Here is a 56,522-nt window from a genome sequence, read left to right as displayed (position 1 = left end):
GGAGCCGCTACCTTGGTTTTGCTCTGTGTGTTTCAAGGTCTCAAGCATCAGCGCAATGATTTGAAAATAGCGTGGTTAGAAGGTAGCTGGTTATCGGCCTTTGCGTTGTTTATTTATGCCTTGGGTTTTTCCTATGCCTACGTGACGTTATCGACCGGAATGGGCGCCTTAATACTCTTTGGTGCCGTACAACTGACCTTGATCTTATTTGCCGTATGGGCAGGACAGAAGCTGGTTTGGTTGGAATGGTTAGGGCTGGCGATAGCCTTTGCTGGCTTTGTCTATTTAGTGCTTCCTACTTTGTCGTCTCCCTCTTTGCTTGGCTTTGTCTTAATGACGCTAGCAGGCGTGGCATGGGGGTTGTACACCTGGCGAGGCAAAATCTCGGCTAAGCCTTTGTTTGCCACCACATCTAACTTCGTTCGAACTATTCCCATATTACTGATTGCCTTGGTCATTCTTCATCTCAATGCTGAGCAGTCACAGAGCGCACAACTTGAAGGCGTTATTTTAGCGGTCACTTCTGGCGCTATTATGTCTGGTCTTGGTTACGCCATCTGGTACGCCGTCTTGCCTTATCTTAGTGCTTCCATGGCTGCCGTGTTACAGCTACTCGTTCCTATCATTGCCACAATAGGAGGCGTAGTTTTTGCCAATGAATCCATAACTTTACACCTCGTCATAGCCACGTTAAGCGTCCTAGGTGGCGTATTACTCGTTATTATTGCAAGAAAACGAACACCTAAAAACGCCTAGTTTTGGTGCATTTTTATCTCAATGCGCCATAATCGACTGGTTTATTGATTGAAAATTGATCGTTGTTTTAGTCCGACAATGTAATTATTCCCTCCCCTTATGTCTTCCAAGGGGAGGGCTAGGGAGGGGTTATTACTTCGGCTCTTCGGGGCTTTGACCCTGACTTCCACCTTGGCGCTTGGAGTAAACCAAACACCACCGCTCGACACTGTCGTTTGACCTCGCTCTTGGCGTTTGCTTTGCTCCTCGCTGCTGAACATAAACACCCTCACTCGTAGGGCACGATGAGCGAAGCGTGATCTGCCGCGAAAGCGCAGCTTTCTTTTGGATGCAGATCATTATTTATATTGAATACGATAAGAACAAAAGTAAAAAAGTGGGTAGATAAGCAATTAGACATGTACGAGCGACGAACCAAGGAAGACAGTGAAAAAACAGCGGAATCAAGTTGCTCATGCCCTGCTTGTGGAAAGCGTGCCGTTGTTTATCTTGGCGATGTATCTGAGAGTAAGGTGACAGAACGGCTTCGAATCATGCTGCCATGGGACAATGGCAGTTAGCGTTAGCACACGTAGAGATCAGAGTATAAAAACAGATCAGGTCATAAGGCCTGAGGGAATCGCTTGCCTCACGGGTCAAATCGCGCTACAAAAGATCAAATAAAGAACCAACCAACATAGCGGTGATCAAAGACCACCTGAAGCTACATAGTCCAAACAGACTTTGGTATTGAGCGAGTTATATAACAGGGAAGTCCTACCATGAAAAAAGCAAATCCCCTATATAGACAACGCAGCCGTTCAACAGTGGGTTATAGCCGCAGCTACGCTGTCGTATAACCCTTAATTGTTATGAGTAAAAGGATTTAACCTTGAGCATGCATTCCCAAAATTTTTTAAAGAAAAGATACATCTTGGAAGACATAGAATTAAATGATTATGTTATAGAGGCAATTTATTTTCTAGAGAGTACGGATGAATTCGTAAGAGCTTCAGAGAAAGAAAATCTAGCAAATATTTCTAAAAAAACATATTGGCCAATAATGCATGATATGTATGAGAGAAGTTATGAATACGTATGTGGTTCGTTAAGTCTTTTTATTATTGAGCAACTACAATCTTGTGAAGCCTCTTGCAGAACAGCTATTGAAGGGGCTGTAAATCTCCACTATGTTAGCTTGGAAGATAGTTTAGGGAAGATTATTTCATATTTTAAAAATCATTTTGAGGTGGAGTTGAAGCAAAATATAAGTTGGAAATCCACCGTTGATATTTCAAATGTTGATGAAAGCATAAAAAATCACTACTGAGATTTAATTGAGAATAAAAATAATGCGTTGAGCGATTATGAGGCTGTTTTAAAACGTGCAATGTTAGCCCAAGGAGTTAATATCGATAATTACGATGCAAAATGGCCAAGTGCATTCGATAGATTTCGACTAATTAATGATGAAATAGGTTATAGAACAATATACACAGCTTTGTGTTCACAATCCCACAATGACCCTGAAGATCTCCTCAATCAATTGCTATGCCGTTCTTTAAATCATGATGGTTTTACATCTGCTAAAAAAGCAGAACAATACTTTTTTTCGTTATATATGATCCTGCAAGCTATCAAATATCATGTTATGGCAAGTGCAATGTATCTCGGAAAATTAGAGATTTCATGCGAAGTGCTTGCTTTAAAATGCAATGAAATTTTAGATTTAATAGAGAGCTCTCAACAACATAAAGACAGTTTATTAACTGAATTATCGGAGTGATTTTACTCATAATAAACGCATTAAGGGGGGCGCAAAAAGCTTGGCTGCGCTGATTCTTCACTTAGTATAGCTAAGCTTTATTGCGCCACTTAGGCGCACGTTATACGGAGCATTTACCAAGCCACCCATCTCTAGAAGTCAGTCGTATCAAGGAAATAACGCAGTTGGCAATGCCGTAAGTGTGGTGTTAAATTTCTAAAGATTATTTGATGTCTGTTGAGGGTACAGTGGTACAAGAACGAGAAGAGAGCCAAAAAATAAAGCTTGTCACAGCTGAGCCGAGCGGTCTCACCGAGTTTAAATTGGCGTTGCAGGATTCTTTCCGTGTGGCGGCAGAGGCTGATTTTGGGCATCCGCTTGAAGAGCCGATTCCCTCTGATGATGATATTGAAAAGTCATTCAACACCACGGGAGCCGTGATTTACTGGATCATGGAAGACGAGCAACATGTTGGTGGCGCTGTTTTGGTGATAGACCCAATCAGCGGTCGGAACAACTTATCACTTTTCTTCATTGCGACCAGTCAACAAAGCCGAGGTTTGGGTTTGAAGGCTTGGAAAGCGATTGAGCAAGAATTCCCGTTTACTAAAGTCTGGGAAACAGTTACACCCTATTTCGAGAAAAGAAATATTCATTTTTACGTAAACAGGTGCGGTTTCAAGATTGTCGATTTTTATAACCGAAACCATCCAGACCCTCACCAGGATTCACGCCAAATTCATGATGAGGAAGATGACGATGAGATGTTTAGATTTGAGAAGATAATGGATAACACAGACGAAATTAACAAGAATTAGTAAGCTACCTCTGAAAACGAGTCATATGATCGTGGTGACTTGACATCTTATCTCTCAGGTGAAGTGTGTAGAGGCTTAGCTAATGGATAAGTGATGATAGATAGTTCTATTGTGTGTGATAAGACATTAGCACTAAAAGGTTTAGAATGATAAAGGTTAAGAACAAGCTCACTCCGGCCCAAAAGAAAAGAAAGAAAGTCTCAAAGGCAGAGTGTCGAAAGAAGTATCAGGGCATCTTTATAAATGGCAAGCAAGTCAGGATAAAGCGACCACTAACAGTTGACGGCTTACCTGTAGAGCAATTTATAGAAAATAATGCCGACCCGATTTGGCTTCACCAGAACGAATTGTGGGAGCTGATACCTACTTCTGAACTCGGCTCGATGATTGAATTAAAAACAGAAGAAGAGGAAAACGGGATACCGTTTTAATTTTAGATTCGAAGGCTTTTGCCAGAAGCATTGCAAGGCTTATATAATTATGGTCGTTCAACAGGAGGTTATAGTTGAGGTTACGTCACTGTATAACCCTTAATCTTGATGTCATTTGAATTAGAGAGTAGCAAAGTGCCAGATAGTATAGAAATTGAGATCACTGGCAGAGAAGCCAGTCTGATCTTAAAGTACGGATACCCTTTTCCTGAACACGCGATTGTCTTTAAGAAGGCTGCTGGTAAGGACGGGTTTCATCGAGTGACAATTGGAAAATTCTGGCTAGAGATGATAGTTGGTGACCTATGTAGGTCAATAAAAGAAGTGCGAAGTTTGTCATTACGAGAGGAATTGGACGCTCTGTGTGAATGCCTAGAAAATGCAATGAGGAACTCCAATTCCAACGGTTTTTACCTAATATAAAAATGTCAAGCATGTGATGTTGAACTCTATATAACCTATGATTCAGTTTTAGCACTCTATTTAATAAGGAGAACACTGTGGATATAGATGAAGACAAAATCGATGACGCAGCCCTCGCTCTTTTTTATCTTACTTTGCATGATGATTTTGGCCATGCTTGGAAGCAAATTGATTGGAGTATAACCAATAGACTGCATGAAAAGGGTTATATTCATAATCCAGTTGGTAAATCTAAATCGGTGACATTAACCGAGGAAGGGGTGGCGAAATCAGAGGCGTTGTTTACAGCGCTTTTCACTAAGGGCGCCAGAAAGTGAAATAGGTTGTAGGTAAAAAATGGACACTTTAGTCGTGTCCGTTTTTTATTGTATTTTTAACACTCCACATGGATCAATATCGAGTGTAGACTTTGAGGGAAGCAAAGGAGAGGATTATGAATAATTCACTTAAACAAATCGAAGAGCAGGCATTAAACCTGAGTCCAGAGGAAAGGGCTAAGTTGGCTGAGTTTATGCTGGAGTCACTGAATGCACCTCTCGCTGACATTGAATCAGCGTGGAGTCAGGAGATTGAGCTGCGCGTTGCTGCATATGATCGTGGTGACTTGTCATCCTATGCTGCAGAGGATGTGTTTGCAGAAGCGAAGCTCACTACTAAGTGATGAAAGCTAAGTTCATTGCGCCTGCAAGGCGAGAGTTTCTCAAAGAAGTGATGTATTACAACGAGCAAGAGGTTGGTCTTGGTGCGGCTTTTGCTCAAGAAGTTGAAGATGCTGTAGCTAGGGCTTTAGCTTTTCCTGATTCTGGATCATCCGCCTCAAAAAGCACTAAGCGAGTATTTGTAAATCGATTTCCCTTTTCTATTGTGTATCGCCAAGATAATCAAGGTATTGTTATTTTTGCAGTTGCGCATCACTCCCGACTTCCTGAATATTGGGCGTCGCGCCTTTAATTTTTTATCTTAGAATTAGTCGTCACTCTCGGTTAAGCAAAGTGACGACTGACAAATAGTAGCTCGATCATCTAGTCGTTGGAATTAAGTTCAAGCTTCAGGAATGTGTTCTGAAAGCGCTGCATAAGCCACGGTGAAAGCGCCTTCTTGGAATGCGCGTAAGCCTGTTGCTTTGAAGGGGATTGGCATTGGGTTGTGTTGCAAGATGTCTTTGGTTTTTGCGCCGCTGAACAAATCTACTTCAACCGTATTAATCAATTGGATAGCCGCTTCAATTTTAAAACCTACCGCGCCGCCGGCGAATTTGCCTTTTGTTGGGCGTTCACGAATAACGGCTCTTTTCACTTTGTAATCTTCAAACAATTTTTTCAGCATGAACTGAAATTTACGTACGCTTTCGCTGTCGTTTGGGTTGTTAAGTGTGTGTCGAGTTTGGCGACAATCGGCGATTTGAAACAATCCGTCTTGTTTAGACAGAAGGCAAAGAATCACTTCGCTGCCTTTAATTTCGATACCACAAGTAATCATAACGAGGTCCTGAATAGGGAATTTCGCGCATTATCGCACAATTAATTCCTATCTCGTACAGTTAACAGGTATCTCGCACATAGTTAACAGGTATTTCGCAGAGTAAAAAATACTGCTTGTTGAAATGGAAACCAGTCAGATCTAAGGCGAAAGTGAAAGCTTGTGGTTTATTACACTCTTTTCATTTTGCTGTCTCTCATTTCTTAAAGGGATATTGTACTATTTCAAAATATTATTTTGTTAAAATGCAAATCACGATATTTTCTACTGTAAAAGTGTAAATATATGCTTTTTGCCCTAGAGATGTTTTTTCAATATTGACCACTTTTTTTAATTATAACTAACATAGGCCGCATAAAATGACTGCTTCATCGCCAATGGGCATTCCTCGTCCCCAGGTGAAATCTTTAGACGAAATTCTTCCTCACGAACCTTTGTTAATGATGGGCGCGGGCCCTGTTCCTATTCCTGAGCGTGTCGCCAAGGCCAATTCTGTGGTGATTAACCACCTTGGTAGTGTGATGGCGCAGGTTATTGGGCAAGTTAAAACAATGGCGCGTTATGTGTTTCAAACAGAGTCTAAATGGGTACTTGGTGTAGCAGGACCAGCGTCAGCCGCGATGGAAATGGCGGTAGCCAATCTATTGCAACCAGGCGAACGTATTTTATGTATTAATAATGGCTTCTTTAGTCATCGTATGGCGGAAATGGCGACGCGTATTGGCGCCGATGTTCATGAGTTGCACGTTGGAGTTCATGAAGCGGCGAATCCAGAGCGTGTTCGTAAAGCCATCGAAGAAACACGTCCAAAAGTATTAACGCTGGTGCAAGGTGAAACATCGAATACTGTGTTTAACCATTCATTAGAGGAAATCACCAAGATCGCTAAATCTTATGGTTGTTTGGTGGTTGTAGATGCAGTTTGTACGTTAAGTACTATGCCGCTGAAGATGGATGCGTGGCAAGTAGACGTAGTTATCACGGGTGGGCAAAAAGGCTTGTCGTCCATTCCGGGTGTATCGCTTTTGGTGTTTTCTAATGAAGCATGGGCGGCAGTTAAGAGTCGTACCAAGCCAACGGCTCAATGGTGTTTTGATGCACAGTTAGCTGAGAATTTTTGGCACAACGATGGTTATCATTATACGGCGCCTGTTTCAGGCATCATGGCGTTACATGAAGCATTGAAATTGGTGTGTGATGAGACATTAGAAAATCGTTTTGCTCGTCATCTACGTTGTTCTAAAGCGTTGCAAGCGGGCATTGAAGGAATGGGATTAGAGTTATTTATTCCGCCAGCGTCGCGTTTAAACTCTGTGGTTGGTATTAATATTCCTGAAGGTCTAACAGCAGGGCAGATTTGCCGACATATTTCGGAAATGTACAGAGTTGAGATTGCTGGTTCATTTGGCCAGCCAATCGTTCGTATTGGTCAAATGGGCGAGCAGTGCCGTGAGCACAACTTGTTCCGTACCTTGCATGCCTTTGGCAGCACTATGCGTGACTTGGGTGTGAAAGTTGATCAGCCAAACGGTATGGCTGAAATGGAATCGTACCTGCAAAGTGTGCCACGCACGCTTTATCAAGTGGCTTAAAGACTAAAATGAAGTAAGGCGCTTTTTTGTTGAAGCGCCTTACTTTTTAAATGAAGTTTTAAACTAGATGTTTTTTATATTGAATTAAATGCCTTCTGCTTCATAAGCTGAGGGCATTTTTTTATTCGGCATTAAGCTGGCAAACAGCGCCCCAGCGGTAATTAATAGGCAAGCGATGATTTGCCCTGTGGTTAATTGAGCATCGGTAAAAAGCCCAAGCCAAGCAGTCGATAGGGCAGGTGCTGTGTAAGACAACACACCAAGCAATGATAGATTGCCTTTTTTTACGCCAAAGTCCCAACAGAAAAATGCGATGCCAACAGGCCCAAATCCAAGCCCTAAAATTGCAATCCAAGTGCTTGCGGGAAAGTCTAGCGAAAGTTTCCCATTTTCGGCTTCGATCATAATATGTGAAGTGCCCGCTAATAGTGCGGTGACTAGGCAATACCAAAGTACCGCGCTAGAAGGAACGGTTTGGAAGCGTCGATTCGCTACCGAATAGCTTGACCAAATAAACGCGCAGGCAAATGCCGCGGCGTAACCTGTCCAATTATAATTCGTATTTGTTTCTATCAAGCTTGCCGATTCCCTCGCTTGCAGCATGATACCTGTGCCGATAAAAGCAATAACAGCGCCCACCAAATGTGTCCATGACAGAGAGTTTCCCTTGGTCATGCCTGCCATTAAGACAATCAACAAAGGCCAGAGATAAGCGATAAGTCCCGCTTCCACTGGTGGTGCATGCTGAAACGCATAAAAGTAGCAGAAGTGATAGAAATAAAATCCAAGCCCACCCATGGCAATGGCGCTAGTCGGTGTTTTTGACCACGACGACTTTAGTTCGCCTTTGATTAAATAAACGATAAAAAACAATAAACTTGCTACACCAAAAGTGACTGTGAGCAATAAGAGTGGTGGCACGAGGTTGGCTTGAGTGGTAAAAAGCGCAAGGCTACTCCAGAGCAGAATAGCGATACTTCCAATGAGTGTGGCTTGTGGAGAATGTACTGTCATCTTGTCGTTTCCTAAATCCTGATCTAGTCTGATTAAACAAGATTTTATCTTGGTTAAGGCTTAATGACATTGTCAAAAATGCGTGACTTGCCTTGTCAAAAATACGTTTTTTATCGCAAATAAGTAAGAAATATTGATCTATGACAGGGTGGTGACAGGTTTGAGAGGTAAGGTTTGTTTACTCAAGTCAATTGAAATACCTATTTTAAGAGCTTGATTAGCTAACAACAAAAAAAATAACAAGCAGGAGATAACCATGCTTAATACCATTTCTTTGAAGTCTGTTCTAATTTCAAGTGCAGTAGCACTAACCATGGCTGGACAGGCTTACGCCTTCGAACCAGCTCGCAGTGGTGAATGTATTGCCCCAGCGAACCCAGGTGGTGGATGGGACTTTACTTGCCGTAGCGTTGGTAAAGTATTAGTTGATCAAGGTTACTTTAAAGGTAACGTTCAGACAGTTAACATGACGGGTGCTGGTGGCGGTGTAGCTTTTGCTCATACGATTAGTAAACGTGATACAGACGAAAACCTTATTGTTGCTGCTAGTACAGCTACAACAACACGCCTTGCTCAAGGCCAATTCCCAGGCATGAATGCTGACCAAGTTAAATGGGTTGGTACATTAGGTGCTGACTACGGCATTATCGCTGTTGGTAAAGATTCCAAATATACTTCTTTGACTCAGGTTCTTGATGCGCTTAAGAAAGACCCAAGTGCGGTTAAATTCGCTGGTGGTAGTGCATCTGGTGGTTGGGATCATTTAAAAGTATTGATGACTGCGCAAAAAGCAAACGTTGAGAACTTGCCAAAAGTTCGTTACCTAGCATACAGCGGTGGTTCTGAAGCTTTGGTTCAAGTTGTGGGCGGTCACGTAGATGCATTCACTGGTGACATCTCTGAAGTGAAAGGTTTCATGGATTCTGGTGACTTACGCGTTCTAGCGGTTCTTTCTGAAGAACGTTTACCAGCGCCATATGACTCTATTCCTACAGCAATGGAGCAGGGTATTGATTCTGTCGCTCCAAACTGGCGCGGATTTTACGTACCAGGTAATGCAAGTGCAGAATCTTACGATTGGTGGGTAAAAACCATGGATGAGTTGTACACAACTCAAGAATGGAAAGACGTCATGACTAAAAATGGTTTGATGCCATTCCACAAGTCTGGTGCTGATTTTACTCAATTCGTAAAAAACCAAACTCTAGACATCAAAATCTTATCGCAAGACATCGGTCTAATTAAATAACCTCAGACCGCTTTTTGGAGGGGGCATCTGTTCTGATACAGTGCTCCTCCTGTTTTCGACTATTTTTCACCCTTTGATTTATTAACATGGAGCAGAGACATGCGTATTAACGATCGTGTGTTTGGCATGCTAATGCTTATTCTTGCCGTAGGTTACGGCTGGGAAGCAACGCAATTCCCCATTCCTTTTGGCGGACAGGAAAGTGTCGGTCCTGAAACTTTTCCTATCATGCTAGCCATCATTTTAGGTATTAGTTCGATTTATATGATTGTTCGTCCTGACCAAGACGAGAAATGGGCGCCAGCGGCCATGTTGATTGAGCTTAGTGTTGTGGTTCTTTCTATGCTTGCTTTTGCATGGGCAATTGAACCGATTGGTTTTATGCCTGCTGCGGCATTGGTTGTGAGCTTTTTAAGTTGGCGTATGGGAGCAAGCATTGCTAAGAGTATTATCACTGGTGTGACAAGCTCTGTAGTTATCTTTTTCCTTTTCAATAATGTGCTTGAATTAGCACTGCCTCTAGGTCTATTGGAGTTTTAATATGGATACTATGAGCTTATTAATGCAAGGCTTTGCGGTTGCGTTAACGCCTGAAAGTATTATGTTTGCGGTTATTGGTGCCATTTTGGGTACCTTGATTGGCGCATTACCGGGTCTTGGCCCTGCAAATGGTGTTGCTATCTTGATTCCATTGGCGTTTAGCTTAGGTTTGTCGCCAACTTCTTCTCTTATCTTGTTAACGTCTGTTTATGCGGGTGCCATGTACGGCGGTCGTATTTCGTCTATCCTGTTGAACATTCCAGGTGACGAGCCAGCTATGATGACCTGTTTAGATGGTTATCCAATGGCGCTAAAAGGCAAAGCAGCTGAAGCCTTGGCTATCTCTGCAATTGCCTCTTTTATCGGTAGCTTTATTGCGACAATCGGTCTGGTTATTCTTGCGCCAATCTTAGCGAAATTCGCACTGAGATTTGGTCCATCTGAATACTTTGCATTGTTCGCTTTAGCCTTTGCGACCTTGGGTGGTATTACTGGTAAAAACCAGTTTAAAACCATGATGGCAGCGGCGATAGGTTTAATGATTGCTACGGTTGGTATCGATATTTCAACTGGCGTGCAGCGTTTTACCTTTAATACACTTGAATTGTTCGAAGGTGTTGATTTCATTATCGCAATCGTTGGTTTGTTTGCGATCAGCGAATTGTTGTTCTTCTTAGAGCGTCACGCTGGTGATGGCTTAAAACAAGTTGCGATTAACAAACTGAAACTATCAGCAAAAGACATTATCAAAGTGCTTCCTGCTTCTTTCCGTGGCGCGGTACTTGGTTTCATTGCTGGTGTATTACCAGGTGCGGGTGCTTCTTTGGGTAGCTTTATTAGTTACACTTTGGAAAAACGCGTTTCGGATAAAGGCGAATTTGGTAAAGGTGATCCTCGTGGTGTTGCTGCTCCTGAAGCCGGTAATAACGGCGCGGCATCCGGTGCACTTGTGCCAATGTTAACTCTTGGTGTTCCAGGTAGTGGCACAACAGCTGTGTTATTAGCGATGTTGATTTCTTTAAACATCTCTCCTGGTCCAATGTTATTCCAACAAAATGCGGATCTTGTTTGGGGTGTTATTGCGGCGATGTTTGTTGGTAACTTTGTATTGTTACTGCTAAACATTCCAATGGTAGGCATCTTCGTTAAGTTGTTGAGCATTCCACCTAAATATTTGATGCCGGTTGTTACCTTGATCGCGTCTGTAGGTATTTATTCCGTTAGCCATAGTGCATTGGACTTGTACTTTATGATTGGCTTCGGTGTATTGGGTTATATCTTCCGTAAGATTGATATTCCACTAGTACCGATTATTTTGGGTATGTTGCTTGGGCCAGAAATGGAGAAGAGTCTTCGTCATGCATTAGTACTATCTGATGGTGACTGGACGGTGCTTTTCAATAGCGGTTTGAGTATTGGTTTGTGGACTGTTGCGATACTAGGTTTGATTCTACCTATGATTGTAGGCCCGATTGTTCGCGCTAAAATGTCTAAATCAAAAGAAGCTGTTAAAGACGTTTAAGCCCTGTAATACTAGAGGCTCTGTAATAACAAAATTCGAGTAGCGTATGTTGCTCGAATTTTGTTGTTTTTATAATAAAAAACACAATGGCTAATGGTTATGCGAATTCTGGTGGTAGAAGATACTCAGGTCTTAGGGCAAGCGATCTGTGAGCGATTAACAAGCCTAGGACATGGCGTTGATTTAATCGGGGATGGTAAGCGTGCGGATGAGTTATTGAAGTATCAGTCTGTAGATTTGATATTGCTAGATCTTAATTTGCCCGGCTTATCTGGATTACAATTGCTGCAGAAACTGCGCCAGCGCGATGACGACACGCCAGTGTTAATTTTAACCGCTCGGGATCAGATAGAAGATCGTATACGATTGCTCGATGCCGGAGCCGATGATTATTTAACGAAACCATTCGATTTTGGTGAGCTAGAAGCTCGTTGTAGGGCTTTATTGCGCCGCAAACAGGGCTACGCTACCAATGTCACAGAACACGGTAATATAGTGGTAAACCGCGACAGTCGTCAGGTATTTATTGATGGCGCACTCACAGTTATCACCAATCGAGAGTTTCGCTTGCTGGAAATATTCCTTGGCCATTTAGGCCGCGTATTAAGCAAAGACGAAATTACCGACCATTTATTTAACTTCAATGAAACACCGGGTCCTAACGCGATTGAGCTGTATGTAGGGCGTTTAAGGAAGAAAATGGGTCAGGGTGATTTAGTCATTAGTACCCTAAGAGGAATTGGTTATGTGGCAGAAATCGCCAAACCATCGAGCTCTCAGTGAAGATGAGGAAAAGAAGGCCTTAGAAAACGCGCCATCGCTGCGTTTTCGCTTTATTCTCGCGGGTGTTTTGGTTATCGGGATTATCGCTGGTTTAGCGATTAATCTGATTTTTGATTATAGCCAAAAGCTCGCCGATTTATCCTATGACCGTTTATTGCGAAGTGCTTTACTGCAAATGGACGAAAACGTTGGCTTGATGCGTAATGAAGTCAGCATCGACATTCCATGGTCTGCGTTTGCCACTTTGGCGCAAGCGGAAGAAGATCGTGTTTTTTATAAAGTCGAGAGCTTGGAACAAGGTTTTATTACCGGTTATCAAGATCTAGATAGCCAGCCACCTCAACCTCCTGTTTTAGATCAAATACAATTTTATAACCAAGAGTATTCTGGTGAAATGGTGCGCTTTGCCTGGGTGCAGCGCCATATTACGGACCCAGAAACAGCGCAAACTGTTCGTATTATTTTAGGTCAGACTCGATTATCAAGAGAAGAAATGGCATCTGCGGTGACACAAAAAGCCGTCGAAGTGGTGGTGTTTATTGCCTTGGTCGCTATAACCTTAATTATCATTGGTAGTCATCTTGTCTTAAGGCCTTTGCATCGGATTGAGCGAGCGTTAGAAGAGCGCGCCATGGGTGACCTCACACCAATTGATATCAATACACCAAAGGAAACACATCATCTTAAAGTTGCCATCAACCATTTTATGGAGCGACTACAGAGCAACCTTGAACAGTTGGAAAATTATACGGCGGATGCTGCTCATCAGTTGCGTACACCATTGGCGAGTCTCAGGGCGCTGGCAGAAAATGCACGAGATAACACCTCACCAGAAAGACAGCATCAAGCCTTGGAAAACATCGTTAAACAATGCGATACCTTAAGCCAAACAGTCACCTTGTTGCTTAATCAAGCGGTCGTTTCTCATCGCTTACAGACGCACCGATTGGAGCCGATTGATTTGCTAGCACCCATTACCGCATCTTGTCGGGAGCAGGCTGTAGCAGCGCTTCATCAAGGGGTTCTGCTTTCTCTTGATTGTGACTTAAAAGAAACGATGATTTTAGGTGATGCCTTTTCTATTCAGCAAATGATGCAAAATCTCATTGAAAATGCGGTTCGTTATAGCCGAGCAGATGTGGAGCGCGGCACAGAAATTATTGTTCAGGTAAGCGAGTTTGAACGCTTCTATCGTATTAAGGTGATTGATTATGGCGTTGGTATTCCTGATATAGAAAAAGAGCGTGTGTTCGAACGTTTCTATCGTGGGCGTTATGACATTGCTGGTAGTGGTGTTGGTCTGGCGATGGTGAAAGACATTGTGGATCACCATTCGGCAAGGATTCAAATATTGGATACAGAGCCAAAAGGCACAACCTTTCAAGTGGATTTTGCCAAGCTTAGATTTAATGAGGATACGGTATGAAACAGTTTTTTTTCTGGCTTGCTGTAGTTGTTAGTTTGAATGCGACAAAGCTGTGGGCGACCGAGCCTGTCTGGTTTGGTAATGAAAATGCGCAACGTATTTTAATCATTAATTCTGCTATGGATTTAGCGTCGTTTGAACCTATTTTGAAAAAATTTGTTGAGCTACACCCTGATGTTCGTGTGGCTTATCGTGATGTGAATACACTTGAACTGTATTATCTCACCATCAAGGAGCAAAAAAAGCCAGAGGCCAGCTTGGTCATTAGCAGCGCCATGGACTTACATCTTAAATTAGTAAACGATGGTTATGCGCAAACCTATCAGTCGAGTTTCACTGATCGTTTGCCTAGTAACTTCAAGTGGCGAAATCAGCTGTTTGCGTTTTCCCTTGAACCGATTGTTATGCTGGTGAATAAAAAAGCCTTTCCCGGTGATTTACCTGAAGATCGCCAGTCATTGTTGCAAACCATTCGTCAAAATGAAAAAGCGATGACCAAACGGATTGGCACTTATGATATTCGTCAAAGTGGCGTTGGTTATTTATTGGCAAGCCAAGATGCACGCCAAGCCGATGTGACATGGGGGCGTTTGTTAGAAGCTTTTGGCAGCCATGATGTGCAAACCTATTGTTGTACTCATGACATTATTGACGATGTTGCTTCAGGTAAGTTGGTGCTAGGTTATAACTTGCTGGGTTCTTATGCATCACAAAGAGCCCAGGAAGATGATAGATTGAAAATGATCCTACCGAAAGATTATACGCTCATGTTAATGCGTGCGGCTTTAATTCCTAAAGGTGCGCCAAACGTAGAAGATGCGGGTATCTTTCTAGATTTTTTGTTGTCAGATCAGGCGCAAAAAATGATGCAAACCCAAGGTTTGTTGTTCCCAATTCAGCCTGATATGAATAATCCAAATGATCCTTACGTAGTAAATGCGCCTGGACCAACTGGCATCATCGAATTAGATCAGCAATTATTGGTAGGACGTGATTATGCCAAGCAAAAGCGTTTTATTCGTAACTGGGAAATGGCGTTAGAAATTAGCGAAGAAGACTAATAAAAAACGCCAGTAAGGAGGGGGGATTAACACCTTCATGCTAGTTCTAAATCTACTTCTAATGTTTTCCAACTTTTTTTGAGTTTTCTACGGGCGAAAGATTTTATATTACTCATTAAGAACAGCTTTATTCCGTAACGTCTTGTGCCTAAGCCATCAATTATCTTAGGTGTATAGCCATGGTCTGTTTTCTTTAAAAGGATCTGATCTTTTGTTACATCACCAAGTAAAATGGCGTTCTGGTATAGGTCTTCAAAAACTGTTTTTAAGATTTTTTTCGCCTCACTTAATGAAATGGCATTATTTTTCATTAATGTGTAAAGAGACTCACTAGAGCATCCATCACTGTCTAAAATTTTTTCGAACACTAACCCTTTCCCTAGATTCGTGTTTATTTCCCCATAGTATTCAGAAATGAAAGGTGACAAATTGTTTCGCTTTTTTAGCTTGGTGTAATAGTACTTCTCAATCTTGTTTTGACTGCGATGCTTTGTTCTTATTACTTTTACACAAGTATTTTTATTCAAAGGGTTGGTGAAGCAAGATCTTTCATTTCCTTGGCCGATAAGATCCTGTTCTTTTAGAAACACTTTAGTATCTTTTGTTGAGAGTTCACTGGTATTTGAAGACATTAAATAACCCCTTAAATAGGATGGGAAACCTTAAGGGGGATATTAGAGTTTTTTATATTTTTTTCACTTTTTTGACGTCGCAAAACAGTCACTTCACTTTTCTTTTGCCTTTTTTTACTTTTTTTTCATATTTTTTTCTAGATATCAAATTTAGTAATATAAGGTGTTCTATATGTGGCAACGAAGGCTGAAAATGGCTCTTGTATGGTATTTTTTATGTAGATCTAGTTATGTTTTTCTAGAAGTGTGATTGGTTCTATAGTTACCTGGTGTTATGAGATAGTGCTTAGAAAATAAGCGAACAAGGGCGCTGGCATCACTCACTCCCACTTTCTGCGCGATATACTCTAAGCTTTTATTGGTCGATCTTAACCACATTTTCGCCTCAGTTAAGCGGCGTTGCTGTAGGTATTGCTTCGGTGTCATTTTTAGGTGTCGTTTGAACAAGACAGTTAGCTGGCTTGGACTTAAATGTACATCGCAAGCTAGCTCAGCCAAGCTCCAATGCTCCTGAAAATTATGGTCCAGTCGATGTTTGGCTTTGGCTAGACGAGTGTCGCTTTGCAGTATTTTTGTTTGTGGGATAGGGAGTAAATGTTCTAGTAAATTTAAAGCTTGTTGAGTTTTAAGTGGATTATGAGATTCACCAATTAGGCTAGATAGAAATGGTAAATACGCCTTAGTTTGTGCGTTAAGCTCAACAAAGTTGTTTTTGCTTTCGATCTGGCTGTCCCAAACGGGAAGCGAATTGAGGATCAGGCAGTGGTTATTTTCTCTTGCCAAATGGGTATGGGTTTGATTTGAGGAAATCATGCAAGCCTGTCCAAATTGAACTGCTTGCTGGCGATTTTCTACGTCTAATATCAGATGACCAGAAAGCGGAAGTACAATTTGAGTGTGCGAATGCGAATGGGCGTTAGCGGTATCTTTATAGGAAATGACTTCTATGAGATCTCGCATTGGTTTGATTCCTTATTTCCTACTCTAATCTTTATGTGAGTTACAGAAAGTATAATGATCTGTCTTCAATTAGCTGTAATTATATTCTTTGTCAATATATTTAAAAGTAAGCGGCCTGATCAAAAGCCAATTAATTAAAAGGAAATTATATGCGTCATTTGTTTGCTCTACTGTTTTGTTTAACCCTACCAAGTGCGTGGGCTGAAATGACATTGACCGTTTTTGACCAAGATAACCTTCCTGTCTCTGATGCGGTTGTTATGGTGTCAAACAATGCAGTAAGAACACCGAATACTGTGGCTGTAATGGATCAGATTGATGAGTCTTTTGTGCCCCGTGTATTAGTGGTGCAAAAAGGTCAGTACGTTAGCTTTCCTAATAGTGATGATATTCGGCATCACGTTTACAGTTTTTCTCAGCCAAAAACGTTCGAGATTAAACTTTATAAAGGTACAGAAGTTGCCCCCATCTTGTTCGATAAGGCTGGACTTGTTGTTCTTGGCTGTAACATACATGACGATATGATTGGTTATATTATCGTTGCTGATAATACCTTTGCGCTAAAAACAGACCAAGACGGCAAAGTGCGTATCCCTGCTAAAAGCGGTGACTCAGTATCTTTGTGGAGTGAGCGACTTATTGAGGGTATGAGCGCTGTAAAGAAAATCGCTATCACAAGCAATATAGAGCAAAGTATCTCGCTGGAGCTTTTGCCTCCTATTGGGATGATGGATCACAGTAATATGGATAAAGGATTTGGTAAAAAGAAATGGTCAAAGTGATCCAAATTAAATGCGCGGCAGGAATTTAATGAATAAAAACATGATCAAAATATTAGCTGTCAGCAGCTTTGTGTTATCAGCTTCGTTTGTTATGGCAGCCGATGGCAAAATTCTGGCGACAGCGGGGCTTTCACAAGTAGAAGGCAGTGGCGGTGGTGGGCTTGTGCCATGGGCGACTTTGGCAGGCTACGACAGTCGCGACGAAACGGCTGCGTCATTTTTTATCACAGACGTGAATGTCAGTGATTATCGCTTGTCCTCCATCGGTGTGGCGACCAGCTTCTACGACAGGGTTGAGCTAAGTTACGCTCAGCAGACGTTTGATTTGCCTGTTGATCTGGTGAAAGCGTTAAGTGTAGGAGACATAAAACAAGATATCTTTGGCGTTAAAGTGCGTTTATATGGCGATGCAGTATATTCCGCCTATCCTCAAGTTAGTGTCGGTTTACAGTATAAGCAATTAGACAGTGATACGGTTGCTGCGTATCTTGGGGCAAAAGACGACAGTGGAACTGATTTTTATGTTGCTGCGACTAAAGTGCATTTAGGTGCGGTTGCGGGTTACAACCTTGTATGGAACTTAACTGCTCGCGCTACCAAAGCCAATGAAATGGGTTTGTTAGGCTACGGTGGGCCAGACAACAACGATTACCAAGTGATGATGGAAGGCAGTGTCGGCCTGCTGTTATCGCCTAACTGGGTAGTGGGTATGGAATACCGTCAGAAACCAAGCAATCTAACCAGCGTAGAAGAAGATGATTGGAAAGATGTCTTTGTGAGTTATATGCCGAATAAGAATGTTAATTTCACCGCGGCTTATGTCGACTTAGGCACAGTTGCCACTAAGAAAGATCAAACAGGCATTTATTTATCCATGACGGGGTACTTATGGTAAACCTAGTAAAAACCGCATTCATTGCATTTAGCGTATTTTTGGTTGCCTGCGCTGCGCCAAGTAAAGCGCCACAAAGCTTATATGACGAAATTGGTGGCAAGCCAACGGTCGAAGCTATTACCGATAACTTTATTGACGAAATTAGTTTTAATAAAGATATCTATCGCTATTTTGAAAAAACCAATATCACTCGCTTCCGTGAAAAGTTCATCGAGCATCTTTGTATGAATACAGGTGGCCCATGTACTTACACTGGCGACACCATGTTGAAAGTACACCAAGGTCAAAACATCAATGAAACCGACTTCAACACCACTGTCGATTTATTGGTCAACGCTATGAAAAAAGCAGGCTTAACCTATCCGCAGCAGAACCAAGTGTTAAAAGTGCTCGCGCCGATGCGTGGGGAGATGCTTTACAAATAAATAGCCTCATGAGAGTCGATTTTAAAACCACCTATTCGAAAGCGACCTCAGGGTCGCTTTTTTATTTGATCTCGGTCAGCCAATAGCGAAGCATTCATAGTCTTGTTGTTAGCATTGGAGTAGGGTGAAAGATAACCTTTGTGAATTCACTATAAGGTAACGTCAAATAAGAGAAATACGATGCTGGCTATTTTCACTGATTTAGCAGATTGGCTTACCTTCATATTATTTGGCTTGTCACCGAATTCGAAGCTTGGTGATGCGGTTCATTTCTTCATTGAAGACACGACCAAGATATTTTTCCTCTTGGTTATCATGATCTACTTTATTGCACTGTTACGTGCGTCTCTCAATATTGAACGAGTCCGTGATTATCTCGCTAGAAAAAACCGTTTTATTGGCTATTTAACCGGTTCGGTTTTCGGTGCCATCACACCTTTTTGTTCTTGTTCAAGCATTCCGGTATTTCTTGGTTTTACTTCTGCGGGTATTCCTGTCGGCATTACCATGTCGTTTTTATTGACCTCACCGTTGATTAACGAAGTTGCTGTCTTGCTACTGCTGAGTTTGGTTGGCTGGCAAATTACCTTGATGTACGTTTTGGTTGGCATGGCGGTTGGTATCTTGGGTGGCGTATTTCTTGATCTCATCCGAGCTGAAAAAATGCTACAGCCTTTTGCCCTAAAAGCGTACCAATCGGCAACACCTGTCGCTGATTCAGATGGTGATACTGCCGCTAAACCAACGCTGTCTTTTCGTGAACGACATGACTTTGCTAAGAATGAGCTGTGGGATATTTTCTCGCGAGTGTGGAAATGGGTTTTTATTGGTGTTGGTCTTGGTGCAGCGTTGCACGGTTATGTGCCTGTATCTTGGCTAGAAGGTAACCTTGGCGACGGCCAATGGTGGTCAGTGCCTTTGGCGGTATTGTTTGGAATTCCGCTTTATTCAAATGCAACGGGCGTGATTCCTATTATGGAAAGCTTAATAGCCAAAGGTCTGCCAATTGGTACCACCATGGCGTTTTGCATGAGCACCGTCGCGGCCAGCTTTCCAGAATTTATCCTACTTAAACAAGTGATGACGTGGAAATTGCTTGCCATCATTTTGGCGATGTTGCTTTTCTCCTTCACTTTAGTGGGTTGGATTTTGAATCTTGTTAACTGAAACGCTAATTAAAAAAGGAACAATCTAATGAAACAAGTCAAAGTACTGGGCAGTGGTTGCAGCAAATGTGTGAAAACGGCTGAACTCATCAAAGCCATCGCCGCGGATAACGAAGTGCCAGTGAATGTAGAGAAAGAAACCAGCGCCGAAGTCATCATGAGTTACGGTGTAATGAGCACACCAGCCGTGGTGATAGACGATGTTGTTGTGCATTACGGCTCGATTCCTGACAAGAAAAAAATACAAAGCTGGTTTTAGATACGGTAAAGCTCGAGCGAGTTTGCTTATTTAAAATCTTGCTCTAAGTCATTCTTTGCTTCCAAACTGCTTTCTAGTTTTGTCTTTAGTCTGTATATTAGTCATGTCTAATGTTAAATCTAATTAAGGTGTACCATGAAAAGCTACAAAGAAATTAACAAAGACCAAAATGCCTTTGCACGCGAATATCGTAAATCTTCTCCTGAGATATTGGATGGATTTATGGCCATGCACAAAGCTGCTATGGAAGAGGGCGCGCTGGCAGTTAAAGTAAAAGAAATGATGGCGTTAAGTATTGGTATTGCTTCACGCTGTGATGGTTGTATTGCCTCTCACGCCAAAGCCGCACTTCGTGCTGGCGCGACTCGGGAAGAGCTTATCGAAACCATTAACGTCGCACTCATGATGGGCGGTGGCCCAGCGGTTATCTACGGTACACAAGCATTGGCAGCAGTAGATGAGTTCTTAGCTGACTGATCAGAAAGAGACAACCTTCCTCATGATGGAGGAAGGTTGTGAATAGTTAGTTCGGTAGCCAAGTAACCAATGACGGGTAAAGAGCAACGATGGCAAGTGTCAGTAATTGCAGTAGTACGAAAGGGATTGCGCCCTTGTATATCTCTGCCATGCTGATGTCACTTGCTGCGCTTCTTATGTAGAACAACGCCATGCCAACGGGTGGTGTCAGAAAGGAAGTCTGTAGACATAACGCCATAAGAATCGCGACCCAAACAGGATCAAAGCCAAAACCTACTAAAATTGGCATCACCAGAGGTGCGACGATTAAGACGATTTCCATCCAGTCTAAGAAAAAGCCTAATAAAAAGATGATTAAAATCACACAGAACAACACGCCTTCTGGGCTGAGTGGCAAAGCATGAAGGGCGTTTTCAATCACTTCATCGCCGCCGTAACCGCGTAAGACCACAGAAAAACAGGATGCGCCAAAGATCAAGGCGTATAAGAAAGCGACAGATCGGCCTGTTTGATAACAGACAAAACGCAAATCGTGCCATTTTAATCGGCCTGAGCTCCAGGCTAAAAACGTTGCGCCAGCAGCACCAATTCCAGAAGCTTCCGTAGGTGAAGCGATACCCGCGATGATGGAACCTAATACAGCCAAAACCAAGACCAGCGGTGCGAACAGAGCTTTAGATATATCTCGAATAATCTCGAATTTGCTTACGCCTATTTCTTCATCGAAGGCGACTTTTGGCATGGTAGAAGGTTTAATCAGGGCATAAATAAAGATAAAAAGTACGAAGCTGGTGGCCAGTAATAATCCCGGTATGATTGCGCCCATAAAAAGATCGCCAACAGGGATTCGTAATTGATCCCCCATCACAACCAGCATGATAGAAGGTGGAACAAGAATGCCAAGGCAGCCGGTTGCTCCAACTGTGCCTGCGCTGATCCATTTCGCGTAACCCGCTTTAAACATAGTTGGAAGTGCAATGGTGGAAAGTAGTACGACTGATGCACCAATAATGCCAGTAGATGCTGCAAGCACAACACCTATTAGAACCACTGCGATTGCCAATCCACCTGGTGTTTTACCAAAAACGCGACGCATTGCTTCAATTAAACGTTCGGCAATACCAGAGCGATCAAGCATGTATCCCATAAAGATAAACATCGACATAGGGATTAGTGAGTAGCTGGAAATGGTTGAAAACGTCCTATTGGCGACAAAACCTATGGTGCGCAGTTCTGCTACGTCATAGATATCAAATGACACAAGGATACTGCCCAACGTGGCAAATAATACGCCGACGCCGCCTAAAACAAAGGCAACAGGAAAACCTGAAAATAGAATAAGCATAAAGGTAGAAAATAGTAAAAAAACAAATAACTCATTCATGATGCGATCCCTTTTCCGCAGGAGTCGATGAGGCGGAGACAGCGTTGGGTTGAATTAAAAAAGCAATATTGCGGAAAAAAATCGCAACACCTTGCAGTGCTAAAAGGCTCAAGCCGAGAGCCATAACACCCTTGATGATATAGCGAGCGGGCAATCCAGAAGGCATTGGGGAGCCTTCACGTAATGACCAAGAATAAGTGGTGATTTCCCATGCGTGCCATGAAACGAGAATGGTATAAGGGAAAAACAAAAATAAGATACCAAGAATCTCGACCCATGCACGACGTTTAGGGCTGAATCTATTGTGAAAAATATCAACACGAATGTGTTCATCCGCTTGGTAGGTATAGGCTAAGCAGGACATAACAACGATGGCATTTAGGTGCCATTGAACTTCTTCTAGTTCCACCAAGCCGATATTGAAAACGTAGCGCAATATCACGTTTATCAAGATGGTGAGGATTAAAATGGGCAGAATAAGTGAGCCAGCTTTGCCGACAGCAACGGAAAAAGCTCCGATTTTGTCAGCAATGGAGTTTATGGTGTACATCAAAATAGCTCCGATTGTGTAAGGCGGTATAGTAGACGTTAAAGAATAAAACCGAGAAAGACGTCATGTATCTCTCGGTTTTATTTGAAGTTAATTGCCTTTATATTCAGTCCACAGAGACACTTTTTCACGGTAGCTATTGAGAGAATCTAGAGTGCGTTTGAAGTCAGCATCTTTATTCGCTTCTTCATTCATTACTTCGTCTGTGCCTTTTTTAAATGCAGCGAGAACGGCAGGAGGGAAGGCTTTAATTTGAGTGCCAGCTGCTTTAAATTTATTAATGGCATCGGCATTGGCTATCGTGGTGGAAGAGATTGTCCATAGTTGAGTTTCACGACAAGTGTCTTCGATCAAGCCTTGTTGTGCTGCGCTCATAGAGTCCCATTTGCGTTTGTTGATGATTAGCTCATTGATTGCAGCAGGTTGGTGCCAGCCAGGTAGGTAGTAATATTTAGCTACTTTTTCGAAGCCCATAGCAGCGTCAATCGCAGGCATAGAGAACTCGGTTCCATCTATGACGCCACGTTCTAGGTTAGGGTAAATATCGCCACCACCAAGAAGAACCACCGATGCGCCGGCTTTTTTCATGACTTCGCCAGCAAGTCCTGCGAAGCGGATTTTTTTACCTTTCAAATCATCAGTACTATTGATTTCAAAGTTGTACCAGCCTCCAGCTTCCGCATCCATTAGACCGCATGGAACTGTTACAACGCCTTGCTTGGCATATATGTCACGCCAAATTGCTAAACCGCCGCCGTTATAAATCCAATCTAAATACTCTAGTGCTGATGGGCCAAATGGAACGCCACCAAACAGCTGTAAAGCTGGGAATCGTCCAGCGACGTACAGAGGCGATGTATAGCCTGCGTCTAGGGTTCCTTGCTGAACGGCGTCAAATATTTCTAGTGGTGGGACCAATTTTCCAGCAGAGTAGAGTTTTACTTTAATGTCTTCTGAAGTTGTTTTGATCCTGTCAGCTAAGTGCTGTGCGCTCTGTCCACTGGCGGGTAGGGTAAGTGGCCAAGCGCTTTGGATGTCTAGACGAACCGAGGAAGCGGTTGCTCCCATGGATCCAATAATGGCTATTGATGAGAAAAACGCAGTAACTAATGGCTTGTAAGGCATTGGGGGTATCCTCGTAGGTGCTCACTATCTAGAAATAGTTTGAGCTGCATTTAGCGGTTTGATCCGCGATAATTTTTATTTGAACTTTAATTTGATTCTCTTGTGAGAGTCATAATGCATTTTTATAGAAACACATTTTTAATTGAATGTTCAAGTAAATATTCATGCATTCAAGTATTGTGCCAAACCATATTTTGTTAATTATGTGGGCTTTTTTGAGTTTGAATTAGTATTTGTTGATGGTTTAAAAACATAAATATATGAATAAAATATTTATATTTCAGTTGGTTGTATTGTTTTTGGGTGTTCTATAATTAATCTAAGATCGTAATAAGGATATATTTCTTGAGAGTGGGTTTTTCGAAAAGATAACAAATTAAAAGATACAAAAATGCACCGAGTTTGAGCGATAATCTCGTTCAAACTAACTTTGGTGCGTTTAAAAGGATGTGTTTGTGGTTCTATTGAAGAGTTTCTGCTTTTAGCTGTAGTGCTCGGGTAAATTGTGAAATAGCTCTTCCAGTAGTTTGTTGAGCCTTTTTATTTTTGCTTCGGTCATGCCTTTAAAGCTTTGTTTGAATAAATCTTTGGTGATAAAGCGAATGTCTTCAACTGCGTTGATGCCTTTTTCAGTAAGCATGACTTCAGTAACACGACCATCATCACTTCTAACTCTTGTGTCTACAAGACCATCTTGTTTCATGCGTTGGATGATTTTTGTAACGGTAGGAAGTTTGGCTATGGCGTGTACTGCGATTTGCGAAACGCTACAGGTGCCTTCTTCCTTCAAAGTGAACAGAATTCGCCACCTTGGGATGTCAAGATTGACTTTTTTTAGTGCTTTTTCAACAGCGACACTATAGCGACCATGAACTTGATTTAGCCAGTAAAAGGGAAAGTCTTCTTTGTGGAAATCTTCACTTGCAGGGTTATATCGTTGACTTCGTGGAGCTCTAGGTTTGCTGGTCATTAAAAATCCTTGCTTCTTATAAGTGATAGAATGTACAAAAAATGACGTTTTTAGTCAATTGAAACATCAAGCATTTATATCAATAATGATTCTCAATTGCAATAAAAAGTAAGGGTGTGTTTTGTGAAATAGCCAACTCTTGGTTGGCTATTAAGGTCGGCTATTTTTGGGGGAGGCTACCAGCAGAGGCCTTTTTCGGCTTCCATTTTGCGAACCATGGCGTTATAGAATTTGTCTGCAAAGCCGCTATCTTTAATTAGCATTTGCGTTAAATCTGCGCATTTTTCGCGAATACTTTGTTCTAGTAATACATCTTCACCGCCAAGTGCACCAGAGGTGACTTGAATTTCTGCGGCGCGCTGCACTGTCCATAAAAGGAAAAAAGTACGTTCTATGTCAAATTCGCCAACTGCGATACCGTGATTTCGTAAGACTAGAATGTGTTTCTGTCCGAGACTTTCAAGCATGCGGCCTTTTTCATCTTCAAAGAGAGTAATGCCTTCAAATGCGTGGTAGCCAACGCGGCCATAAAGTTGTGCGCCGTAAAAGCTATCGTGGGTGAAACCCTGTTTTTTCATCGCAATTGCTGAGACTTCATTGGTGTGGGTGTGGATGACGCAGTGTATGTCTTCTCGTGCTGCATGAATGGCTCCGTGAAGAGCAAAGCCAGCAGGGTTGCCATCATATGGCGAGTCATCCAGTTTGTGGCCGTTGACATCCACCTTGATCAAATTTTCTGGAGTGATTTCTGTATAATTTAGACCAAATGGATTAACTAGATACTCGCCTTCAATGTGGGGGAGGCGAGCGGAAATGTGGTTGAAAATGGTCTCTGTCCAGCCAAAAAAGTCTATTAGGTGGTAGCAGTGAGCTAATTTAACACGAAGAGCCCATTCTTCTTCGCTAATGTGGGTTGGGCGGTTCACTGGGTTGCTCATTTGTGTTCCCTTTATGTTGTTTTATGTGTTGTTAATTTTAAAGTTGCTTTTGAGTTTGTGGTTGTGCCGCAATAAATTGAGTTAAATCCAACAGGTTTTGTGTGGCGATCATGGGAATGTCTACCTTGTTTGCCAGCTCCAATACCGAATAGCCGATAGCGTCGAGCTCTAAAGGTTGGCCAGCTTCGTAGTCTTGTAGCATGGAGGTTTTGACAGCGCCCATGCCTGCACCAAGCTCCATAAAAGTATGAGGATCAAAACGAATTCGTGCACCATAGGCGGCGGCAATGAGTAGAACTTCGTCGAGCATTCTGCGAACGAGAGGCTTTAGGCGATCATCAGCGTAAAGTTGTTCTAACGTGCCTTTGGTGACAACTGAAAGTGGGTTAGAGGTGATGTTGGCCGCCACTTTAGTCCATATCTGATCACGAATATTATCAGTAGCGCGGGCTTCGATGCCTGCGTCTTCAATTACTGTGCGAACTTGCTCAAGTCGTTCGCTCATTTGGTGATTTATTTCACCAAGTACGATTAGGTGCGGGTTGGTTGAAGTAACGACGCCCGGCGAGTTTCTAAATGCGGTAATAAATACCACGCAGCCAATTAGGTGAGTATGAGGAAGCAATTTACTGACTGAGCCTTCAGGATCAATGGCTTGAATGCTATCGCCAGAAAAACGTCCTTCAATGCCTTGGAAATACCACCATGGAATGCCGTTCACAACAGGAATGACAATTGTCTTTTCATGCAGCATGGGGGTAATGAGTTTAAGCATGGCGGGCAAGGCAGGCGCCTTAGTGCAGATGAAAATAATATCTTGCGGGCCAAGTTCTTTTGCTGAATCGGAAGCGTTAACTGTGACTTTATGCTCACCGTCTATGTCGGTGAGATGAATGCCTTTTTTCTGAATGGCTTCGAGGGTGGTTCCTCTAGCAAGAACATTCACGGTTTGGCCAGATTTTGCTAGGCGGGCGGCTAGTGTGCACCCAATAGCGCCGGCTCCTGCGATACAAATATTCATAATCAATTTTTCCGTTTGAAAATGAGAAAGGCTCTAAAAAGAGTGCTTTCTCGTGTTTAGTAATAAGCTTCTTGCCTGTTTACTTAATGTTGTTGACGATCTTAACTAGAAAGTAATTCTTGGTGCTTGCTGGCTAATCCTAGATAGGCTTCGATGACTCTAGGGTCATTGGCGAGCTCTGCTGCTGGGCCTTGCATTGCTACCTGGCCACCTTCAAGAACATAAGCGTAATCTGCAACTTTTAGTGCCGCGCGCGCGTTTTGTTCCACCAGAAGGATGGAGACACCTTGGCGGCGTAAATCTGCAAAAATACGAAAAATCTCTCGCGTAATTAATGGTGCTAGGCCAAGACTAGGTTCGTCTAGCATCAAGAGCTTTGGTTTGCTCATCATGGCCCGACCAATGGCAAGCATTTGACGTTCTCCACCTGATAATGTGCCAGCTTGCTGCTGGCGTCGTTCCCATAAACGAGGGAAGAGGCTGTAAATTTCGCTCAAGGTTTGGTCGTAGCTCTTATCACCACGGCGATAGCGTTGAAACGCACCTAGCAATAGATTGTCCTGAACTGTCATGGTGGAAAATAATTCGCGCTTTTCGGGAACTAAGCCAAGCCCATGACCAACCAAAGTTTCAACATCTGGGCTGATGAAGTCTTTACCGTTAAAGTGAATGGTGCCTTTGGAAGGTAAGATTCCCATGATGGCGGACAGTAATGTGGTTTTGCCTGCGCCATTTGGACCGATAACAGTCACCAGTTTCCCCTCTTTCAAGGTCAGATCGATACCGGTTAGTGCTTCCACTTTGCCATAAGCAACACGAAGGCCGCTGACGTCGAGTAGATTTTTTCCTGTAGCTTGAGTCATTATTCGGCACCTCCCAGGTAGGCTTCTAAAACAGCAGGGTTGGTTTGAATTTCTTCTGGTAAGCCTTCGGCAATTTTTTCACCAAACTCCATCACCACAATTCGATCAGCAAGGTTCATAACAAAGTCCATGTCGTGTTCAACCAAGAGAATAGCCAAGCCTTCTTCGCGGAGTTTCTTGAGTAGTTCTGCTAGTGCTTGTTTTTCCTGATGGCGAAGCCCTGCTGCTGGTTCATCTAGCAGTAATACACATGGATCGGCGCAAAGTGCGCGAGCGATTTCAAGTATGCGTTGCTGTCCAAGAGACAGACTACCTGCTTCGGTATAAAGGTGTTCGCCTAATCCGACGCGTTCAAGCTGGTATTGGGATTCTTTAAGAAGGCGTTGCTCTTCGTCACGTTCAAGATGTAGTGCAGAGCTGATGATGCCCTTGTTGCCGCGCATGTGTGCACCTAGTGCGACGTTTTCTAATACTGTCATGGAGGTCAGTAATTTTACATGCTGAAAGGTGCGGCTCATGCCCATTTGAGCGACTTGGCGAGAGCTTTTGCCTTTTAGGCTTTGATTCAAAAAGAGCACTTCGCCATCACTGGGTGTATCGACGGCAGACAATTGGTTGAACATGGTGCTTTTGCCTGCGCCATTTGGGCCGATGAGGGCAAGCACTTCGCCTGCGTGCAGCTGAAGATTCATCTCGTTATTGGCAATTAGGCCACCGAAGCGGCGAGTAACATTGCAAGCTTCTAAAACTAATTTGCCTTTTTGTGGTAATTCACGGCGTGATAGTTCTGTAGCAGATGGGTTTATTTTTATGTGGTCTTGATTGCGCCACGACGCTGGTGCAAATTTCACCAATAAAGGCCAAATGCCGCCGGGTGAGCGTTGCATCATGAAAATGATTAATAGGCCCAAAACAATGGATTCGTATTGGCCGTTTCCACCCATAATAAGAGGTAGCCAGTCTTGTAGCCATTGTTTGAGCATGGTCAAAATGCCTGCGCCAAGTAGTGCCCCCCAGACGCTGCCAACGCCACCAACCAATGCCATAAATAGGTAATCAATACCCATGCTAAGACCAAAAGGTGTTGGGTTAACAAAGCGTTGCGTGTGCGCGTAAAGCCAGCCAGAAATCGCAGCAAACAGAGCGGAGATCAAGAAAATAACCATCTTTGAGCGAAAGGTATTTACGCCCATGGATTCTGCCATTAATTGACCGCCTTTTAGGGCGCGAATGGCGCGACCTTCACGAGAGTTTAGTAGGTTGCTGGTAACCCAGACTGCCAACATCAGAATCGCCCAAATTAAGTAATAAATCTTTTCCCCTTTATCGAGAAGAACACCAAACAGACTTAAAGAAGGTAAACCGCTAATCCCAGTATGTCCGCCCATAGAGCTCATTGTGCCAAACAAGTAATACAGCGAAATGCCCCAAGCAATGGTGCCTAGTGGTAAATAGTGACCTGATAATTTAAGGGTGAGTGCGCCAAGGAATAAAGCAACGGCTGCCGTTAATAGCAAACCAATAAGCAGCCCGCCCCAAGGTGATCCTGCCGACCAGGCTAGCCAGCTCGGTAGTTGTTCTGTGGTGGTTAGGTAAGCAGTGGAATAGGCGCCAAGCCCAACAAAAGCTGCCTGACCAAAGCTGGTCATGCCGCCTACACCTGTGAGTAATACTAGGCCAAGTACGACTAATGCGTATAGACCAATATAGTTAAGTAGAGTGACCTGAAATGTTGGTAGCACTTGAGGTGCAATGGCAAGTACGACTAAGCCAAAAATAATTAAATTACGCGATTTCATTTATTCGTCATCCTCTACATGATGGCTGTTCATCGAGCGCCAGATTAGGAATGGAATAATCAGGGTGAAAACGATGATTTCTTTGTAATTGCTCGCCCAAAACATGGAAAAAGCTTCGATCATACCAACAGCAACCGCACCAATAGCCGCAATTGGGTAGCTGACAAGGCCGCCAATAATGGCGCCGACGAAGCCTTTTAAGCTGATGATGAAGCCGGAGTCATAATAAAGTGTGGTGATTGGGGCAATTAAAATACCCGACGCACTGCCGATAAAAGCGGCTAGAGCGAAAGTGGCCTTGCCAGCGAATACGGGTGAAATACCCTGCAAGCGAGCACCCATTCGGTTTACTGCTGTGGCGCGAAGCGCCTTGCCGTAAAGTGTGCGTTCAAAAGCGATGAATAAGGTCACAATGAGGAAGATAGAGACCAGAATAACCCATAGGGTTTGGCTCTTCAGCATCACGGTACCTAGGCGGAAACCCGTATCTGAGAAGGGTTGTGTGCGGGCGCCTTCAGGCCCAAATAATAATAGACCGACGCCTACCATGGCGACATGGAGCGCAATGGAGACAATCAATAAAACCAGTGCTGGTGCGTCTGCAAGAGGTTGGAAAAACAGACGATACATAATTGGGCCAAGTGGCACGATTAGGCAAAGCGTTAATAAAACTTGGCAAGCCATTGGGATTTCTGCCAAAGACAAATTATTTAATAAGCCTATCATTACAAAGGCATAGCCGAGTTTGAGGGCTATTTTTTTCATCTTGTTTCGATCGATGTGATGTTTGATTTGTTGATACAAATCTAAGGCGCAATCGATCAAAACAAGACCGAGTAGGAGCCATTCTAATTTTGGGGCTTTACCCATCTGCATGGCGGCCATTGTTAGTGCGCCAAACGTTACGAACTCGCCTAGTGGAATAAGCAATATTCGTGTGACTGTAAAAACCAGCAAAATAGACAGGGCCAATAAGGCATAAATAGCCCCATTGGTTAGGCCATCCTGTCCAAGCAGTGTGGCGATCTGAAAGTTCATTTAGTGTGATTCCTTTTGTTCTCATCGATTTTGTGGCTTCGTGGCCGCAAAATTTATAATTATATTCTCGCTGGGGTGGGTTGGAGCTGTGTGCCCACCCCAAGTCGAGGGGGCATTATTTTAGTAGTACCCATTTGCCATTTTTGACAGTGATCAAAACGCGACCGCGTTCGTCAAAGCCGCTGTGGTCTTCTGCTGTCATGTTGTAAACGCCTTGTGTTGCTGGCATTTCTTTGGTTTTTTCCAGTGCGTCACGAAGAGCGCTACGGAATTCAGCTGAGCCTGGTTTGCCAGATTTTAGTGCGCTTGGGATAGCGTTTTGAAGGAGTAGTCCGGCATCTAGAACGTTACCGCCAAAGGTGGCCGGTGTTTCGCCGTAGAGTTTTTTGTAGTCGGTAATGTATTTTGTGGCTATTTCTTTGGAGGGGCTGTTTGGTACTTCATCTAAAACCAGCATGGAACTTGCTGCTAGGATGGTGCCTTCAACTGCTTTGCCGCCAAGTCGAAGAAAAGCATCTAGTGCTGCGCCGTGAGTTTGGTAGATTTTGCCGCTATAGCCTTGGTCTTTAAGGGTGGTTTGCGGCATCACTGAAGAGCTTCCAGGTGCGGCAATCAAAACGGCATCTGGGCTGGCCATCAGTATTTTTAAGCTCTGGCCTGTCATGGATGTATCTTGGCGCTGAAATTGTTCGCTCGCTACAATTTGAATGCCAGCTTTTTGGGTAAGGTCTTTCATTACCTTGGCCCAGTTCTCACCGTATGGATCTGCAGTCCCGATGAGGCCAATAGTTTTTATACCGGTTGATTTCATTTGTTCGACTAATGCTTCGGCAATTAGGTCGTCATTCTGTGTGGTTTTAAAAACCCATTTCTTTTGTTCTGTCATAGGCAGTACAACGGCTGCGGTCCCAACTGGAGCCAGCATTGGTGTGCCTGATTCTGCCGCAAATTGAATAACGCTCATTGCGTTGCCTGAACCACTTGGCCCTATGATTGCATCTACGTGTTCTTCGTCAATTAGCTTTTTAAATGCTTTAACTGTTGCGGTTGGGTCGCTTCCGTCATCCAGTGAAATGTAGGAGATTTTTTCGCCTCCGGCGGAGGTGGGGAGTAGTGCAACGGTGTTTTTTTGAGGGATTCCCACTAAGGCGATAGGTCCAGTGCTGGAAGTGACTACGCCAATTTTAATGTCAGCGTTTGCTAACGGTGCGAGTAGTGAAGAACTTAGAAATAAAGCAGAGATTACTCTTTTAGGTGTCATAAGATTTTCCTGTATGTAGTTAACACTATGTAATTTTTTACAGCGCTTTCTATCGCTTGGAGATCATTTGGCATCTCTTCGGCAGGTTTTATTCTTCTATTTATTTTTATTGAATTTATACATTTCTATACCTTAATCCGGAGTTAGCCTGCCATTGTTTTTTGCAAAAAACAATATAAAAAAACAAATAAAAAAGATTTTAAAAAAATGCTTTTTGTTCATATTTATTTTTTTATGTGAATTTTATTTGGCATTTTTAATGTGTTTTATAGGTGGTTATTATGTTGTTGATTTTTATTATTAACCTATATTAAACAATGCTTTATGTGCTTATTTGTTTTTATTTAAAATATAAAAAATCCTTATTGTTTGTTTTTCGATCTATTTTTTTATTGATCCTTAACTTGAAAATTTAGTTGACAAGTAAAGTAATTAGTACGACCTTATTAGCATTCTTTATACATTTATTTAATGTTTTTGAGTGATGCAAACCAAGACGTTAGGCGATGTGTTTTTGATGTTGTTCGATGATGGGAGCGAAAATTTTTAGTCTTTTTATTAATGCAGTAAAAATACTGAAAAATCTTCATTTGAACAGTTCACTCATCCCTAGTGAGTCGGTAACTAAATCTGCATTAGAGGAGCTAATTATGAGTCTGAAGAACACGGTTACGTCTTACCAAGAAAAAGCCTCGGCATCTGTTTTTGATGCTTTAGGAAGTGAGGCGTTTGGAGCATTGATGAGTGACATTAGAGCTCGTGCTCGCAATAGCGAATTCGATGATCAGCAATTTATTAGTCAGGACATCATTGAACAATTTCGCAGTTTAGGTATTTACCGTGCGCTGGTTCCAAAGCGTCTTGGTGGCGATGAAATAACCGCGGCTCAGTTTTGTGAAGTGATTGAAGAGATCTCTAAAGCAGATGGTTCTGCTGGTTGGGTAGCTAGCTTTGGTATGGGTGTTGTGTACTTGTCGGCTTTGCCAATAGATACGCTAAAAACGGTGTATGCAAAATCACCAGATGTGGTGTTTGCTGGTGGCATTTTTCCGCCTCAACCTGCTGAAAAAATAGCCGATGGTTTTTGTGTAAAGGGCTGTTGGAGTTTTTCTAGTGGTTGCATGGGGGCTGATGTGGTCGGCGTTGGTATCGCACCAAAAGAAGGTGAAAAATTAGAGCTTCCTCGTATGGCAGTGATGCCAGCAAGTAAAGCAGAAGTGAAGAAAAACTGGGACGTAGTTGGCCTTGCAGGAACAGGCAGCCATGACTTAGTTGTTAATAATGTGGATGTGGCTGAAGAGTGGACCTTTGTTCGCGGAGGTGCTTCTAACTTAGACGAGACAATGTTCCGTTATCCTTCTCTTTCTTTTGCGACTCAAGTTCTTTCTGTGGTTGGTTTAGGTGTAGCACGAGCGGCGCTTGATGAACTTCAGGCCATGGCTGCTGGCCGGGCTTCGATCACTGGCGCTCCAAATATTGGCGAGCGTCCCCTTACTCAAGCGGAAGTTGCTAAAGCCGACGCCGATTTACGCGCTGCGCGCTGCTTCTTCTATGAATCCATTAATGATGCTTGGCAGACGTTAGAAAAAAACGAATCTCTATCTGTTCAGCAAATCAACTTATTACGCCTTTCATCGACACACGCTTCTCGTGTATCCGCTGAAGTCGCGCGTAAGGTTCAAATGTTATCTGGCATGACGGGCGTTTACAAAGCCAGCCCGTTGTCGCGTTTCGTTAACGATGCGCAAGTTGTTACTCAACACGCTTTTATGGGTGACATCACTTGGCAAAATGCCGGTGCCATCTTTTTTGGACAAAAACCATTACCAGGTTATTTATAAGAAATTAGCTTGATTTAGCCTATTTTTAGACGAATTTTTGATTATTGGAGAAATGAATTATGAGCGATAAAAAACCATTACGCGTACTGTTTTGCATGGGAATTAACCAAAACTTTATGGACGCAGCGCGCGAAGAGCAATTGGATGTTTGGGCGGCATTTGGCGCAATGTGGAATGGTATTCATGACATGGATGGTGTTGACGTGATCGGCAATATGGATGACGACCAAAGCATGGTTGGTCCTTCTGCTGGCTACCCTTGGACAACCTATCTTTTGGCTGATGTGAAGGATTACGACACAGTGGTTGCGTGCTGTAATTTGTTACGTACGACAGCGGTTGGCGATACGCCATACAAACTTTGGCGCTACGTGAAAATCGAATCTCGTATTGGTCGCGAACTGATTGTTCAGCGCGCCTAAGACCTGTCGATGAATATGAAGGACACAAGTATGAAGGACACGAGTGAGCTAGAAACTATATTGGCGCGAATTGACGCTTTAGAAAGTGACCGAGCGATTCGTGCTTGTATCAATCGCTACATGGATCTGTGCGATCACTTGAATCCAGCGACACCATTAGATGAATTAGGTGATCTATTTACCGAAGATGCTAAGTGGGAAGGTAAAGGTGCTCGTTATGCGAAAAGCTTTGGTGGTTATCAAGGCCGTGATGCCATTGTTTCAATGTTAGCGAAATATACCGCTGAGCCTGCTCATTTTTCGTTAAACGTGCATTACCTGTCATCCGAAGTGATTCGTGTTGATGGTGACCAGGCATCCGGCAGTTGGAACATGATTCAAGTTTCGAGCTTTAGCGCTGGTGGTTCTCATCTGAACAGTGCGCGTTTGAGCGTGTCGTTTCGACGTGATGATGGTGTGTGGCGAATGGCCCATTTTGAAACTGAGAATCTATTTAGTCGCCCAGTATCGGATTGGAATGATGATGCGACATTGCCCGTTCCTAAATAAACAAGCTGACACGAAAGCGACAGGGTCGATGTCTAAAAGATTAAAGTGAGAAAGAAGATGAGTGAATTAATTGAGTTGCAAAATATCAGTCTAAAAGCGGCGGATATGGTCGAAGAGGGTCGCGTTCACAAAGCGTTATATTCAGACCCAGAAATCTTTGAAGAAGAATTAGACAAAGTATTCCAAAATACTTGGATTTTCATTGGTCATGAAAGCGAAGTGCCAGAAGCGGGCAGCTTTAAAACCGCCTTCGTTGGTCGTCATCCGGTTATTTTAAGCCGTGACCGTAAAATGAATCTGCATGTTTTGCTTAATCGCTGTCGTCACCGTGGTGCAACCGTGTGTGAAGGTCGTAAAGGCAAAACGAAAGCCTTTACTTGTCCATATCACGGCTGGGGTTATGGTTTAGATGGTGGTTTGCGCGCAATACCAAAACCTGAAGAATACGAAGGTGTTATCGATAAAAATGATTTGCCATTAGAAAGCCTACGCCATGAATCGTACCAAGGCTTGGTTTTTGCGACCTTTAAAAGCGACATTGAGCCACTAGAAGATTTTTTGGGCGGCGCGAAAAAATGGATCGACTTGTTTATTAAGCAAGGTGGTGGTTATCCATTGAAAGTTTTGGGCGAGCATCGTTTTAACTTTCCAGGCAACTGGAAAATTCAGCTCGAAAACACCACAGATGCTTACCATTTCCCCATCATTCATAAGTCATTCATTAGTTCGTTGGACGATGCCACTGCTGATATTTTTGACTTCCTCGACGGTGACGGCTTTGTAGAAGATTTAGGTCATGGCCATAGTGTGATGGTGATGATTCCTGACTTAGTTGATTTAGAAGCGGATTTGGATCAACCGATTCCAGCGCGTTTTGAAGAGCTTGCTCAAGCATTACGTGACGAAGGCCAAGACGAAGAGCAGGTTAAACGTCTTGTTCGTGCAGCGCATGGTACTGGGTTTAACTTGAATTTATTCCCGAACGTATCTTGTTCGATGGCGTTTTTCCGTGTCTTGCGTCCAGTGAGTGTGAGCTTAACTGAGATTCAACACGTCGCCATTGGTGGTGAAGGTGCACCAGTATCATTCAACCGCAAACGCATGCGTCTACACGAACACTTCCAAGGGCCAATGGGCTTCGGAACGCCAGATGATGGTGAAGCATGGGAGCGTGTTCAAAAAGGATCAATGGCTGGTAAAGATGGCTGGATTCTTGTCAACCGCGGCATGGGTAATTTGCATACATCAAAAGATGGCAACGTGGCTGGAGCTGTGTGTTCAGAAACAGGAATGCGTGGTGCTTATCAGAAATACAAGCAAATGATGGCCGCCAAAGGGGAGAAATAAGATGACGATAAACATGGATTTGCTTAACAAGGCAACGGCATTTATTTGGTATGAAGCTGACTTGCTAGATCACCAAGAATATCAAACATGGTTGTCTCTTTGGGATACAAAAGGCTTATACATTGTGCCGACTGACAACAATGAAACAGATTACGAAAACACGCTGAACCTAGCATTAGATGATGCGGGTATGCGTCGAATGCGAGTAGCACGTTTGGAAAGCGGTGAATCAGTTTCGGCTGGTGCAGCAAGTAGCACCGTTCGTATGGTGTCGCGTTTGCGCATTTTGGAAGAAACCGCTGACTACATTGTTGTGCGCTGTGCGATGACATTGAACGAATTACGTCATGGCAACTTAGTGACTTATCCTGCCGATTTGGAATATCGCTTAAAGCCAACAGATGACGGTTTTATGATTGACCGTAAAGTTGTCAAATTGATGCATTCAGACGGTTTCTTACGCACGGTAAGTTTCATCTTTTAAACGGTTTTTCATGAAATATAGGTAGTTTTTCATGAGACAGAGGGCGAAATAATGACTCAATCTACACAGGCACAAGTGGCGTTAGTGACTGGTGCAGCGCAAGGGCTTGGTTTTCATATTGCATCACGTTTGTTTGCCGCGGGTTTTCGCGTAGTACTGACAGATGTAAATGGTGAGGCGGCTAAAAAAGCCGCGTTGTCACTTGATCCAGAAGGAATAAACGCCATTGCTTGCGAGTTGAATATTGCGAGGAAAGCTGATTTTGAAGCGGCACTGCAATTTGCTGTCACTAAGTTTGGCGCGTTGCAGGTATTGGTTAACAACGCTGCGGTGACGAAAGCGACGCCTGTCATGGATATTTCCCCAGAAGAGTTTAACGAAGTGGTGAATATCAACTTGGGTGGTGTGTTTGTTGGCTGCCAGGTGTTTGGTAAATACATGGCTGAGCAAGGTTATGGCCGAATCATCAACATGGCGTCTTTGGCTGGGCAAAATGGTGGCACTTCAACAGGTGCTCATTATGCCGCTTCCAAGGGCGGAATTTTGACACTAACAAAAGTCTTTGCCAAAGAGCTTGCTAGCAAAGGTGTGACCGTTAATGCCGTGGCACCTGGTCCGATTGATTCACCAATGGTGACCGCTTTGGTGCCAGAAGATCGTTTACCAACTTTGTTGGGCGCTATTCCGGTTGGTCGATTAGGTAATGCCGATTTTATTGGTGATGTGGTGGTGCAATTTGCTCGCCCAGAAGCCTACTTCACCACGGGAACAACGTGGGATGTGAATGGTGGTTTGTTTATGCGCTAAGCAGCTTTTGCCTGCTTATCGCGTTTTATTTGAGTTATGTCTGTGAGCCATTGTATCTGTGAACTAAGGCCCCGACTTAGGCTTGGGTCGGGAGGAGAGTTGGATGTCTGAAACGTTATTGAAAGTAGTTGTTCGTAAACGAGAAAACCACACTGATGGTGTAATTGCTTTAGAGCTTGCGAGTCTCAATGGTGAGGCATTGCCTGCGTTTGAAGCAGGTGCGCATATTGATGTGCATTTAGGCGATGATTTAATTCGTCAGTATTCACTGTGTGGTGATCCCGCCGACACGAGTGTTTATCGCTTAGGTATTTTAAAAGATCCGAACTCACGTGGTGGATCGATTGCTGCTCATCTTAATTTGCAAGAAGGTACCGAGATAAGCATTGGTGTTCCGCGTAACCATTTTCCATTAGAGATGAGCGCTAAGCGTTCTATCTTGATTGGTGGTGGAATCGGGATTACGCCAATGATCGCCATGGCGTATTCCTTGATCGCTGAAAACAAAACGTTTGAATTGCATTATTGCAGTCGTTCTCGTGAGACAAGTGGTTTCCTTAGTGAATTAACGTCTTGCTCTTTTACCAAGCATGTTGACATGCACTTTGATTCTGAAGACCAACGTTTGGACTTAGAAGCCGTTTTGAAAGACTTTGATGCGGACACTCATCTTTATGTTTGTGGTCCAAATGGGTTTATGGATTGGGTGATCGGCACTGCAAAAAATCTAGGTATGCCTGATAGCAACGTACATAAAGAATTTTTTAGTGTGGAAGTTGAAACTGGCGGTGCGAGTTTTGAAGTGTTTGCCGAGAAAAGTGGCGTCACAGTGCAAGTTGGCGAAAACGAAAGCATTGCAGACGCACTAAAATCCGCCGGCGTAAAAGTGAAAGTTTCCTGCGAACAGGGCACATGTGGAACCTGTCTTTGTGATGTCCTTGAAGGCACGCCAGAGCATCGCGATGTTTACCTGACGGAAGAAGAAAAAGAAGACAACGACCAGATTACCTTGTGTTGTTCTCGTTCACTGTCGCCACGCCTTGTCCTCGATATTTAATGCTCCCTTATAAGGGAAGGAGAACACCATGATAGAGACAAAATTATTCCGCGATGGCATGTCTATGTTGGGCGGTGCCGTGTCTGTGATCACCACAGATGGTGAAGCAGGACGTTTTGGTTTTACGGCAACGGCCGTTACTAGCGTGACAGATGAGCCACCGACTTTGTTGGTGTGTATGAACCGTAACTCGTTTGCTAACCCCCACTTTAAAAAGAACGCTGTGTTGTGCGTGAATGTACTACAAAGCCATCACCAAGGTGTTTCTTGGGATTTTGCCAACCGTGATTTGAGCAGTGAAGAGCGCTTTGCTAAACACCAATGGTCAACATTAAAAACTGGCGCGCCAGCATTGGACGAAGCCTTGGTTAGCTTTGATTGCGAAATCCATGAGAGCCATGAAATTGGTTCTCACACTGTTTTTTACTGCCGTGTAAAAGACGCAAAAGTCGGCACAGATGGTCAAGGCTTGGTTTACTTCAACCGTGCTTATCATTGTCTGAACGAACAATCTGTGGCACAAACCAAGTAATGAATAAAAGGTAATCAAGAGCTAAGCAATGTTGTATAACTGATAGGACTCAGTTGTTTTCTTAGGAGAGATGATGCGTAGGTTTTATAAAGGTTCTGATTTTTCAAGAGTGCAAAGTGTGGCCGAAATGGCTGCTCTTGCTCGCCACCGATTACCTGATTTTGCATGGGAATACTTGGCAGGTGGCGCGGAAAATGAACAGACCTTACATAGTAACGAGAGCGACTTCGCCAAGATTCGGCTGACTTCTCACACTTTAGTTGCCAATCATCCTCCGGTGTTAACAACATCACTGGTTGGGTCGTCAAGCGCCTTACCAATGATGATAGGTCCAAGCGGTTTTAATGGCATGTTATGGCCTCAGGCCGACATTGCTTTGGCAAAGGCCGCTAGCGCGAAAAAAATACCTTTCTGTTTAAGTACCGTGTCGAATGCTTCCATGGAGCAAGTGCGCGAAGCTGCTCAGGATCTCGATTTCTGGTTTCAGCTTTATGGCTTGAAAAATGCGCAGCTTAATGATGATTTATTAGCGCGAGCCAAAGCTGTTGACGTGAATACCTTGGTTATTACTTCGGATGCATCCGTAGTTGGCAACCGTGAATGGGATCGACGAAATTTTGCTAAACCGCGCCAACTCACATGGCACAACAAAGCCAATGTGCTTATGCACCCAAACTGGATTCGCCGAGTCATGATGCCCAATGGTTTGCCAACCATGGGGAATTTGAACCCTTATTTGCCTACGAATGAACAAAGCGCCTTGGGAGCTATGAAATTTATCCAAGAGCAGCTTGATACCTTATTGGATTGGGAGAAAATCGCCAAGATTAGAGATCAGTGGCACGGCAAGCTGATTCTAAAAGGTGTACTGCATCCTGATGATGCAAGGCAAGCGCTGAAGCTGGGATTTGATGGCATCGTGGTCAGCAATCATGGCGGCCGTCAGCTCGATGGCGCTTTGTCTTCTATCGACGCTTTACCCGCGATTGTCGATGCCGTGGGTGGTGAAATAGACATATTGCTAGACAGCGGCATTCGTCGCGGCAGTGACATAGTAAAAGCCACCGCCCTAGGCGCGCAGGGCGTCATGCTGGGGCGCGCTACCTTATTCGGTGTTGCGGCTGGTGGTCAAATTGGTGCAACGCGGGTATTGGATATCTTGCAAGAAGAACTGGCTCGCAGCCTAAATTTAATGGGCGTTCAGCGACTCGATGAACTGACTTCAGAACACCTTTATTTACCTTAACAAGATTTTTAAACTCTTTAATAACGTAATGAGGCCTTGGTCTCACAAGGAACCAGTTTGTTTATGAATACAAAAATTGATTTAAATGAAATGGGCTTGTGCCAAATGCTACGCGCCATAGAAGAGGGTGCTTGTACCACCGAATCGGTTATTAATGCCTGTTTTGATCGCATAGAAGCTCGTGAACCAGACGTGGGTGCTTGGCAAGTAAAGCGTTCTCGCGACGAATATCTCGCTTATTACCAAGCCGATAAAGCCTTCTTTGATGCCAGTTTGTTAAGAGGCCTGCCATTAGGTGTGAAAGACATCATCGACACAGAGGAAATGCCCACAGAAATGGGCTCGTCGATTCATACCGGACGACAACCTGTTGAAGACGCCACTTGCGTCGCTTTGATTCGCGCTGCGGGTGGCATAGTGTTGGGTAAAACCGTCACCACAGAATTCGCTTACTTCAAACCGGGGAAAACCAAAAATCCTGCAGATTTAGAACGTACACCGGGCGGTTCGTCTAGTGGTTCGGCGGCGGCTATTGTCGACAACATGGTACCAATGGCGCTGGGTTCTCAAACTGCTGCTTCCGTCATTCGTCCTGCTGCTTATTGTGGCGCTATTGGTTACGTAGGAAGTCGAGGTGAATTTTCCCTGCGAGGCGGTCAACCATTAGCGCAATCTTTGGATTCGCTAGGCTTGTTTGCTCGTAATGTCGAAGATATTCAGCTGCTGCGCGCCATCTTGTTACGCCAACCCACGTCTATTAAACCAAGCGCATCAACAGCACCTAAATGCGTATTGGTTTGTCACGGGAAATTGGTCGGCGATACCTCGTCAGCCATGGAAAACGCCACGCAAAACGCTATAGAAATACTTAAAGCGCAAGGCGTCAAAGTGATCGAACTGGACGCCGGCAATCGCATAAAAGACATGGTAAACCACCACATTAATATCATGGCATGGGAAGTGTGTCGCAACTTAGCAATTGAATCTTTTCATCAAGATCAACTAAGTGATCCATTAGCCGCCTTGATGGAACAAGGCCTCGGCATGGACCGCGCAACTTACATTGACTCTTTGGATGCAACACAAGCTTGCCGAGATTGGCTATGGAATTATGCGCCAGAAGCCGACGCTATCTTGGCTCCAGCTGCACCTGATATCGCCCCGCTAGGCCACGCTGCCACTGGTGCACCTCACATGAGTCGTCCTTGGCAAGCCATGGGATTGCCCGTCATCAACGTACCAGGCATGACAGATGAAAACGGCGTACCGCTGGGTTTACAACTCATCGGCAAAGTGCGCGAAGACGACGCCTTATTGAACCACGCCAACTGGCTAATGCCACTGTTTGCTAAATAGACTATTAGGACAAAATTGCAGAATTGAATCGTTCCCAGGCGATTTATTTAGAGTATGACGTGAACTTCACGTCATACTCTTTTTTTGGCTTAGTACTTCTGACACAAGGTTTCACTAACACTTGGTTACCCCTCTTTCTTCTCGTTTTACTTAGGGTTATCACTTACTAGCTCTGGCTGGCAGCGTTCTTTCATTCTCACTGCTGTAACCACATTGTTTGTTGGATTAGAGATCATTCTCCTAATTTCCCCGTAGGTCTGCATGAGGGAGGCACGACCGTAATCTGCCGAAAATGGCGAAGCCATTTCAATTACAAAGCTGCTTACTAAAAACACACAAACTTGTTTTTCATGTTTGCAATCTCGAGAAATCAGTTCGATGCAATCCCGATTGCGCGACTTTATGGAGTTTCAGAGTCAGTTAAAAATATCCTATCTTGTAACCGATAAAATAATCTATGCCTTACGATATAACGAGCGTAGGAAGTAATCGTGCGCCTATGAAGAAAATCAGGCATTAAAGATCTTAAAGAGACCTTTTGGTTACTTTTGTGTCGCTAGACAAAAGTTACACGCCCAGCAGGGCGGAATAAAGGTCAGGAATACAAAGTGATTGAGAGGATGCAAATTTGACCCCTTGGAGTCGAGAAACAAAAAAGGCGACTAATCAGTCGCCTTTCGCACATCTAGAGTGCTTGCTTATCAAGCGTGAATATCACCACGTTTCACCTGCATGCGACGTAAGAACTCCGACATGATGTGCATGTAAAGTTCATCGCCTAGGTATTTGTCTTCTACGCCGCGGTCGATACTTGGGTTGTCGTTTACTTCGATAACGTAACCACGGCCGTTGATTTCTTTTACGTCGACGCCGTATAAGCCTTCACCAATCGGTTTGGTGGCAGCGATGGCGGCTTGTAGCACGCGTCGTGGCACTTCGAAGGTTGGTAAAGTATCAAATCCGCCGCTTTGGCTTTTGCTGCCTGTATGTTGGTAAATCTGCCAGTGGTTTTTAACCATGTAGTAGCGACAAGCAAAGATCGGTTTGTTGTTCAGTACGCCGATACGCCAGTCGAATTCGGTGTAAAGGTATTCTTGAACCAATAGCAAAGACGATTTTTTAAACAAGGTGTTCAAACTTTCGGTCAAAGCTTCGCGGTTTTCAGCTTTTATAACGCCTTTAGAAAATGCGCCGTCTGGAATTTTTACCACCATTGGGTAGCTGATAACGGCTTCTAATGCATCTTCTACGTTGTCTTCACCCTTGTGTACGATGCGTGTTTTTGGGCATGGTACTTTGTGGGTGTTGAACAAATCTGCTAAGTAGACTTTGTTGGTACAGCGCATGATGGATTGTGGGTCGTCCATTACAACTAATCCCAGACCTTCGGCTTTTTTGGCAAAGCGGTAGGTGTGGTGGTCGATGTTGGTGGTTTCACGAATAAACAAACCATCGTATTCTGGCAAACGCATGATGTCTTTTGGGCCAATCGTATCAACGTGTATACCAAGTTGTTTACCAGCTTGGATAAACTTTTTAATCGCTTGGTCATCACTTGGTGGCATGGCTTCTTCTGGGTTAACCAAAATTGCCATGTCGAATTTCGCGGCACGTTGAATGCGGCCTTTGCTCCACACTTTGTTGCTAAAAGCTTCCAAGGATTCTGCGAATAGGGTTTCTTCCTCTTCGCTCAGTTTACTTTGTGACGTAGAGAAAAGGGCGGTGACTTGCCATTCTTTGCGGAATTTCAAAGTCACTTCCAGTACAGGACTGGGAAAGCTTTCGAATAATTTTCGTGCAAATTCCTTCATTTCTGGATGAATCGTTTTACCGAATACACAGTGGAATTTCATTTCCATCGGTGCTTCTGGTTTAGCGAGTTTTTTTGCCAGCAATGGTAACCATTGAGATATCTCTAACTCATACAGGTCTTTTTTGCTCAGGTCATTAAGCACGCGCACGGAAGGCATAACGTGATGGCCACGGCTTTCTGCCAACAGAGAGCAGTAATATCCATCAGATAGATATTTGCTGCTTTTACATAGGTTGATGATTCGTGTGCGTCCTTGGCTTTTTGTCGCTGCCAAGTTTAGGTATTGAGTAAAAGTGATCACTCGATCACTAGGTAAGAACGCTGACCAATCTTTGGCCTGATCAACAACTATGTAAGTCTGTGACATTGGGTATGCTTTTCCTTTTGCTTAAAAAATCATTATGGGTGTTTAAAAGTGTATCAAATAGGGCGCTAAAAACACCCTTAATTTGTGCGGATGGTGCGCTTGTTTTACTAATTTAACAATAGTCTAAAATGAAAAAATAAAATGTTTTTTTGATGAAAAAATAGACTATCTTTTAGATAGGTTTCGCCCTAGAATGCGCGAAAATTTTCATCGTAAAATCGTGGCTTTTTTACTCCCTTTTATAGTGATTGAAAAGATGACGGTTCGACGATCCTAGCGACCTTTTGCCCTTTTGAGGCGATGTAATGATCACAAGCCCGGTCACCAGTTCTTCCCCAAATATTGATATACGTTTAGCCAGTATAGACGATTTAAAGGCATTGCTCGTTTTGGAGGGCAAAGCCTTTACTGGCGACCGTTTGAGTCGTCGTAGCTTTCGTCATGCCATTACGAGTTCTGGTTCAGCGCTATTTGTTGCAATGAAGGAAGACGATGAGCTGCTGGGTTATGCCTTGTTGCACCTTCGCCAAGGTACTCACTTGGCACGTTTGTATTCGCTTGCGGTATCCCCTGAGGCTCGTGGCCTTGGTATTGGGAAATTGTTGATCCAAGCCTGTGAGAAAAAAGCCCTCAAAAAAGGCAAAATGTTGCTGCGTTTGGAAGTCAGTGATGTGAATCATAATGCCATCACCTTGTATCAAAAAATGGGTTACAAGGAATTTGGTCATTACGATGCTTATTACGAAGACCAAACCGATGCGATTCGTATGCAGAAACGTTTGCGTCATGCTGGTGACGAACAAACCACGCGAGCCATTCCTTGGTTAGCGCAAGGCACGCCATTTACCTGTGGACCTGCGTCGTTGCAAATGGTGTTGTCTTCGATGCATCCAGATTATCAAGCGACGCCTAACGATGAGTTAGAGATTTGGCGTGAAGCGACGACGATTTTTATGACGTCTGGTCATGGAGGTTGTCATCCTATGGGGTTGGCTTTGGCGGCGAAGAAGCGTGGCTTGTCAGCGGATGTTTGGTTGAGCGAAGAAGGCCCGTTGTTTGTCGACAGCGTGCGTAATGAACTGAAAAAAAACGTCATCACGCGCGTGCATGAAAGCTTTGCCCAACAATGTGAAGATGTCGGTGTTCCCTTGCATTACACTGCGATGCCGTTGGCGCAATTGATCGAAGCGTTTGATGATGGCGCCTTAGCGATTATCTTGATCAGCACCTTCCGTATGGACGGTAAAAAATCTCCCCATTGGGTGGTGATGTCTGGCTACGACGAACATTGTATTCTTGTGCATGATCCAGACTTAGACGACGATAAAAAATTACCTGACGATCCACCAAGTCCGTTGGATTGCCAATACGTACCGATTGCCCGTGATGAGTTTGAAAAAATGTCACGCTTTGGACAAAGTCGTCTTCAAGCCACTGTCGTGCTAAAAAGGCTGTAGTACTGCAAAGATTGTAGCGCTGAAAACGGCTTAGTTTCTGTTGTTTGTTTGTTTGTTTGTTTGATTGCTTATATTGGAAAGCCGCAGAGTTTGGCGGCGTTTTCCCAGAAAAACTTTGCTCGTATACTTGCATCAGGAAACTGCTTCTCTGCAAGGCTGAGCAAAGTGCCATAATCCATTCTGTGTTGCGCTTTTAAGAACGGCCAATCCGATCCCCAAATGATGCGATCCTCTCCGAAACTTTCAACAATGGCATCGACATAAGGTTTTGTGTCGGCATAAGGAAATACGCTTTGCGTGAATTTGGCAAAGCCAGAAACCTTGATGTAAGCACGTTGCGTTTTTGCTAGCGCAAGTACGGCTTGAAAGCCTTTGTTTGTTACGCCTTTTTCAATATTAGGTCGGCCACAATGGTCGATTAATATTTTTGCCTTGCTGTTCATTAATAAGGGCGCGAGATCGAGCATTTGCTCGTCTTCGATTTGCACCTGAATAATCATATCGAGATCCGCTAGGCGATCCATTAATGGTGCGGATTGCGCAAAGTGCTCAAATCCATAATAAGCGACATTGAAGGTAACACCGATCACGCCTTGGGCTTTTAGCTGTGCAAGTTCTTCTGATGATGTGTCTTGTTTGACTACAGCCATGCCTTTGAAGCGACCGTTGGAGCGAGCTATCGCATCTAGCAAAGCGCGATTGTCGTTTTCTCCATAGGCGGAGTTTGGGCCAACTAATAGAGCGTGTGACACTCCGTAGGTTTCTAGAACTTGTAGAAAGTAATCTGCTGTCGCGACTTCATGTCCTTCTGGTGCATAAGGTGTCTTTGCTTGATAGGGAAAGCTCTGTGGGTCAAAAATGTGATTGTGACAATCTATTTTACGTTCAGTGAATACCGACATAATAACTCCTCACTTGTTGTGTCTGTACAATACTGACAGAAGGTCGGGTAGGCTATTTGATTTTGGTTGTTAGGCATTGGAAATATTGGATGGCGTTTTGCTTTGAAGAAAGTTATTTATGATGCTGCACAAAAATCCAAGCACTCGCTTTTAAAGGCTGTCATGATAATACTCATAAATATGAATGAATTGATTTAAGGAGTACTAAATGAAGGTTGCGTTTACTAGTGACAATATTGCCGGAGCGTCAGATTCTGTTTTTAAAGCCATGATGGAAGCCGCGCAAGGCGACGCTATGCCATACGGGAATGATGATGGCACGGCTCAAGTCACGCGTATGTTGTCGGAACTGTTTGAGTGTGAAGTCGATGCGTTTTTGGTTTCTACTGGAACGGCGGCGAATGTATTGAGCATCAGTGCGTTAACGCCGCCTTGGGGTAGTGTGTTGTGTCATTCTGAAAGCCATTTGTTGAATGATGAATGTACTGCGCCTGAGTTTTATACCAATGGCGCACGTTTTGTCGGTATTAGTGGCGCGGATGCCAAGATGGATCCTGATCAGCTGAAGAAATTGGTGAGTCAAAAAATCGGTGATGTGCATTCTTGTCAGCCATCTGTTGTTAGCCTTTCTCAAGTGACGGAAGTGGGCAGTGTTTATTCGTTAGATGAGATTCGTGCCATTAGCGATGTGGCAAAAACGGCTGGATTGCCTGTTCATATGGACGGCGCACGTTTTGCCAATGCCTTGCTTGCCTTGGGTTGCACTCCAGCGGAAATGACGTGGAAAGCGGGCGTGGATATAGTGTCATTTGGCGCGACGAAAAATGGCGTGATGGCGGCAGAAGCCATTGTAGTGTTTAAGCAATCCCTCGAAAATAAAGGAGTCTCCAGCGAGCAAGTAGCGAAAGAGTTGGGTTATCGTCGTAAACGCGGTGGGCATTTGCATTCGAAAATGCGTTTGTTGTCTTCACAGATGATTGCTTACTTAACCGATGATTTGTGGCGTACCAATGCGACTCATGCCAATGCCATGATGGCTTTGTTGCAAGAAGGTTTGAAAGCCGTTCCTGGTGTAAAAATTAATACGCCAGCTCAGGCAAACATGCTGTTTTGTACCTTGCCATTGCCAATGATTGACCATCTGCAAGCTGAAGGCTTTGGTTTTTATGGCGGTCGTTGGGAAGAAGGTGTGATTCGATTGGTGACTTCTTTTAGAACACCAAAAGAAGGTGTTGAGGCTTTTATAAAAAGTGCGAGACAGTTTGCAACTAAATAGCCTATTTGTAGGTCTATAATTAAGTACAGTTTTTTGGGGATAGTTGTACTAAGCGATTGTTGGTGACTTTTGACGCCCAACAGTGCCTACTGTAATGGCGATAAATTTGTCGTTCCGTTTGTATTTTTTGCATGGTGATTCATAACAGCGTGGAAAGAATATAAGTCGGGTGTGTTTTGAAAATTAAGGATTCATTGTTATGGAAGAAATACTTAGCTATATATTAAGCGTTCAGACTCTGGTGCTTGTACTAGTGGTTGTACTGCTAAAAACCTCGATCAAGTTTGTGCCGCAGAATCAGGCATACGTTATTGAGCGTTTTGGTAAATACCAGTCTACAAAAGAGGCAGGATTGAATTTCATCTTTCCTTTTATTGATCGTATTTCTGCGGATCGCACTTTAAAAGAGCAGGCGGTAGATGTGCCTGAGCAAAGTGCTATTACCAAGGATAATATTTCTTTGCGTGTTGATGGCGTATTGTATTTCCGTGTATTAGACCCTTATAAAGCAACTTATGGTGTAGAGAATTATGTCTTCGCTGTGACTCAGTTAGCGCAAACTACGATGCGTTCTGAGTTAGGTAAAATGGAATTAGATAAAACATTTGAAGAGCGCGATGTGCTTAACACCAATATTGTGGCGTCGATTAATGATGCTGCAGGTCCTTGGGGTATTCAGGTGTTGCGTTACGAAATAAAAGACATTGTTCCACCACAATCAGTGATGGAAGCGATGGAAGCCCAAATGAAAGCTGAACGTGTTAAACGTGCGCAAATTTTGGAATCGGAAGGGGATCGTCAAGCGGCGATTAACCGTGCCGAAGGTAAAAAAGCCTCTGTTGTATTAGCCGCAGAAGCAGATAAAGAAGAGCAAGTGTTGCGTGCAGAAGGTGAGGCGAAAGCTATCGTTGCTGTTGCATCCGCTCAAGCCGAAGCACTTCGCCAAGTAGGTGAAGCCGCGGCAACTGAAGAAGGTCAGAAAGCGATTCAACTTGATCTTGCAACGAAAGCGATTGAAGCGAAACGTGCGATTGCGAAAGAATCGTCTGTGGTCTTGTTGCCAGATGGCGCAACTGAAACAGCGGCAGTGGTTGCTCAAGCTATGACAATTATCCAGAAAATGACGAAAGGGAGCTAGGTATGGATATCATTGCCAATAATCTGGCTCAAAGCTTGTTTATTGTTGGTTTGATTCTATTGGTCATCGAAGTGGCGGTATTGGGATTTTCTACCTTTGTGCTGTTCTTTGTTGGCTTGGCTGCGATGGCAACCGGTGCTTTGGTCTATGTTGGGGTATTGCCTAATAGTTTGTTGAGTGCTTCTTTCAGTACTGGCGTGATGACCATATTGGCCGCGTTAGTATTGTGGAAACCATTGAAGCGCATGCAATCTAAGGTGAGCACCAAAAAAACCAAAAGCGAATTTACCGATCATCAGTTCTTTTTGAAAGAAGCTGTATCGCCAACTCAGTCTCCTAAGTACCACTATTCTGGTATTGAATGGTCTTTGGTAAGTGAAGAGCCCATTGAAGCTGGAACGAAAGTAGAAGTGACTGAGGCCGAAGTAGGCAAATTGTATATCAAAGCGATTAGCTCTAAGTAAACGCCTTTAGTTCTTAATTAAAGAAACACCAAGTATGCCGGTTGTGAACCGAACATGCTTGGTGTTTTTTTTATGGCTTTGGATGGGAGGCAAAAGCTAGCATTCAGTGATAGAATTGCTTGTAACGTGGATAGGAGTGATGCATATGTCTGACGCATTAAAAACCGTACTGGATAATATGGAGCAATTAACGCCTAGTGAAAAAGCTTTGGCAGCTCATTGTCTTTTGTCTTCTCTTGAAGGTGAGCCGAGTAATGATGTTGAGTCGGTTTGGTTAGCATTAGCAGAAGATCGCAGCAATGCTTTGTTGTCTGGCGATGTAAAGGCAGTAAGTTGGGAGGAAATTAAGGCTCAAGTTGTAAAATAATATGTTGAATTTAACCTTTCATCCTGATCTCAGTCAGGAAATTAAATCCTCCTATGATTGGTATCAACTTCAAGCCAAAGGGCTTGGTGATGATTTTATTAAAGAGCTTGAATCTGCATTCAAAACAATTCTGGCGCTTCCTCGAACTTGGCCCAAGTTCGGTGCAAATCATCATAGATTTTTATTATCTCGTTTTCCTTTCTCTGTCATTTATCAAGTGCATTCAGATAACCTTTATGTGATTGCCATCATGCATAACAGTAAAAATCCGGGCTATTGGTTGAAAAGAGATTAATTGGTGCTTTCTGCATTGGTGATTTTTTGTGGCAACCAGAATGAAATAACACTGGTAAGTATAAGAAACCCACAAGACACCCAGAGGCAGGCGATCAAGCCAAAGTTTTGGTAAATCCATCCTGATAAAATTGTGCCGATGAGTCGTCCCATGGCGTTGGCCATGTAGTAAAAGCCCACATCTAATGACACGCCATCTTCACTGGCATAGTGAACGATTAAATAGCTATGTAAGGATGAATTGATAGCAAACACCACGCCGAATATTATGAGTCCGCTCAATAGAATCCATAATGTGTGATCAAAATTCTGTAAACCAATCGCGATGGCTGCTGGAATAGCGCTAAGCAGCATGGCCCAAAATCTGGCTTGCTTGCCGCTGGGTGTTTGCTGTTTTTTCTTACCCGTTATATGTGGAGCGAGGCTCTGAACTATGCCATAGCCGATGACCCATAAGGCAAGGAAGCTGCCGACACGCCAATGATCCCAGTCAAATTGGCTCGACAAATACACTGGCACCGCAATGACAAACCATACATCCCGAGCGCCGAACAGAAAGAGGCGAGCCGCAGACAGGATATTGATTTCAGCACTTTTTGAAAACATCTGCGAGAATTTTGGTTTGTTTTTTGCCTTGCCTAAATCCTCTCGAAGCAGATACAAGCTGGCGAGCCAAACTATGCCAAGAGCAATAGCCATGGCTAAGATGGCGTTATGAAAACCGATGGTGCTAAGTAGAAAACCACCTAAGAAAAATCCCACGCCTTTGAGCGCATTTTTCGAGCCGGTGAGTAGGGCAACCCATTTGTACAAGGTGCCGCTGGCATTTTTCGGAACGAGAGTTTTGATGGCGCTTTTGGCACTCATTTTGTTGAGATCTTTGGCAATACCCGACAAGGCTTGTGCCGCCATCACCCAAGGAATGGTTAAAAAGCTGGAGGGTAATAACAGCATAGACAGGGCAACCACTTGCATGGCGAGGCCAATGTTCATGGTGCGGTTGAGTCCCCATTTAGCCCCAAGCCAGCCACCAAAGAGATTAGTGATTACACCGAAAAATTCGTAAAACAAGAAGAGCAAAGCGATGTCCAATGCACCATAACCCAGCTGATAGAAATACAACACGACCAGCATGCGCAACGCGCCGTCAGTCAGAGTGAAACTCCAGTAATTACCTGTGACGATAAGATACTGACGAACGCTTTTTGGTAATTGTGACAGCATTGGTTGTTTTCGCTTTGCTCTTTATATATTTTTCAAGTGTGTTGTTATTTATTTATCTAGTCTGCCAACTTTTCGCATTAGTTCTGCGGTGCGGTTGGCGTAGCCCCATTCGTTATCGTACCAAACATAGAGTTTTACTTGGGTGCCGTTAATTACTAAGGTGCTGAGTGCGTCGATGATGCAAGAGCGAGGATCGGTGCGGTAATCAATCGATACTAATGGGCGAACTTCGTAGCCAAGAATGTTTTTTAATTCGCCTTCGCTGGCCGTTTTGAGTAGTTGATTGATTTCTTCTTCTGACGTTGGGCGTTTCATTTCAAACACGCAATCGGTTAAAGACGCGTTGGTCAAAGGCACGCGCACAGCGTGGCCGTTTAGTTTGCCTTTTAGTGCTGGAAAGATATGCGTAATGGCGGTTGCTGAGCCTGTGGTGGTTGGAATCAAACTGCTGCCACAAGAACGAGCGCGGCGTAAATCTTTGTGCGGCGCATCAATGATGGTTTGTGTGTTGGTGATGCTATGAATCGTCGTCATAGAGCCATGTTTAATGCCGATGGCATCTTGCAAAACTTTAACTACTGGTGCGAGTGAGTTTGTGGTGCAAGACGCTGCGGTGACGATAGGGTGCAAGCTTGGATCGTAGTCGTCATCGTTAACGCCCATGACGATATTCAGCACGCCATCTTCTTTGACTGGCGCGGTTACCACAACGCGTTTTACGCCTTGGTCTAAATAGGCTTGTAACGCTGCTTTGGTCTTCATCACGCCTGTCGCTTCAATGACTACATCGCATTGTGACCAGTCCGTTTCTGCAAGTGTACGGTTTTGTGTGCAAGTAATGGTTTTGCCATTCACAATGATATTGTTGCCTTCGCTGCTTGCCTCGTTGTGCCAGCGACCATGAACCGAGTCGAAGTTAACCAAGTGAGCGAGTGTGGCGGCATCGCCTTTTAGATCGTTGATTTGCACAAACTCTACATCGTCCCAGTCAAAAGCTGCACGAAAAGAAAGTCGTCCCATACGGCCAAAGCCGTTTATTCCTACTTTAATAGTCATTGTGTTGTCTCAAATGAATGATGAAAATTGGATGGTTAGCAGCAAGTTCCAGTACGTTTTGGCCTGCCGCCCATGGTTTCGAGCTGATCTATATTGTCTTTTAGCCACAAAATTTGGTTGTCTAGTGTGGTTTGTAAGACACTCTTCGCCCAATTGGGCAGTTCTGGATGTAATTGATAAAACACCCATTGTCCTTGTCTTCGATCACTTAGAACGCCATTTTTTCGTAGCTGGGCAAGGTGGCGAGATATTTTAGGTTGCGTTTCATTTAGTGCTTCGGTGAGTTCGCAAACACACAGTTCTTGATATTGAGTAATGAGTAATAGGCTTCGCAATCGAGTGTCATCGGCGAGCGCTTTGTAGAAATGATCGGGCTTCATTGTAAAAAAAACACATCAGTTAATGTTGATAGAAGTGTATGTGGAAAAGCATATATATGCAAAACCATATATTTAAATTGTTAAACATTTAACAAAAAATTCATCTATGGTTTGGGCTGAAAATAGAAAAGTCGAAGGCAATAAAAAGGGCGAGTTCCGAAGAAGTCGCCCTTGATGGATATTGCTTGATGAGTATCGTTTGATAGAAATTGAATGCTCTAACGCAGAATCAAAAGTGGAATATCGCTCTCAATTATCATCTTGCTGGTGTTGCTGCCAACAAAGAATTGACGAACTTTAGAGTGGGCATACGCGCCCATCGCCATGAGTTCTATTTGGTTCTCTTCACGGTATTGAGTCAGCACAGGGTAAATCTTCCCCGGAATGATGGATGCCGTGACGTCAAAGCCTTCTTCTTCAAGCTTGCGATGTGCTTCTTCTAGTTTAAGGCGTCTTTCTGGTGTTGCTTCACCAGCCATGACGAGATGGCAAGGTAAACCGAGCAATAGTGGGCTTTGCGCGATACGTGCGATCGCATTATCTGCAGCCTCTCGACCATCGTAAGCAATCATAAAGTTTGTTGGCGCTTTAAATTTGCCGACGCTGATTAAGATTGGACGATGCAATGTTCGAGCGACTCTCTCGATGTGAGAGCCAATGGTGTGAGCACTTTGCGTATGACCGCTGCCACAACGACCCAAGACGATAAGCCGAGATTCTTCCTCAAGGTCGAGGAGGTTGTCGACTAAATCGCCATGACGCTGCAGTAATTCGATTTGCTTGGCGCCAGCCTTATGAGCAAATTCTTTGGCGTTTTCGAGCACCAGCTTGCCATGCTCTAAGGCTAATTTAGCGCGTTTCGCATCCAGGGCAACAAGCTCTTCTAGCAGGTGCTCTCGGCTGCCTAAGCCGATTGAACCAGAAAGATCTTCGTCGGTTCTCACAGCTTCTTTTTCCAAAGAGTGCATCAAGATTAATGGCGAGCCCATTTGCTTGGCCGCCCACACGGATGCGGTGGTGACACACTCAGATAGAGAAGAACCATCGATACAAGCTATTATGTTAGTCATGTTGCACTCCTTGTTATTATTCGAGGGTGTTTTAGTGACCACCCATTACTTTTTCGACTTCTTCAGGATTGTTGTGAACCCCAAATTTATCGACGACTGTTGCACTAGCTTCGTTCATTCCTACCAGTTCAACCTCGGCACCTTCGCGACGGAATTTAATTACTACTTTATCCAAAGCGGATACGGCTGTGATGTCCCAAAAGTGTGCATCGGTTAAATCAATCGTAACTCTTTCAACCGCTTCTTTAAAATCAAAAGACGCATTAAATTGATCTGACGACGCAAAAAACACTTGTCCGATGACTTTATAAGTACGATGACCTGTTTGTTCGCCTTGCTCGTTTTTCACCACCATCAAGCGGCCGATTTTGTTAGCGAAGAACAAAGATGCCAGTAATACACCGACAAATACGCCGATTGCTAAATTATGTGTGGCAACCACAATAGAAACGGTAGCCAACATTACAATATTAGTCGATAACGGGTGTTTTTTCAGGTTGATGATGGATTCCCAAGAGAAAGTACCAATTGACACCATGATCATAACGGCAACCAAAGCCGCCATCGGGATTTGACTAATCAGGTCGTCTAAGAAAACCACCATGATCAACAATAAGAAACCAGCAATAAAGGTGGAAAGACGACCTCGACCACCAGATTTTACGTTGATAACGGATTGTCCAATCATGGCACAACCAGCCATGCCACCCAACAGACCTGAAGCGATGTTGGCAATACCTTGGCCTTTACACTCGCGGTTTTTGTCACTGCCTGTATCCGTGAATTCATCAACAATGGTTGCTGTCATCATGGATTCCAACAAACCGACCACAGCAAGGCCAAGTGAGTAAGGTAAAATGATCATTAGGGTTTCTAGGTTTAACGGAACGTCTGGCCATAAGAAGATAGGCAGAGTATCGGGTAGTTCGCCCATATCGCCAACGGTACGAATGTCTAAACCGTACACCATCGCAAAAGCAGTCAATACGACGATACATACTAATGGTGAAGGGAGCGCTTTACCGATGACAGGAAGGAGTGGAAATAGATAAATAATACCCAAGCCCGCAGCTGTCATGGCGTATACGTGCCATGTGACATTGGTTAGTTCTGGCAACTGTGCCATGAATATCAAAATCGCCAAAGCGTTTACAAAGCCAGTTACGACGGACCGCGAGACAAACCTCATTAAGGCCCCGAGTTTTAAATACCCCGCGATTATCTGGAAAACACCTGTTAGTAGTGTGGCTGCAAGTAAATACTCTAAACCGTGCTCTTTTACCAAGGTCACCATTAATAGTGCCATCGCACCCGTGGCGGCGGAAATCATTCCAGGGCGACCGCCAACAAATGAGATGACCACGGCAATACAGAAAGAGGCATACAAGCCTACTTTAGGATCAACGCCAGCAATGATGGAAAATGCAATCGCTTCTGGGATCAAAGCAAGCGCAACCACAGTGCCAGCGAGAGAGTCGCCTTTAATGTTTGAGAACCAGTCTCGTTTTATCGTATCGATCATGTATTACCTTCTGAATAAATTAGAGCATATAAGCTGTAGTCGCTAGTTAATTAGCAGTTTGCTTTATAGGTTTTTTATCTTGTTAGCCGTTTTTTATAAAAATGTGTTCGGAATATTGCGCCATGATTAGGGCTATGCGAAACACTCCCATAAAGGCTCATTGAGTGAGTCCTAGAGACTCTGAAATAGGCATCGCGCAGCGTTTGACCCTTAAGTGCTTAAGATCTGTGCCCGAAAGAGCGGAAATTATAAAGAGTTGATTTATGCATAGCAATGACAATGGAGCAGAAGGGCTGTGGTATTTAGGTGGGAAAGCAAAAAAGAACCAAAAAAGGATAGAAAATGTTAAAAAAGTGGACTGACTGTACCAAGGTACAATAGCTACCTTGCCTTTTCTGCCCTATCTTGAGAGTAATTATAGAACTATTACGACTTATTTTTAGTCTTCTTTTTAGGGAACGTATCATGAGCGACAGTCAAGCACCATTTGCAACACTAGGCAACGCGATCGGCTTTATCACTAAGTTAACCGGCTCAGTGATAATTCAATCCATTGATGGCCAAGAGCGTGTGGTGAAAATCGGTGACGCGGTTTTCTTTGGCGAGACTGTTGTGACGGGCAGCAATAGTAGTGTGACTATTGCCTTCGTTGATGGCACCGAAGTGGTTATTGGCGGTGATTCTGTTGTTGAAATCACTGATGAAATCTACAACACAGGAGATAACGAAGACCTTGTTGCAGACTCTTCCACAGACGTAGACGCGCTACAAGATGCCATCTTAGCGGGTGATGACCCTACCTTAGTTCAAGAAGCTCCAGCAGCGGGTGAGGCTATAGGTGAGCAGCAACGTGTCGATGTCGATATTGATCGAAATGATAACACTGCACTTCCTACTTTTGGTAATGACTCATCAAGTGCTTTGCCAAAATATGGCTATGACACAAATAACAATGGTGGTGGGTCAGCTACACAAACTCAAGATACCACACCTACAACGTCAAATAGAACGATTCCAGTAACAGGTAATGTTCCAGCAATTGCAGGTACTGTCACGGTTAGTTCTATCACTGAAGATGATGTTGTAAATAAAGCTGAAGCGAATGGAACTATAACTGTAACAGGTACAGCTACTGGTGGAGATATTTCTCAAGGTGATCAAGTTATTTTGGTTATTAATGGAGTAACTTACACAACCACCGTTAGCTCAACTGGTACTTGGTCTGTTGGGGTTGCTGGTTCGGATTTGGCGGCGGATACAGAATTTGATGCAGTTGTAACATCCAGTAATAGTTCTGGAAATACAGTTGAGAGCACAGGCTCATCGACTCATGCGGTTGATACAGCAATTAGTACACCAATTATTGATTTGGTCTCAGCAAGTGATACTGGTGATTCTTCAGTCGACAATCTAACAAATGACACCACCGCCACATTCACTCTTTCTAACATTGATAGTGATGTGACCCTTGTTGAAGTATTCAGCGGCACAACAAAATTAGGTAACGCAGTACAGGCAGCAGATGGTAGTTGGAGTTTTACAGCGACTAATGGGCAATTAGCTGAAGGTGCTAACACTCTTACCGTTAAAGTGACTGATAATGCTGGCAATACAGCGACTTCTACTCCACTAGATGTCACTTTAGATACGCAAGCAAGTGCCTCTATTAGCATTGATACAATAGCTGGTGATGATGTACTTAATGCTATTGAGGCGAGTGGTATTGTAACGATTACAGGGAGAGTAGATGGTGATGCTGCTGAGGGCGATACAGTTACCTTGACGATTAATGGCGACAGTTCAAAATATACGGGTTTGGTTACTACTAATGAAAATGGTGGTTTGGTCTATAGTATCAATGTTGAAGGTAGTGATTTAACAAATAATCGTATTATACAAGCGAGTGTTTCCGGAACTGATGCAGCAGGGAATGCGTTCACTGCGACTTCAGAGTCCACCGATGGTGTATATCAAGATAAAAGCACTGTTATTGCTAAGCTTGATGATAATGGATTCACTTTTGAGGGTGAAGATGCAATTTTCACTCTGTCACTCAACCAAGCTTCTCCAACGGATGTTACCGTTAAATTATCGACATCCTTTAATACTGCAAGTGCCGATGATATTGGCACCATGACCGCGAGTTATGTGGATGAAAACGGTCAAAC

Annotated in this window: 60 protein-coding genes and 1 pseudogene (1 of these 61 running past the window's edge); 39 read left to right on the top strand and 22 right to left on the bottom strand. The window is 43.6% G+C overall.

What is annotated here, in order from left to right; all coding sequences use genetic code 11:
- The 6 genes and pseudogenes from TY87_RS17695 to TY87_RS17670 form a co-directional block, all read left to right on the top strand.
- Positions 1-756, top strand: partial view of a DMT family transporter gene (locus TY87_RS17695; protein ID WP_100188094.1) — the 3' portion only. 138 nt of this gene lie to the left of the window's left edge; only the last 756 of its 894 coding nucleotides appear in the window; the start codon falls outside the window, past its left edge; its stop codon occupies positions 754-756.
- Positions 757-1,106: 350 nt separating this feature from the next.
- Positions 1,107-1,316, top strand: a pseudogene (locus TY87_RS17690) (IS91 family transposase); the annotation flags it as partial.
- 353 nt (positions 1,317-1,669) lie between these two features.
- A complete protein-coding gene (locus TY87_RS17685; protein WP_157789919.1) occupies positions 1,670-2,065 on the top strand; it encodes a hypothetical protein in 396 nt (131 codons plus the stop codon).
- 27 nt (positions 2,066-2,092) lie between these two features.
- Positions 2,093-2,521 (top strand): hypothetical protein, encoded by a 429-nt coding sequence (locus tag TY87_RS17680; protein ID WP_157789918.1) that lies wholly within the window; start codon positions 2,093-2,095, stop codon positions 2,519-2,521.
- A 209-nt stretch (positions 2,522-2,730) separates the two neighbouring features.
- Entirely contained in the window at positions 2,731-3,318 is a 588-nt protein-coding gene (locus TY87_RS17675; RefSeq protein ID WP_198432129.1) for a GNAT family N-acetyltransferase, read from the top strand.
- Positions 3,319-3,464: 146 nt separating this feature from the next.
- Complete coding sequence (locus tag TY87_RS17670; RefSeq protein ID WP_100188091.1) at positions 3,465-3,749, top strand: hypothetical protein; 285 nt, start codon at positions 3,465-3,467, stop codon at positions 3,747-3,749.
- A 226-nt stretch (positions 3,750-3,975) separates the two neighbouring features.
- Here TY87_RS17670 and TY87_RS22510 read toward each other — a convergent pair whose 3' ends face one another.
- The gene (locus TY87_RS22510; RefSeq protein WP_157789917.1) at positions 3,976-4,185 is read right to left on the bottom strand and encodes a hypothetical protein; all 210 of its coding nucleotides are present in this window, start codon (positions 4,183-4,185) and stop codon (positions 3,976-3,978) included.
- A 64-nt stretch (positions 4,186-4,249) separates the two neighbouring features.
- Here TY87_RS22510 and TY87_RS17660 point away from each other — a divergent pair, with 64 nt between their 5' ends.
- From TY87_RS17660 to TY87_RS17650, 3 genes are all read left to right on the top strand, one after another.
- Positions 4,250-4,489 carry a DUF6429 family protein gene (locus tag TY87_RS17660; protein ID WP_100188089.1) on the top strand — a complete coding sequence of 80 codons (240 nt, stop codon included), beginning with the start codon at positions 4,250-4,252 and terminating at the stop codon, positions 4,487-4,489.
- 116 nt (positions 4,490-4,605) lie between these two features.
- Positions 4,606-4,833, top strand: coding sequence for an addiction module protein (locus TY87_RS17655; protein ID WP_100188088.1), 228 nt, complete (start codon positions 4,606-4,608; stop codon positions 4,831-4,833).
- Complete coding sequence (locus TY87_RS17650; protein WP_198432128.1) at positions 4,833-5,123, top strand: type II toxin-antitoxin system RelE/ParE family toxin; 291 nt, start codon at positions 4,833-4,835, stop codon at positions 5,121-5,123. Before TY87_RS17655 ends, TY87_RS17650 begins: the two co-directional genes overlap by 1 nt.
- Before the next feature lie 90 nt (positions 5,124-5,213).
- Here the strand turns inward: TY87_RS17650 and TY87_RS17645 are convergent, their stop codons facing one another.
- Complete coding sequence (locus TY87_RS17645; protein WP_100188086.1) at positions 5,214-5,651, bottom strand: DUF3010 family protein; 438 nt, start codon at positions 5,649-5,651, stop codon at positions 5,214-5,216.
- A gap of 359 nt (positions 5,652-6,010) precedes the next feature.
- On the opposite strand from TY87_RS17645, the gene TY87_RS17640 reads away from it, so the two are divergent.
- Complete coding sequence (locus tag TY87_RS17640; protein ID WP_072841431.1) at positions 6,011-7,243, top strand: pyridoxal-phosphate-dependent aminotransferase family protein; 1,233 nt, start codon at positions 6,011-6,013, stop codon at positions 7,241-7,243.
- A gap of 84 nt (positions 7,244-7,327) precedes the next feature.
- Here the strand turns inward: TY87_RS17640 and yddG are convergent, their stop codons facing one another.
- Positions 7,328-8,257 carry an aromatic amino acid exporter YddG gene (gene yddG / locus TY87_RS17635; RefSeq protein WP_100188085.1) on the bottom strand — a complete coding sequence of 310 codons (930 nt, stop codon included), beginning with the start codon at positions 8,255-8,257 and terminating at the stop codon, positions 7,328-7,330.
- Between the two features lie 256 nt (positions 8,258-8,513).
- Between yddG and TY87_RS17630 the strand changes: the two genes are divergently transcribed.
- The 6 genes from TY87_RS17630 to TY87_RS17605 all read left to right on the top strand — a co-directional run bounded on the left by TY87_RS17630 (position 8,514) and on the right by TY87_RS17605 (position 14,838).
- A complete protein-coding gene (locus tag TY87_RS17630) occupies positions 8,514-9,506 on the top strand; it encodes a Bug family tripartite tricarboxylate transporter substrate binding protein (RefSeq protein WP_072841429.1) in 993 nt (330 codons plus the stop codon).
- Positions 9,507-9,605: 99 nt separating this feature from the next.
- Positions 9,606-10,046: a tripartite tricarboxylate transporter TctB family protein gene (locus TY87_RS17625; protein ID WP_072841427.1), complete on the top strand. Its 441-nt coding sequence runs from the start codon at positions 9,606-9,608 to the stop codon at positions 10,044-10,046.
- 1 nt (position 10,047) lies between these two features.
- Positions 10,048-11,568, top strand: coding sequence for a tripartite tricarboxylate transporter permease (locus TY87_RS17620; protein ID WP_072841425.1), 1,521 nt, complete (start codon positions 10,048-10,050; stop codon positions 11,566-11,568).
- Between the two features lie 99 nt (positions 11,569-11,667).
- Positions 11,668-12,351: a response regulator transcription factor gene (locus TY87_RS17615; protein ID WP_100188084.1), complete on the top strand. Its 684-nt coding sequence runs from the start codon at positions 11,668-11,670 to the stop codon at positions 12,349-12,351.
- On the top strand, positions 12,314-13,777 hold the full coding sequence (locus tag TY87_RS17610) for a sensor histidine kinase (RefSeq protein ID WP_072841421.1): 1,464 nt from the start codon (positions 12,314-12,316) through the stop codon (positions 13,775-13,777). The genes TY87_RS17615 and TY87_RS17610 overlap by 38 nt, the downstream gene beginning before the upstream one ends.
- A complete protein-coding gene (locus tag TY87_RS17605) occupies positions 13,774-14,838 on the top strand; it encodes an ABC transporter substrate-binding protein (RefSeq protein WP_100188083.1) in 1,065 nt (354 codons plus the stop codon). The genes TY87_RS17610 and TY87_RS17605 overlap by 4 nt, the downstream gene beginning before the upstream one ends.
- 35 nt (positions 14,839-14,873) lie before the next feature.
- Here the strand turns inward: TY87_RS17605 and TY87_RS17600 are convergent, their stop codons facing one another.
- Positions 14,874-15,470 (bottom strand): YrbL family protein, encoded by a 597-nt coding sequence (locus tag TY87_RS17600; RefSeq protein WP_072841417.1) that lies wholly within the window; start codon positions 15,468-15,470, stop codon positions 14,874-14,876.
- A gap of 228 nt (positions 15,471-15,698) precedes the next feature.
- Entirely contained in the window at positions 15,699-16,430 is a 732-nt protein-coding gene (locus tag TY87_RS17595) for a helix-turn-helix domain-containing protein (protein ID WP_100188082.1), read from the bottom strand.
- Between the two features lie 149 nt (positions 16,431-16,579).
- On the opposite strand from TY87_RS17595, the gene TY87_RS17590 reads away from it, so the two are divergent.
- From TY87_RS17590 to TY87_RS17565, 6 genes are all read left to right on the top strand, one after another.
- The gene (locus TY87_RS17590) at positions 16,580-17,212 is read left to right on the top strand and encodes a methylamine utilization protein (RefSeq protein ID WP_100188081.1); all 633 of its coding nucleotides are present in this window, start codon (positions 16,580-16,582) and stop codon (positions 17,210-17,212) included.
- 40 nt (positions 17,213-17,252) lie between these two features.
- Positions 17,253-18,107: a DUF3034 family protein gene (locus tag TY87_RS17585; protein ID WP_232617179.1), complete on the top strand. Its 855-nt coding sequence runs from the start codon at positions 17,253-17,255 to the stop codon at positions 18,105-18,107.
- A complete protein-coding gene (locus tag TY87_RS17580) occupies positions 18,101-18,532 on the top strand; it encodes a group I truncated hemoglobin (RefSeq protein WP_198432127.1) in 432 nt (143 codons plus the stop codon). Before TY87_RS17585 ends, TY87_RS17580 begins: the two co-directional genes overlap by 7 nt.
- A 180-nt stretch (positions 18,533-18,712) precedes the next feature.
- Positions 18,713-19,699: a permease gene (locus TY87_RS17575; protein WP_100188079.1), complete on the top strand. Its 987-nt coding sequence runs from the start codon at positions 18,713-18,715 to the stop codon at positions 19,697-19,699.
- Between the two features lie 27 nt (positions 19,700-19,726).
- Positions 19,727-19,957, top strand: a complete 231-nt coding sequence (locus TY87_RS17570) for a thioredoxin family protein (RefSeq protein ID WP_100188078.1) — start codon at positions 19,727-19,729, stop codon at positions 19,955-19,957.
- A 135-nt stretch (positions 19,958-20,092) separates the two neighbouring features.
- Positions 20,093-20,434 (top strand): carboxymuconolactone decarboxylase family protein, encoded by a 342-nt coding sequence (locus tag TY87_RS17565; protein ID WP_012069515.1) that lies wholly within the window; start codon positions 20,093-20,095, stop codon positions 20,432-20,434.
- 46 nt (positions 20,435-20,480) lie between these two features.
- On the opposite strand, the gene TY87_RS17560 is transcribed toward TY87_RS17565, so the two are convergent.
- The 10 genes from TY87_RS17560 to TY87_RS17515 form a co-directional block, all read right to left on the bottom strand.
- Positions 20,481-21,818: a TRAP transporter large permease gene (locus TY87_RS17560; protein ID WP_100188077.1), complete on the bottom strand. Its 1,338-nt coding sequence runs from the start codon at positions 21,816-21,818 to the stop codon at positions 20,481-20,483.
- Positions 21,811-22,368 carry a TRAP transporter small permease subunit gene (locus tag TY87_RS17555; RefSeq protein ID WP_072841401.1) on the bottom strand — a complete coding sequence of 186 codons (558 nt, stop codon included), beginning with the start codon at positions 22,366-22,368 and terminating at the stop codon, positions 21,811-21,813. The genes TY87_RS17560 and TY87_RS17555 overlap by 8 nt, the downstream gene beginning before the upstream one ends.
- Positions 22,369-22,458: 90 nt before the next feature.
- Positions 22,459-23,493, bottom strand: coding sequence for a TRAP transporter substrate-binding protein (locus TY87_RS17550; RefSeq protein WP_072841399.1), 1,035 nt, complete (start codon positions 23,491-23,493; stop codon positions 22,459-22,461).
- A 481-nt stretch (positions 23,494-23,974) separates the two neighbouring features.
- Entirely contained in the window at positions 23,975-24,463 is a 489-nt protein-coding gene (locus TY87_RS17545) for a MarR family winged helix-turn-helix transcriptional regulator (protein WP_072841397.1), read from the bottom strand.
- Between the two features lie 176 nt (positions 24,464-24,639).
- Positions 24,640-25,401, bottom strand: a complete 762-nt coding sequence (locus tag TY87_RS17540; protein WP_100188076.1) for a class II aldolase/adducin family protein — start codon at positions 25,399-25,401, stop codon at positions 24,640-24,642.
- A gap of 37 nt (positions 25,402-25,438) precedes the next feature.
- Complete coding sequence (locus tag TY87_RS17535) at positions 25,439-26,422, bottom strand: ketopantoate reductase family protein (protein WP_072841394.1); 984 nt, start codon at positions 26,420-26,422, stop codon at positions 25,439-25,441.
- Between the two features lie 101 nt (positions 26,423-26,523).
- On the bottom strand, positions 26,524-27,285 hold the full coding sequence (locus TY87_RS17530) for an ABC transporter ATP-binding protein (protein ID WP_100188075.1): 762 nt from the start codon (positions 27,283-27,285) through the stop codon (positions 26,524-26,526).
- Positions 27,285-29,084 (bottom strand): branched-chain amino acid ABC transporter ATP-binding protein/permease, encoded by a 1,800-nt coding sequence (locus TY87_RS17525; protein ID WP_100188074.1) that lies wholly within the window; start codon positions 29,082-29,084, stop codon positions 27,285-27,287. The genes TY87_RS17530 and TY87_RS17525 overlap by 1 nt, the downstream gene beginning before the upstream one ends.
- Positions 29,085-30,122, bottom strand: a complete 1,038-nt coding sequence (locus TY87_RS17520) for a branched-chain amino acid ABC transporter permease (protein ID WP_072841389.1) — start codon at positions 30,120-30,122, stop codon at positions 29,085-29,087.
- A gap of 115 nt (positions 30,123-30,237) precedes the next feature.
- A complete protein-coding gene (locus tag TY87_RS17515) occupies positions 30,238-31,383 on the bottom strand; it encodes an ABC transporter substrate-binding protein (RefSeq protein WP_100188073.1) in 1,146 nt (381 codons plus the stop codon).
- A gap of 650 nt (positions 31,384-32,033) precedes the next feature.
- Here TY87_RS17515 and TY87_RS17510 point away from each other — a divergent pair.
- The 10 genes from TY87_RS17510 (at position 32,034) to TY87_RS17465 (ending at position 41,024) form a co-directional block, all read left to right on the top strand.
- Positions 32,034-33,224 carry an acyl-CoA dehydrogenase family protein gene (locus tag TY87_RS17510; RefSeq protein ID WP_100188072.1) on the top strand — a complete coding sequence of 397 codons (1,191 nt, stop codon included), beginning with the start codon at positions 32,034-32,036 and terminating at the stop codon, positions 33,222-33,224.
- Between the two features lie 59 nt (positions 33,225-33,283).
- Positions 33,284-33,646 carry an IacB protein gene (locus TY87_RS17505; RefSeq protein ID WP_100188071.1) on the top strand — a complete coding sequence of 121 codons (363 nt, stop codon included), beginning with the start codon at positions 33,284-33,286 and terminating at the stop codon, positions 33,644-33,646.
- A gap of 30 nt (positions 33,647-33,676) precedes the next feature.
- Positions 33,677-34,195 carry a nuclear transport factor 2 family protein gene (locus TY87_RS17500; RefSeq protein WP_100188070.1) on the top strand — a complete coding sequence of 173 codons (519 nt, stop codon included), beginning with the start codon at positions 33,677-33,679 and terminating at the stop codon, positions 34,193-34,195.
- 57 nt (positions 34,196-34,252) lie between these two features.
- Positions 34,253-35,542, top strand: coding sequence for an aromatic ring-hydroxylating oxygenase subunit alpha (locus TY87_RS17495; RefSeq protein WP_072841382.1), 1,290 nt, complete (start codon positions 34,253-34,255; stop codon positions 35,540-35,542).
- 1 nt (position 35,543) lies between these two features.
- Positions 35,544-36,026, top strand: coding sequence for an aromatic-ring-hydroxylating dioxygenase subunit beta (locus TY87_RS17490; RefSeq protein WP_072841381.1), 483 nt, complete (start codon positions 35,544-35,546; stop codon positions 36,024-36,026).
- Between the two features lie 51 nt (positions 36,027-36,077).
- Positions 36,078-36,833 (top strand): SDR family NAD(P)-dependent oxidoreductase, encoded by a 756-nt coding sequence (locus TY87_RS17485; protein WP_072841379.1) that lies wholly within the window; start codon positions 36,078-36,080, stop codon positions 36,831-36,833.
- Between the two features lie 103 nt (positions 36,834-36,936).
- The gene (locus TY87_RS17480) at positions 36,937-37,890 is read left to right on the top strand and encodes a PDR/VanB family oxidoreductase (RefSeq protein WP_100188069.1); all 954 of its coding nucleotides are present in this window, start codon (positions 36,937-36,939) and stop codon (positions 37,888-37,890) included.
- A gap of 28 nt (positions 37,891-37,918) precedes the next feature.
- Positions 37,919-38,422 carry a flavin reductase gene (locus TY87_RS17475; protein ID WP_100188068.1) on the top strand — a complete coding sequence of 168 codons (504 nt, stop codon included), beginning with the start codon at positions 37,919-37,921 and terminating at the stop codon, positions 38,420-38,422.
- Between the two features lie 73 nt (positions 38,423-38,495).
- Positions 38,496-39,668, top strand: a complete 1,173-nt coding sequence (locus tag TY87_RS17470; protein WP_100188067.1) for an alpha-hydroxy acid oxidase — start codon at positions 38,496-38,498, stop codon at positions 39,666-39,668.
- 63 nt (positions 39,669-39,731) lie between these two features.
- Positions 39,732-41,024, top strand: a complete 1,293-nt coding sequence (locus TY87_RS17465) for an amidase (protein ID WP_100188066.1) — start codon at positions 39,732-39,734, stop codon at positions 41,022-41,024.
- Between the two features lie 701 nt (positions 41,025-41,725).
- Here TY87_RS17465 and TY87_RS17460 read toward each other — a convergent pair.
- Complete coding sequence (locus TY87_RS17460; protein WP_072841370.1) at positions 41,726-43,204, bottom strand: RimK family protein; 1,479 nt, start codon at positions 43,202-43,204, stop codon at positions 41,726-41,728.
- A gap of 305 nt (positions 43,205-43,509) precedes the next feature.
- Here TY87_RS17460 and TY87_RS17455 point away from each other — a divergent pair, with 305 nt between their 5' ends.
- The gene (locus TY87_RS17455; RefSeq protein WP_100188065.1) at positions 43,510-44,661 is read left to right on the top strand and encodes a GNAT family N-acetyltransferase/peptidase C39 family protein; all 1,152 of its coding nucleotides are present in this window, start codon (positions 43,510-43,512) and stop codon (positions 44,659-44,661) included.
- A 68-nt stretch (positions 44,662-44,729) separates the two neighbouring features.
- On the opposite strand, the gene TY87_RS17450 is transcribed toward TY87_RS17455, so the two are convergent.
- Positions 44,730-45,563, bottom strand: coding sequence for an amidohydrolase family protein (locus TY87_RS17450; RefSeq protein WP_100188064.1), 834 nt, complete (start codon positions 45,561-45,563; stop codon positions 44,730-44,732).
- Positions 45,564-45,771: 208 nt separating this feature from the next.
- Between TY87_RS17450 and TY87_RS17445 the strand changes: the two genes are divergently transcribed.
- The 5 genes from TY87_RS17445 (at position 45,772) to TY87_RS17425 (ending at position 49,103) form a co-directional block, all read left to right on the top strand.
- Positions 45,772-46,839, top strand: coding sequence for a threonine aldolase family protein (locus TY87_RS17445; protein WP_100188063.1), 1,068 nt, complete (start codon positions 45,772-45,774; stop codon positions 46,837-46,839).
- 199 nt (positions 46,840-47,038) lie between these two features.
- Positions 47,039-47,977, top strand: coding sequence for an SPFH domain-containing protein (locus TY87_RS17440; protein ID WP_072841363.1), 939 nt, complete (start codon positions 47,039-47,041; stop codon positions 47,975-47,977).
- A 2-nt stretch (positions 47,978-47,979) separates the two neighbouring features.
- The gene (locus TY87_RS17435) at positions 47,980-48,441 is read left to right on the top strand and encodes an NfeD family protein (protein ID WP_100188062.1); all 462 of its coding nucleotides are present in this window, start codon (positions 47,980-47,982) and stop codon (positions 48,439-48,441) included.
- 145 nt (positions 48,442-48,586) lie between these two features.
- The gene (locus TY87_RS17430; protein WP_012069550.1) at positions 48,587-48,808 is read left to right on the top strand and encodes an addiction module protein; all 222 of its coding nucleotides are present in this window, start codon (positions 48,587-48,589) and stop codon (positions 48,806-48,808) included.
- Between the two features lies 1 nt (position 48,809).
- The gene (locus TY87_RS17425; protein WP_072841361.1) at positions 48,810-49,103 is read left to right on the top strand and encodes a type II toxin-antitoxin system RelE/ParE family toxin; all 294 of its coding nucleotides are present in this window, start codon (positions 48,810-48,812) and stop codon (positions 49,101-49,103) included.
- On the opposite strand, the gene arsJ is transcribed toward TY87_RS17425, so the two are convergent.
- The 5 genes from arsJ to TY87_RS17400 all read right to left on the bottom strand — a co-directional run bounded on the left by arsJ (position 49,100) and on the right by TY87_RS17400 (position 54,354).
- Positions 49,100-50,326, bottom strand: coding sequence for an organoarsenical effux MFS transporter ArsJ (gene arsJ, locus TY87_RS17420; protein ID WP_100188061.1), 1,227 nt, complete (start codon positions 50,324-50,326; stop codon positions 49,100-49,102). The genes TY87_RS17425 and arsJ overlap by 4 nt on opposite strands.
- A 48-nt stretch (positions 50,327-50,374) precedes the next feature.
- Positions 50,375-51,382: an ArsJ-associated glyceraldehyde-3-phosphate dehydrogenase gene (locus TY87_RS17415; RefSeq protein ID WP_100188060.1), complete on the bottom strand. Its 1,008-nt coding sequence runs from the start codon at positions 51,380-51,382 to the stop codon at positions 50,375-50,377.
- A gap of 35 nt (positions 51,383-51,417) precedes the next feature.
- Positions 51,418-51,762 (bottom strand): metalloregulator ArsR/SmtB family transcription factor, encoded by a 345-nt coding sequence (locus TY87_RS17410; RefSeq protein WP_012069554.1) that lies wholly within the window; start codon positions 51,760-51,762, stop codon positions 51,418-51,420.
- A gap of 218 nt (positions 51,763-51,980) precedes the next feature.
- Positions 51,981-52,832, bottom strand: a complete 852-nt coding sequence (locus TY87_RS17405; protein WP_100188059.1) for a universal stress protein — start codon at positions 52,830-52,832, stop codon at positions 51,981-51,983.
- A 31-nt stretch (positions 52,833-52,863) separates the two neighbouring features.
- Positions 52,864-54,354 carry a SulP family inorganic anion transporter gene (locus TY87_RS17400; protein WP_100188058.1) on the bottom strand — a complete coding sequence of 497 codons (1,491 nt, stop codon included), beginning with the start codon at positions 54,352-54,354 and terminating at the stop codon, positions 52,864-52,866.
- A 465-nt stretch (positions 54,355-54,819) separates the two neighbouring features.
- Between TY87_RS17400 and TY87_RS17395 the strand changes: the two genes are divergently transcribed.
- The coding region (locus TY87_RS17395; RefSeq protein ID WP_157789916.1) for a retention module-containing protein at positions 54,820-56,522 on the top strand (1,703 nt) is incomplete at its 3' end.

It is taken from the genome of Marinomonas sp. BSi20584, assembly GCF_002792415.1.
In the GTDB taxonomy this organism is placed as follows: Bacteria; Pseudomonadota; Gammaproteobacteria; order Pseudomonadales; family Marinomonadaceae; genus Marinomonas; species Marinomonas polaris.
The sequence above is the reverse complement of the archived record's forward strand: the minus strand, read 5'-3'. Positions and strand labels throughout refer to the sequence as shown.

Bases quoted from the DNA above. Each gene is read 5' to 3' on its own strand.
- TY87_RS17675 (WP_198432129.1), top strand. From the start codon at position 2,731: ATGTCTGTTGAGGGTACAGTGGTACAAGAACGAGAAGAGAGCCAAAAA.
- TY87_RS17670 (WP_100188091.1), top strand. From the start codon at position 3,465: ATGATAAAGGTTAAGAACAAGCTCACTCCGGCCCAAAAGAAAAGAAAG.
- TY87_RS22510 (WP_157789917.1), bottom strand. From the start codon at position 4,185: ATGCTTGACATTTTTATATTAGGTAAAAACCGTTGGAATTGGAGTTCC.
- TY87_RS17655 (WP_100188088.1), top strand. From the start codon at position 4,606: ATGAATAATTCACTTAAACAAATCGAAGAGCAGGCATTAAACCTGAGT.
- TY87_RS17650 (WP_198432128.1), top strand. From the start codon at position 4,833: ATGAAAGCTAAGTTCATTGCGCCTGCAAGGCGAGAGTTTCTCAAAGAA.
- TY87_RS17645 (WP_100188086.1), bottom strand. From the start codon at position 5,651: ATGATTACTTGTGGTATCGAAATTAAAGGCAGCGAAGTGATTCTTTGC.
- TY87_RS17640 (WP_072841431.1), top strand. From the start codon at position 6,011: ATGACTGCTTCATCGCCAATGGGCATTCCTCGTCCCCAGGTGAAATCT.
- yddG (WP_100188085.1), bottom strand. From the start codon at position 8,257: ATGACAGTACATTCTCCACAAGCCACACTCATTGGAAGTATCGCTATT.
- TY87_RS17630 (WP_072841429.1), top strand. From the start codon at position 8,514: ATGCTTAATACCATTTCTTTGAAGTCTGTTCTAATTTCAAGTGCAGTA.
- TY87_RS17625 (WP_072841427.1), top strand. From the start codon at position 9,606: ATGCGTATTAACGATCGTGTGTTTGGCATGCTAATGCTTATTCTTGCC.
- TY87_RS17620 (WP_072841425.1), top strand. From the start codon at position 10,048: ATGGATACTATGAGCTTATTAATGCAAGGCTTTGCGGTTGCGTTAACG.
- TY87_RS17615 (WP_100188084.1), top strand. From the start codon at position 11,668: ATGCGAATTCTGGTGGTAGAAGATACTCAGGTCTTAGGGCAAGCGATC.
- TY87_RS17610 (WP_072841421.1), top strand. From the start codon at position 12,314: ATGTGGCAGAAATCGCCAAACCATCGAGCTCTCAGTGAAGATGAGGAA.
- TY87_RS17605 (WP_100188083.1), top strand. From the start codon at position 13,774: ATGAAACAGTTTTTTTTCTGGCTTGCTGTAGTTGTTAGTTTGAATGCG.
- TY87_RS17600 (WP_072841417.1), bottom strand. From the start codon at position 15,470: ATGTCTTCAAATACCAGTGAACTCTCAACAAAAGATACTAAAGTGTTT.
- TY87_RS17595 (WP_100188082.1), bottom strand. From the start codon at position 16,430: ATGCGAGATCTCATAGAAGTCATTTCCTATAAAGATACCGCTAACGCC.
- TY87_RS17590 (WP_100188081.1), top strand. From the start codon at position 16,580: ATGCGTCATTTGTTTGCTCTACTGTTTTGTTTAACCCTACCAAGTGCG.
- TY87_RS17585 (WP_232617179.1), top strand. From the start codon at position 17,253: ATGATCAAAATATTAGCTGTCAGCAGCTTTGTGTTATCAGCTTCGTTT.
- TY87_RS17580 (WP_198432127.1), top strand. From the start codon at position 18,101: ATGGTAAACCTAGTAAAAACCGCATTCATTGCATTTAGCGTATTTTTG.
- TY87_RS17575 (WP_100188079.1), top strand. From the start codon at position 18,713: ATGCTGGCTATTTTCACTGATTTAGCAGATTGGCTTACCTTCATATTA.
- TY87_RS17570 (WP_100188078.1), top strand. From the start codon at position 19,727: ATGAAACAAGTCAAAGTACTGGGCAGTGGTTGCAGCAAATGTGTGAAA.
- TY87_RS17565 (WP_012069515.1), top strand. From the start codon at position 20,093: ATGAAAAGCTACAAAGAAATTAACAAAGACCAAAATGCCTTTGCACGC.
- TY87_RS17560 (WP_100188077.1), bottom strand. From the start codon at position 21,818: ATGAATGAGTTATTTGTTTTTTTACTATTTTCTACCTTTATGCTTATT.
- TY87_RS17555 (WP_072841401.1), bottom strand. From the start codon at position 22,368: ATGTACACCATAAACTCCATTGCTGACAAAATCGGAGCTTTTTCCGTT.
- TY87_RS17550 (WP_072841399.1), bottom strand. From the start codon at position 23,493: ATGCCTTACAAGCCATTAGTTACTGCGTTTTTCTCATCAATAGCCATT.
- TY87_RS17545 (WP_072841397.1), bottom strand. From the start codon at position 24,463: ATGACCAGCAAACCTAGAGCTCCACGAAGTCAACGATATAACCCTGCA.
- TY87_RS17540 (WP_100188076.1), bottom strand. From the start codon at position 25,401: ATGAGCAACCCAGTGAACCGCCCAACCCACATTAGCGAAGAAGAATGG.
- TY87_RS17535 (WP_072841394.1), bottom strand. From the start codon at position 26,422: ATGAATATTTGTATCGCAGGAGCCGGCGCTATTGGGTGCACACTAGCC.
- TY87_RS17530 (WP_100188075.1), bottom strand. From the start codon at position 27,285: ATGACTCAAGCTACAGGAAAAAATCTACTCGACGTCAGCGGCCTTCGT.
- TY87_RS17525 (WP_100188074.1), bottom strand. From the start codon at position 29,084: ATGAAATCGCGTAATTTAATTATTTTTGGCTTAGTCGTACTTGCCATT.
- TY87_RS17520 (WP_072841389.1), bottom strand. From the start codon at position 30,122: ATGAACTTTCAGATCGCCACACTGCTTGGACAGGATGGCCTAACCAAT.
- TY87_RS17515 (WP_100188073.1), bottom strand. From the start codon at position 31,383: ATGACACCTAAAAGAGTAATCTCTGCTTTATTTCTAAGTTCTTCACTA.
- TY87_RS17510 (WP_100188072.1), top strand. From the start codon at position 32,034: ATGAGTCTGAAGAACACGGTTACGTCTTACCAAGAAAAAGCCTCGGCA.
- TY87_RS17505 (WP_100188071.1), top strand. From the start codon at position 33,284: ATGAGCGATAAAAAACCATTACGCGTACTGTTTTGCATGGGAATTAAC.
- TY87_RS17500 (WP_100188070.1), top strand. From the start codon at position 33,677: ATGAAGGACACGAGTGAGCTAGAAACTATATTGGCGCGAATTGACGCT.
- TY87_RS17495 (WP_072841382.1), top strand. From the start codon at position 34,253: ATGAGTGAATTAATTGAGTTGCAAAATATCAGTCTAAAAGCGGCGGAT.
- TY87_RS17490 (WP_072841381.1), top strand. From the start codon at position 35,544: ATGACGATAAACATGGATTTGCTTAACAAGGCAACGGCATTTATTTGG.
- TY87_RS17485 (WP_072841379.1), top strand. From the start codon at position 36,078: ATGACTCAATCTACACAGGCACAAGTGGCGTTAGTGACTGGTGCAGCG.
- TY87_RS17480 (WP_100188069.1), top strand. From the start codon at position 36,937: ATGTCTGAAACGTTATTGAAAGTAGTTGTTCGTAAACGAGAAAACCAC.
- TY87_RS17475 (WP_100188068.1), top strand. From the start codon at position 37,919: ATGATAGAGACAAAATTATTCCGCGATGGCATGTCTATGTTGGGCGGT.
- TY87_RS17470 (WP_100188067.1), top strand. From the start codon at position 38,496: ATGCGTAGGTTTTATAAAGGTTCTGATTTTTCAAGAGTGCAAAGTGTG.
- TY87_RS17465 (WP_100188066.1), top strand. From the start codon at position 39,732: ATGAATACAAAAATTGATTTAAATGAAATGGGCTTGTGCCAAATGCTA.
- TY87_RS17460 (WP_072841370.1), bottom strand. From the start codon at position 43,204: ATGTCACAGACTTACATAGTTGTTGATCAGGCCAAAGATTGGTCAGCG.
- TY87_RS17455 (WP_100188065.1), top strand. From the start codon at position 43,510: ATGATCACAAGCCCGGTCACCAGTTCTTCCCCAAATATTGATATACGT.
- TY87_RS17450 (WP_100188064.1), bottom strand. From the start codon at position 45,563: ATGTCGGTATTCACTGAACGTAAAATAGATTGTCACAATCACATTTTT.
- TY87_RS17445 (WP_100188063.1), top strand. From the start codon at position 45,772: ATGAAGGTTGCGTTTACTAGTGACAATATTGCCGGAGCGTCAGATTCT.
- TY87_RS17440 (WP_072841363.1), top strand. From the start codon at position 47,039: ATGGAAGAAATACTTAGCTATATATTAAGCGTTCAGACTCTGGTGCTT.
- TY87_RS17435 (WP_100188062.1), top strand. From the start codon at position 47,980: ATGGATATCATTGCCAATAATCTGGCTCAAAGCTTGTTTATTGTTGGT.
- TY87_RS17430 (WP_012069550.1), top strand. From the start codon at position 48,587: ATGTCTGACGCATTAAAAACCGTACTGGATAATATGGAGCAATTAACG.
- TY87_RS17425 (WP_072841361.1), top strand. From the start codon at position 48,810: ATGTTGAATTTAACCTTTCATCCTGATCTCAGTCAGGAAATTAAATCC.
- arsJ (WP_100188061.1), bottom strand. From the start codon at position 50,326: ATGCTGTCACAATTACCAAAAAGCGTTCGTCAGTATCTTATCGTCACA.
- TY87_RS17415 (WP_100188060.1), bottom strand. From the start codon at position 51,382: ATGACTATTAAAGTAGGAATAAACGGCTTTGGCCGTATGGGACGACTT.
- TY87_RS17410 (WP_012069554.1), bottom strand. From the start codon at position 51,762: ATGAAGCCCGATCATTTCTACAAAGCGCTCGCCGATGACACTCGATTG.
- TY87_RS17405 (WP_100188059.1), bottom strand. From the start codon at position 52,832: ATGACTAACATAATAGCTTGTATCGATGGTTCTTCTCTATCTGAGTGT.
- TY87_RS17400 (WP_100188058.1), bottom strand. From the start codon at position 54,354: ATGATCGATACGATAAAACGAGACTGGTTCTCAAACATTAAAGGCGAC.